Origin of the sequence: uncultured Shewanella sp., from assembly GCF_947497935.1 — a bacterium.
In the GTDB taxonomy this organism is placed as follows: domain Bacteria; phylum Pseudomonadota; class Gammaproteobacteria; order Enterobacterales; family Shewanellaceae; genus Shewanella.
In genome coordinates, this window is the sequence record NZ_CANMIO010000001.1 from 1 (window position 1) to 57,671 (window position 57,671).

47 protein-coding genes and 1 riboswitch (1 of these 48 running past the window's edge) are annotated in these 57,671 nt (G+C 45.4%); of the genes, 25 read left to right on the forward strand and 22 right to left on the reverse strand.

The window, feature by feature from the left end; genetic code table 11:
- Positions 1 to 395: 395 nt before the first annotated feature.
- Positions 396 to 1,985, forward strand: coding sequence for a GMC family oxidoreductase (locus Q1A86_RS00005; protein ID WP_299801536.1), 1,590 nt, complete (start codon positions 396 to 398; stop codon positions 1,983 to 1,985).
- Between the two features lie 164 nt (positions 1,986 to 2,149).
- Here Q1A86_RS00005 and Q1A86_RS00010 read toward each other — a convergent pair whose 3' ends face one another.
- Both Q1A86_RS00010 and Q1A86_RS00015 read right to left on the reverse strand, forming a co-directional pair.
- A complete protein-coding gene (locus Q1A86_RS00010) occupies positions 2,150 to 2,602 on the reverse strand; it encodes a TIGR02444 family protein (protein ID WP_299801537.1) in 453 nt (150 codons plus the stop codon).
- Between the two features lie 139 nt (positions 2,603 to 2,741).
- Positions 2,742 to 4,652, reverse strand: coding sequence for an ABC transporter ATP-binding protein (locus Q1A86_RS00015; protein WP_299801539.1), 1,911 nt, complete (start codon positions 4,650 to 4,652; stop codon positions 2,742 to 2,744).
- A gap of 149 nt (positions 4,653 to 4,801) precedes the next feature.
- On the opposite strand from Q1A86_RS00015, the gene Q1A86_RS00020 reads away from it, so the two are divergent.
- The 3 genes from Q1A86_RS00020 (at position 4,802) to dbpA (ending at position 7,562) form a co-directional block, all read left to right on the forward strand.
- Positions 4,802 to 5,011, forward strand: coding sequence for a YheV family putative zinc ribbon protein (locus tag Q1A86_RS00020; RefSeq protein ID WP_299801540.1), 210 nt, complete (start codon positions 4,802 to 4,804; stop codon positions 5,009 to 5,011).
- A gap of 149 nt (positions 5,012 to 5,160) precedes the next feature.
- Positions 5,161 to 5,841, forward strand: coding sequence for a DUF3313 domain-containing protein (locus Q1A86_RS00025; RefSeq protein ID WP_299801541.1), 681 nt, complete (start codon positions 5,161 to 5,163; stop codon positions 5,839 to 5,841).
- 311 nt (positions 5,842 to 6,152) lie between these two features.
- Complete coding sequence (gene dbpA, locus Q1A86_RS00030; protein ID WP_299801542.1) at positions 6,153 to 7,562, forward strand: ATP-dependent RNA helicase DbpA; 1,410 nt, start codon at positions 6,153 to 6,155, stop codon at positions 7,560 to 7,562.
- Positions 7,563 to 8,056: 494 nt separating this feature from the next.
- Here dbpA and Q1A86_RS00035 read toward each other — a convergent pair whose 3' ends face one another.
- Entirely contained in the window at positions 8,057 to 9,568 is a 1,512-nt protein-coding gene (locus Q1A86_RS00035) for a DEAD/DEAH box helicase (RefSeq protein WP_299801544.1), read from the reverse strand.
- A 394-nt stretch (positions 9,569 to 9,962) separates the two neighbouring features.
- On the opposite strand from Q1A86_RS00035, the gene Q1A86_RS00040 reads away from it, so the two are divergent.
- The 4 genes from Q1A86_RS00040 to cydC all read left to right on the forward strand — a co-directional run bounded on the left by Q1A86_RS00040 (position 9,963) and on the right by cydC (position 14,668).
- On the forward strand, positions 9,963 to 10,163 hold the full coding sequence (locus Q1A86_RS00040; RefSeq protein WP_299801546.1) for a DUF3565 domain-containing protein: 201 nt from the start codon (positions 9,963 to 9,965) through the stop codon (positions 10,161 to 10,163).
- Between the two features lie 205 nt (positions 10,164 to 10,368).
- Positions 10,369 to 10,710, forward strand: coding sequence for a DUF3622 domain-containing protein (locus Q1A86_RS00045; protein WP_299801547.1), 342 nt, complete (start codon positions 10,369 to 10,371; stop codon positions 10,708 to 10,710).
- A 353-nt stretch (positions 10,711 to 11,063) separates the two neighbouring features.
- Positions 11,064 to 12,929 carry a cysteine/glutathione ABC transporter permease/ATP-binding protein CydD gene (gene cydD / locus Q1A86_RS00050; RefSeq protein WP_299801548.1) on the forward strand — a complete coding sequence of 622 codons (1,866 nt, stop codon included), beginning with the start codon at positions 11,064 to 11,066 and terminating at the stop codon, positions 12,927 to 12,929.
- Positions 12,929 to 14,668, forward strand: coding sequence for a cysteine/glutathione ABC transporter ATP-binding protein/permease CydC (gene cydC / locus Q1A86_RS00055; protein ID WP_299801549.1), 1,740 nt, complete (start codon positions 12,929 to 12,931; stop codon positions 14,666 to 14,668). The genes cydD and cydC overlap by 1 nt, the downstream gene beginning before the upstream one ends.
- A gap of 96 nt (positions 14,669 to 14,764) precedes the next feature.
- Here the strand turns inward: cydC and Q1A86_RS00060 are convergent, their stop codons facing one another.
- The 6 genes from Q1A86_RS00060 to Q1A86_RS00085 all read right to left on the reverse strand — a co-directional run bounded on the left by Q1A86_RS00060 (position 14,765) and on the right by Q1A86_RS00085 (position 25,822).
- On the reverse strand, positions 14,765 to 16,645 hold the full coding sequence (locus Q1A86_RS00060) for a methyl-accepting chemotaxis protein (protein ID WP_299801550.1): 1,881 nt from the start codon (positions 16,643 to 16,645) through the stop codon (positions 14,765 to 14,767).
- Positions 16,646 to 16,917: 272 nt separating this feature from the next.
- Complete coding sequence (locus Q1A86_RS00065; protein WP_299801551.1) at positions 16,918 to 18,798, reverse strand: methyl-accepting chemotaxis protein; 1,881 nt, start codon at positions 18,796 to 18,798, stop codon at positions 16,918 to 16,920.
- A 355-nt stretch (positions 18,799 to 19,153) separates the two neighbouring features.
- The gene (putA, locus tag Q1A86_RS00070; RefSeq protein WP_299801554.1) at positions 19,154 to 22,348 is read right to left on the reverse strand and encodes a bifunctional proline dehydrogenase/L-glutamate gamma-semialdehyde dehydrogenase PutA; all 3,195 of its coding nucleotides are present in this window, start codon (positions 22,346 to 22,348) and stop codon (positions 19,154 to 19,156) included.
- 761 nt (positions 22,349 to 23,109) lie between these two features.
- Positions 23,110 to 23,685: a TIGR04211 family SH3 domain-containing protein gene (locus tag Q1A86_RS00075; RefSeq protein ID WP_299801555.1), complete on the reverse strand. Its 576-nt coding sequence runs from the start codon at positions 23,683 to 23,685 to the stop codon at positions 23,110 to 23,112.
- Positions 23,686 to 23,847: 162 nt separating this feature from the next.
- A complete protein-coding gene (locus Q1A86_RS00080; protein WP_299801557.1) occupies positions 23,848 to 25,116 on the reverse strand; it encodes an inorganic phosphate transporter in 1,269 nt (422 codons plus the stop codon).
- A 25-nt stretch (positions 25,117 to 25,141) separates the two neighbouring features.
- Positions 25,142 to 25,822: a TIGR00153 family protein gene (locus Q1A86_RS00085; protein WP_299801559.1), complete on the reverse strand. Its 681-nt coding sequence runs from the start codon at positions 25,820 to 25,822 to the stop codon at positions 25,142 to 25,144.
- Positions 25,823 to 26,054: 232 nt separating this feature from the next.
- On the opposite strand from Q1A86_RS00085, the gene Q1A86_RS00090 reads away from it, so the two are divergent.
- Complete coding sequence (locus tag Q1A86_RS00090; protein WP_299801560.1) at positions 26,055 to 27,542, forward strand: inorganic triphosphatase; 1,488 nt, start codon at positions 26,055 to 26,057, stop codon at positions 27,540 to 27,542.
- 95 nt (positions 27,543 to 27,637) lie between these two features.
- Here the strand turns inward: Q1A86_RS00090 and Q1A86_RS00095 are convergent, their stop codons facing one another.
- The 8 genes from Q1A86_RS00095 to Q1A86_RS00130 form a co-directional block, all read right to left on the reverse strand.
- On the reverse strand, positions 27,638 to 28,435 hold the full coding sequence (locus Q1A86_RS00095; protein ID WP_299801561.1) for an ion transporter: 798 nt from the start codon (positions 28,433 to 28,435) through the stop codon (positions 27,638 to 27,640).
- A gap of 58 nt (positions 28,436 to 28,493) precedes the next feature.
- On the reverse strand, positions 28,494 to 28,823 hold the full coding sequence (locus tag Q1A86_RS00100; protein ID WP_299801563.1) for a hypothetical protein: 330 nt from the start codon (positions 28,821 to 28,823) through the stop codon (positions 28,494 to 28,496).
- A gap of 117 nt (positions 28,824 to 28,940) precedes the next feature.
- A complete protein-coding gene (locus Q1A86_RS00105; RefSeq protein ID WP_299801564.1) occupies positions 28,941 to 29,591 on the reverse strand; it encodes a hypothetical protein in 651 nt (216 codons plus the stop codon).
- 11 nt (positions 29,592 to 29,602) lie between these two features.
- On the reverse strand, positions 29,603 to 30,292 hold the full coding sequence (locus Q1A86_RS00110; protein WP_299801565.1) for a PspA/IM30 family protein: 690 nt from the start codon (positions 30,290 to 30,292) through the stop codon (positions 29,603 to 29,605).
- Positions 30,293 to 30,304: 12 nt separating this feature from the next.
- Positions 30,305 to 30,718 (reverse strand): DUF2170 family protein, encoded by a 414-nt coding sequence (locus Q1A86_RS00115; protein WP_299801566.1) that lies wholly within the window; start codon positions 30,716 to 30,718, stop codon positions 30,305 to 30,307.
- A 91-nt stretch (positions 30,719 to 30,809) separates the two neighbouring features.
- Positions 30,810 to 32,537 (reverse strand): polyamine aminopropyltransferase, encoded by a 1,728-nt coding sequence (locus tag Q1A86_RS00120; protein ID WP_299801568.1) that lies wholly within the window; start codon positions 32,535 to 32,537, stop codon positions 30,810 to 30,812.
- A gap of 83 nt (positions 32,538 to 32,620) precedes the next feature.
- Positions 32,621 to 33,520 (reverse strand): DUF350 domain-containing protein, encoded by a 900-nt coding sequence (locus tag Q1A86_RS00125; RefSeq protein WP_299801570.1) that lies wholly within the window; start codon positions 33,518 to 33,520, stop codon positions 32,621 to 32,623.
- Positions 33,521 to 33,533: 13 nt separating this feature from the next.
- Positions 33,534 to 34,493, reverse strand: a complete 960-nt coding sequence (locus tag Q1A86_RS00130) for a hypothetical protein (RefSeq protein WP_299801572.1) — start codon at positions 34,491 to 34,493, stop codon at positions 33,534 to 33,536.
- Positions 34,494 to 34,833: 340 nt separating this feature from the next.
- Between Q1A86_RS00130 and glnE the strand changes: the two genes are divergently transcribed.
- The 3 genes from glnE to Q1A86_RS00145 all read left to right on the forward strand — a co-directional run bounded on the left by glnE (position 34,834) and on the right by Q1A86_RS00145 (position 39,503).
- A complete protein-coding gene (gene glnE, locus Q1A86_RS00135) occupies positions 34,834 to 37,692 on the forward strand; it encodes a bifunctional [glutamate--ammonia ligase]-adenylyl-L-tyrosine phosphorylase/[glutamate--ammonia-ligase] adenylyltransferase (RefSeq protein WP_299801573.1) in 2,859 nt (952 codons plus the stop codon).
- Between the two features lie 319 nt (positions 37,693 to 38,011).
- Positions 38,012 to 38,791 (forward strand): DUF4347 domain-containing protein, encoded by a 780-nt coding sequence (locus tag Q1A86_RS00140; RefSeq protein WP_299801574.1) that lies wholly within the window; start codon positions 38,012 to 38,014, stop codon positions 38,789 to 38,791.
- A 262-nt stretch (positions 38,792 to 39,053) separates the two neighbouring features.
- The gene (locus tag Q1A86_RS00145) at positions 39,054 to 39,503 is read left to right on the forward strand and encodes a hypothetical protein (RefSeq protein ID WP_299801575.1); all 450 of its coding nucleotides are present in this window, start codon (positions 39,054 to 39,056) and stop codon (positions 39,501 to 39,503) included.
- A gap of 453 nt (positions 39,504 to 39,956) precedes the next feature.
- On the opposite strand, the gene Q1A86_RS00150 is transcribed toward Q1A86_RS00145, so the two are convergent.
- Entirely contained in the window at positions 39,957 to 40,706 is a 750-nt protein-coding gene (locus Q1A86_RS00150; protein WP_299801576.1) for a DUF726 domain-containing protein, read from the reverse strand.
- A gap of 20 nt (positions 40,707 to 40,726) precedes the next feature.
- Positions 40,727 to 41,071, reverse strand: a complete 345-nt coding sequence (locus tag Q1A86_RS00155) for a hypothetical protein (RefSeq protein WP_299801578.1) — start codon at positions 41,069 to 41,071, stop codon at positions 40,727 to 40,729.
- 414 nt (positions 41,072 to 41,485) lie between these two features.
- Here Q1A86_RS00155 and Q1A86_RS00160 point away from each other — a divergent pair, with 414 nt between their 5' ends.
- From Q1A86_RS00160 to Q1A86_RS00190, 7 genes are all read left to right on the forward strand, one after another.
- Positions 41,486 to 42,184 carry a hypothetical protein gene (locus tag Q1A86_RS00160; protein ID WP_299801580.1) on the forward strand — a complete coding sequence of 233 codons (699 nt, stop codon included), beginning with the start codon at positions 41,486 to 41,488 and terminating at the stop codon, positions 42,182 to 42,184.
- 170 nt (positions 42,185 to 42,354) lie between these two features.
- On the forward strand, positions 42,355 to 42,846 hold the full coding sequence (locus Q1A86_RS00165; protein ID WP_299801582.1) for a hypothetical protein: 492 nt from the start codon (positions 42,355 to 42,357) through the stop codon (positions 42,844 to 42,846).
- Entirely contained in the window at positions 42,833 to 43,345 is a 513-nt protein-coding gene (locus Q1A86_RS00170; protein ID WP_299801584.1) for a DUF3592 domain-containing protein, read from the forward strand. The genes Q1A86_RS00165 and Q1A86_RS00170 overlap by 14 nt, the downstream gene beginning before the upstream one ends.
- Before the next feature lie 834 nt (positions 43,346 to 44,179).
- On the forward strand, positions 44,180 to 45,184 hold the full coding sequence (locus Q1A86_RS00175) for a BMP family ABC transporter substrate-binding protein (protein WP_299801587.1): 1,005 nt from the start codon (positions 44,180 to 44,182) through the stop codon (positions 45,182 to 45,184).
- 157 nt (positions 45,185 to 45,341) lie between these two features.
- Entirely contained in the window at positions 45,342 to 46,931 is a 1,590-nt protein-coding gene (locus Q1A86_RS00180; RefSeq protein ID WP_299801588.1) for an ABC transporter ATP-binding protein, read from the forward strand.
- Entirely contained in the window at positions 46,928 to 48,058 is a 1,131-nt protein-coding gene (locus Q1A86_RS00185; RefSeq protein ID WP_299801590.1) for an ABC transporter permease, read from the forward strand. The genes Q1A86_RS00180 and Q1A86_RS00185 overlap by 4 nt, the downstream gene beginning before the upstream one ends.
- Before the next feature lie 3 nt (positions 48,059 to 48,061).
- A complete protein-coding gene (locus Q1A86_RS00190; RefSeq protein WP_299801592.1) occupies positions 48,062 to 49,027 on the forward strand; it encodes an ABC transporter permease in 966 nt (321 codons plus the stop codon).
- Between the two features lie 301 nt (positions 49,028 to 49,328).
- On the opposite strand, the gene Q1A86_RS00195 is transcribed toward Q1A86_RS00190, so the two are convergent.
- The gene (locus tag Q1A86_RS00195) at positions 49,329 to 49,469 is read right to left on the reverse strand and encodes a hypothetical protein (RefSeq protein ID WP_299801594.1); all 141 of its coding nucleotides are present in this window, start codon (positions 49,467 to 49,469) and stop codon (positions 49,329 to 49,331) included.
- Positions 49,470 to 49,828: 359 nt separating this feature from the next.
- Between Q1A86_RS00195 and Q1A86_RS00200 the strand changes: the two genes are divergently transcribed.
- The 3 genes from Q1A86_RS00200 to Q1A86_RS00210 all read left to right on the forward strand — a co-directional run bounded on the left by Q1A86_RS00200 (position 49,829) and on the right by Q1A86_RS00210 (position 50,957).
- The gene (locus Q1A86_RS00200) at positions 49,829 to 50,605 is read left to right on the forward strand and encodes a hypothetical protein (protein ID WP_299801595.1); all 777 of its coding nucleotides are present in this window, start codon (positions 49,829 to 49,831) and stop codon (positions 50,603 to 50,605) included.
- A 96-nt stretch (positions 50,606 to 50,701) separates the two neighbouring features.
- Positions 50,702 to 50,824: a hypothetical protein gene (locus Q1A86_RS00205; protein ID WP_299801596.1), complete on the forward strand. Its 123-nt coding sequence runs from the start codon at positions 50,702 to 50,704 to the stop codon at positions 50,822 to 50,824.
- On the forward strand, positions 50,817 to 50,957 hold the full coding sequence (locus Q1A86_RS00210) for a hypothetical protein (protein ID WP_299801598.1): 141 nt from the start codon (positions 50,817 to 50,819) through the stop codon (positions 50,955 to 50,957). The genes Q1A86_RS00205 and Q1A86_RS00210 overlap by 8 nt, the downstream gene beginning before the upstream one ends.
- A gap of 351 nt (positions 50,958 to 51,308) precedes the next feature.
- On the opposite strand, the gene Q1A86_RS00215 is transcribed toward Q1A86_RS00210, so the two are convergent.
- Positions 51,309 to 52,298, reverse strand: coding sequence for a class 1 fructose-bisphosphatase (locus Q1A86_RS00215; RefSeq protein WP_299801600.1), 990 nt, complete (start codon positions 52,296 to 52,298; stop codon positions 51,309 to 51,311).
- Between the two features lie 319 nt (positions 52,299 to 52,617).
- Here Q1A86_RS00215 and Q1A86_RS00220 point away from each other — a divergent pair, with 319 nt between their 5' ends.
- Positions 52,618 to 54,858: a S9 family peptidase gene (locus Q1A86_RS00220; RefSeq protein WP_299801602.1), complete on the forward strand. Its 2,241-nt coding sequence runs from the start codon at positions 52,618 to 52,620 to the stop codon at positions 54,856 to 54,858.
- A gap of 644 nt (positions 54,859 to 55,502) precedes the next feature.
- On the opposite strand, the gene arcA is transcribed toward Q1A86_RS00220, so the two are convergent.
- On the reverse strand, positions 55,503 to 56,219 hold the full coding sequence (gene arcA / locus Q1A86_RS00225; RefSeq protein WP_012153996.1) for a two-component system response regulator ArcA: 717 nt from the start codon (positions 56,217 to 56,219) through the stop codon (positions 55,503 to 55,505).
- Between the two features lie 561 nt (positions 56,220 to 56,780).
- Between arcA and Q1A86_RS00230 the strand changes: the two genes are divergently transcribed.
- Both Q1A86_RS00230 and lysC read left to right on the forward strand, forming a co-directional pair.
- Complete coding sequence (locus tag Q1A86_RS00230; RefSeq protein WP_299801607.1) at positions 56,781 to 57,209, forward strand: DUF3293 domain-containing protein; 429 nt, start codon at positions 56,781 to 56,783, stop codon at positions 57,207 to 57,209.
- Between the two features lie 120 nt (positions 57,210 to 57,329).
- Positions 57,330 to 57,513: riboswitch (Lysine riboswitch) on the forward strand.
- A gap of 145 nt (positions 57,514 to 57,658) precedes the next feature.
- Positions 57,659 to 57,671: the 5' portion of a lysine-sensitive aspartokinase 3 gene (lysC, locus tag Q1A86_RS00235; protein WP_299801609.1), read on the forward strand. It continues 1,358 nt past the right edge of the window; only the first 13 of its 1,371 coding nucleotides appear in the window; the start codon lies at positions 57,659 to 57,661; its stop codon lies beyond the right edge, outside the window.

Consider the following 57,671-nt stretch of genomic DNA (forward strand, 5'->3'; position numbering starts at 1 on the left):
GGATATGAAGTGATGCGATGAGTTAATAGCTATTGTAGCCCTGAGCATTGGAGTCAATTGGGACTAACAGCATTACGTGCATTACGCTAAGCCCACGTTCCTTGAAAATATGAAGTCTTGAGGATATGAAGTGATGCGATGAGTTAATAGCTATTGTAGCCCTGAGCATTGGAGTCAATTGGGACTAACAGCATTACGCTAAGCCCACGTTCCTTGAAAATATGAAGTCTTGAGGATATGAAGTGATGAGTTAATGACTATTGTAGCCGCGAGCATTGGAGTCAATTGGGACCAACAGCATTATGCTAAGCCCACGTTTCTTGAAAATATGAAGTCTTGAGGATATGAAGTGATGTTGCTAATTAACACTCATCTAGAGAGTAAGGAAATCGTTTATGGCCATTGAAGATCCTATTGTAACCGGGCTCGATTCCGGTTGGGCTCATATTAATGCATCCAAGCTCAGTGAAAATCAAACCTTAGAGGCCGATGTGGTGATTATTGGCAGCGGCGCAGGTGGCGGCGTTGCGGCAGAAATTCTTACCGAGGCGGGTCTGTCGGTGATCATCATTGAGGGGGGGCAACTCAAGTCATCGAAAGACTTTGTGATGGAGGAGCGAGTCGCCTATCCAGACCTCTACCAGCAAGCCGCAGGAATGAAGACCAGCGATAAGGCGATCGGTATTTTTCAGGGGCGCGCCGTAGGAGGCTCCACTACAGTCAACTGGACCACTTCGATTCGTACTCCAGAACCGGCATTGGATTATTGGGCCGCAACCAAATCGGTAACGGGTCTGTCTCGCACCGAACTCGACCCTTGGTTCGAAAAGATGGAGCAACGACTTAATATCAGTGAGTGGGCCTACGATCCTAACCGTAATAATCAAGCCTTAAAGCAAGGCTGTGAGAAATTAGGCTGGGATTACACTGTGATTAAGCGTAACGTCAAAGGTTGTTGGAATACGGGGTATTGCGGTATGGGCTGCCCGGTGAATGCCAAACAATCTATGTTAGTTACCACCATTCCCGCAGCGCTAGAGCGTGGTGCCACACTGGTAAGTCAAGCCCAAGTCATTAAGCTTGAGCATCATAATGACAAGATTTTTGCGGCTAAGGCTCAAGCCGTTGATAAAAACATGAAACCATTACCGATTGAGGTGATGTTTAAAGCAAAGCATTACATATTGGCCGCTGGCGCGATTCATACACCGACGATTATGTTGCGTTCTAAGCTACCCGACCCTCATGAAATTATTGGTAAGCGTACTTTCTTACATCCCACACTTTTGAGCGGCGCGGTGTTTAGCGATCCGATCAATGGTCACAGCGGGGCGCCTCAGTCTATCTATTCTGATGAGTTTGTCTGGCAAGATGGCGCCGACGGAGAGCTAGGCTACAAGCTTGAAGTCCCACCTATTCATCCAATTTTGATCGCCTCTAAAACCCTTGGCTATGGCAAGAGCCATGCACAGTTGATGGAGAAGTTTAACCAATTGCAGGTCACCATAGCGTTAGTCAGAGACGGTTATCATGAGAATAGCCAGGGGGGGCAGGTCAAGCTGACAGACCATGGCTTCACCCTAGATTATCCGCTTACCGATGCGTTTTGGCGTGCGGCGCGGCGAGCCTATGCCAGCATGGCAGAGTTGCAGTTTGCGGCAGGGGCGCAGCAAGTGTTGCCAATCAGTGAGGGAATGCCGTACCTGTCGAGCTGGAGCGAGGCCAAAAAGGTGATTAGTGAAATGGATCTGGCACCGCTTAAAACCGTAGTGGCATCGGCCCATGTGATGGGCGGTTGCCCATTTGGTGAAGACCCTAAGCTATCTATGGTGAACAGCTTTGGTGAATCGCACTATTTCGATAATTTATCTGTAATGGATGGCTCGATATTCCCAACCAGCTTAGGCGCAAATCCGCAGTTGTCTATCTATGGGATCACCGCGAGAAATGCGACTCGGTTAGCCGAGAGGCTTAAGCCCAGCTAAGTACTTTTGTTAAGGGCTTAAACTCAGTTAATGACTTAAGCTCAGTTAAAGACTGTAATGAAAGACTTCAGTTAAGGACTTTAGCTCAGTATAAACGCTGTCTTTTATAGAGAACGTCATAACGAGAAAAGCGAGCCATAGGCTCGCTTTTTTATTGGGGGAGATCAGTTCATTAACGATGAGAACCTATGGCTCTGCAAGTTAAATAGGCCTAGATAATAGCCTAGATTATCGTAATGACGAGTACTTGCTTGCTCTTCTAGCGACATCAGTTCTAACGCATTTAAAATCATCGCTTGAGATTTACGCTCCAGCATTAGCTCTAAATCTAACATCTGTCGATATTCATCAATTTCAAGGCAGGCTTTACTTTGGCGTCTTAGCTGCCTGTAGGGCAGTAACAGTTTTTCTTCCCAATGGCGTGTGTCTTGCTGTAGCTGGCGCCATTGTGGCTTGGGGAGTAAATAGTGATGCTTATCGAGCCAAAGGGCTAATAGCAGCAAATTAACATTGAGCTGGTGGTCATCTTGTAACTGTAAGCACAGACTCTGATGTTGCATGTAGAGAGTGTCGCAATCACTCCATAAACTGAGAGATAAACGGCTAGACAATGTCATTGGACGAACCTTATGGTTATCGTTTCATTCTTAATTGGTATAAAACATGGTAACAAAAAGGGGAGCCACGCTCCCCTTTTGTCTGATTCAGCCAAAACTTAGGCTTAAGCTCAAACTCAAACTCAAACTGAAATCTAATCTAGGCTTCGGCGCGAACGCTTTGCTCAATGGTCTCTATCTCTTCTTGGATTTCCAGCCATTCCATTTCACTCTCCTCTAACCCTTGGGTTAGCGTGGTACGCTCGGCGAGCACCTGAGTGAGTTTTGCCTTGTTATCGGCATCATAAAGGCTAGTATCGGCTAGCATATCTTCCAGCTCTTTTAAGCGCTCGTTAGCTTTATGCTGCTCTTTTTCAAGTTTAGTCTGCACCTTCTTAAGCGGTGACAACTTCTGTCTCAGCTCTGCTTCTAAGCGTTTCTGTAGCTTCTTGTCTTGAACTGGCTTGCTTGTCTCGCTCTCTTCCTCTTTGCCAGCGGTTTTTGCCGCGTCGAGTAACCACTGATGGTAATCATCTAAGTCACCATCGAAGCTTTTGACTTCACCTTGGTCGACAAGGTAATAGTCACTACAGCTTAATCGTAATAAATGCCTATCGTGCGAGACGATAATCATTGCACCTTCAAAGGTTTGCAATGCCATAGTCAAGGCGTGACGCATTTCTAAGTCTAAGTGGTTGGTTGGCTCATCGAGTAGCAATAGGTTAGGGCGTTGCCACACGAGTAGCGCCAGTACCAAGCGGGCCTTTTCACCACCAGAGAAGGGACGAACAGGCGCCAATGCCATATCGCCGTTAAAACCATAACCACCTAAGAAGTTACGCAGCTCCTGCTCTTTAGCATTAGGAGCAAGGCGAACTAGGTGTTGCATCGGCGAGTCATCTAAACTTAAAAACTCCAGCTGATGCTGAGCAAAATAACCGATATTTAAGCCAGGGTTAGTTTCATACTGACCTTTCATCGGTGAGAGCTCACCTGAAAGCAATTTAACTAAGGTCGACTTACCCGCACCGTTGCGGCCTAGTAAACCAATACGAGCCCCGGGTACAAGGTTAAGATGAACCTTCTTAAGGATCTCAGTTTCACCGTAACCGATAGAGACTTGCTCCATAGTCACTAGCGGATTTGGTAGGGCTTCAGGCTCTCTAAATGCCATATGGAAAGGACTGTCGGCTTGTGACGGCAGCAACTCGGTCATGCGTTCTAGCGCTTTCAATCGGCTCTGAGCCTGCTTCGCCTTACTGGCTTTATAACGGAAACGGTCGACAAAGGATTGCATATGGGCACGCTCTTTCTGCTGTCGCTCAAATGCCACCTGCTGCTGGGCCATGCGTTCGGCACGAACACGCTCAAAAGAGGTGTAGTTACCCTTGTAGTAGTTTAGTTTATGGTTCTCGACATGAACGATCTCGTCGACGATACCATCGATAAAGTCACGGTCGTGACTGATCAGAATAAGCGTGCCTTGATAGGCTTTAATCCAACCCTCTAGCCAATACATGGTATCTAAGTCTAAGTGGTTGGTGGGCTCATCGAGTAGCAGTAGATCTGAGCGGCATAATAGTGCTTGGGCCAAGTTGAGGCGCATACGCCAACCACCCGAGAAGCTCTTAACTGGATTGCTTTGCTCTTGTTCGCTAAAACCTAGGCCAGCTAATAGGCTTGCCGCCCTAGAGTGAATCGCGTAGCCGCCGATGGCATCGATTTGCCCGTGTAAAAGGGCAATTTTATGGCCGTCATCGGCCTCTTGGGCTCCATGCAGTTGCGCTTCTAGATCCCGATATTCGGCGTCCCCATCAATCACATATTCAACGGCAGAAACCTCAAGAGCCGGAGTCTCCTGCGCCACTGTCGCAATCTGCCAGCCACTAGGCATGCTGAACTCGCCTTTATCTAGGCTGATCTTGCCCATAATCAGTGCAAGGAGTGACGATTTACCGCTACCGTTGGCGCCGACTAGCCCGACTTTGTGGCCCGGATAGACGGTTAGCGAAGTGTCATCGAGCAAGGTTTTCGAGCCACGAATGAGTTGAGCTTGAGTGATGGTGATCATTGAAGTCGGCTTAAAGTCAGAGAGCAAATATTGGGGACAGATAATAGCTTAGAACCCATGGTTACTTCTATGGTGGATCCTAGAAAAGTACGGTCATGGCGCAGCTTTTATGGCAAAATGTTAGCGATATATGGACTGGAAGTAAAATCATGACTATAACGACTAAAAAAGTGAAGAAACGTTTCGTGGCTGGCGCCAAGTGCCCTAAGTGTCAGGCTAAAGAGTCTATTGTGCTATTTAAAGAAAACGGCATCGAGACGGTTGAGTGTGTCGACTGTGATTATCGTGAGCAACAAACCGAAGAGAAAGTGACTAAGAAGGCTACAGGCGCTGTGATAGGTGTATTTAATCCGGATTAACCTTTAGGAGGCATTAGAGGGGATTTTCCCACACAGATTGCTCGTGTGTACAGTTGTGTATTCTTGTGTTTATTTTGTCTAAGCTAGTGTAAACTCGCTGCCCTGTGTGCCAACAAAATGTTGGCGTGAGCTAACTTAGGTAAATGGCAATGACAATAATACGCATGTGTGCGCTAGGGATGAGTCTTCTTTTAACGGGCTGTGGCGTTATTCACGATTATAAACAATCGCAGATGTTCAGCTCCTTCGATGACTTTCGTCCTGGGCCCGATGGGGGCAGTGATCTCATTTGGGCTCAGCCTAGAATAAAAAGCCTGCAGGACCTCAAACAAATCCTCAATGAATATGACAAGATCATTGTCGATCAAGCTTGGTTAGTGCTTGACGATAAGACTCGCTACGACAATCTCGATGAGCAAGAGATTATTCAAGTGTCGCAATATCTGGTGAGTAAGATTAAAGACAAAGCAAGGCAGCGTTTTGAATTAGTCACTGAACCCGATGACAACACCCTCAGAGTCAGTGTCGCCCTCACTAATATCGAAACTCCTAATCCAATCTTAGCGGTTACCAGCAGTATACTACCGGTAGGGCTCGGTATTTCCAGTATCTCAAAGATAGTGACGGGTGAGCATACCAATGTGGGCAGCGCGACCATAGAGTTGATGATTAGCGATGCCAGCACAGGTCAGCCTATCGTGGCCGTAATAGACAGAAAAGCGGGCAGTAAAGACTTAAGCACCATGATTGATTCAACCGATGATGCAAAGGATGCCATCGATTGGTGGGTAGAACGCCTAGGCAAGACCTTACGCGATGAGAGTTTGTAAGGGGTTGCTTGTAACCGAAGTTTTTGGGATGCAGGCATAGGTACACCTAAGCGTCGAGGCGAGTTAATTTGTCATAGCAAGTGATATTTAGCGGTTATTACCCATTCGATATGCTGCAACTAAAAGAATAACTGCTACAATAGCGCGCTATAATTTATAGCGATAGAAAACGACAACCTTGCTCCTGCCATTTTGGAGCCTTGTCACCATGATTTTATCACTGCCAAGCGCGATTTGATGAGCCTTAGTAAGGTATCGAGTCTTAGAGGGTAAACCGCCCTAATGAGCAGTGAATACTTAGGAAAGATACTTTGACTCAAACAGTCCCCAATACCGATGGCCAAGCGCCGTTTTCAAGTCTTAACCTTAAGACTGAATTACTCGATAACCTAAAAACCATGGGTTATGAGTCGATGACCCCTATTCAAGCGCAAAGTTTGCCAGCGATCCTTAATGGCGAAGATGTGATTGGCCAAGGTAAAACCGGTTCGGGTAAGACTGCTGCGTTCGGTTTGGGCTTATTGCACAAGTTGGACGTTAAGCGTTTTCGCATTCAATCTCTTGTTTTATGCCCAACACGAGAGCTTGCCGATCAGGTAGCGAAAGAGATCCGCACTTTAGCGCGTGGCATTCATAACATTAAGGTTCTGACCCTCTGTGGCGGTGTGCCTATGGGGCCACAGATTGGTTCACTAGAACACGGCGCGCATATCATTGTCGGTACGCCGGGCCGTATTATCGATCACTTAGATCGCGGTCGCTTAGATCTTGAAAACGTCCATACCTTAGTGCTTGATGAAGCCGACCGTATGTTAGAGATGGGTTTCCAAGTCGAGCTTGAAGGGATCATGGAGCGCATGCCAATAGAGCGTCAGACATTACTATTCAGTGCCACGTTCCCTGAGCAGATCCAGTCGATTGCCGATAAGATCATGTTCAAGCCTGTTTTAGTCAAAGTGGCTTCGACTCATGCAACCAGTACTATTGAGCAACACTTCTATGAAGTGGGCAATAACAACGATCGCATGCGTGCGCTTAAGTTATTGCTGCTGCAATACCGCCCTGAGAGCGCAGTGGTGTTTTGTAACACTAAGCGTGAAACCAAAGATGTTGCAGCGCAGCTGAAGAACGACGGTTTTAGCGTTGTAGCCTTACATGGCGATCTTGAGCAACGCGACCGTGATCAAACCTTATTGCAGTTTGCCAATAAGAGTGTGTCTATCATGGTGGCGACAGATGTTGCAGCTCGTGGTCTTGATATCGATGCATTAGACGCGGTTATTAACTATCACGTTGCTTACGACACTGAAGTACACATTCACCGTATTGGCCGTACAGGCCGTGCGGGCAGTAAAGGCTCTGCGCATACCTTCTATAATGACGAAGATGGCTACAAGATTGCGCTACTCGAAGATTATCTAGAGCGTGATATCGTTAATGAAGCGCTACCATCAGAGAACCTGTTAGATACCTTCCCAGTACAACCTGTGATGATCACCTTGCAAATTGATGGTGGTAAAAAGCAGAAGTTACGTCCTGGCGATATTCTTGGTGCGCTAACGGGCGAGAACGGTATTGAAGGTAGCGAAGTGGGTAAGATTAAGATTACGGATATGCGCTCTTATGTTGCGGTTAACCGTAAAGTGGCTAAAAAGGCACTACATAAAATTACTAACGGCAAGCTAAAAGGCCGTTCATATCGTGCCTGGGAAATGCGTTAAGCGCATTTTCTTCATTATTAGAGTGAGTCTGTATCTGATTAACTCCAATAATGACAACGATAAGCCACAAAAAAAGCAGCGTATCAACGCTGCTTTTTTTGTGCCTGGAGCACTTATGCCAATAACTCTATTTATAAGAGATATGGATGGTTAGCTTTGGTAGTTGTGCCGAGAGCACTTATGCCAAGAGCTCTATTTATAAGAGATATGGATGGATAGTTTTGGTAGTTGTGCCTAGAGCACTTATGCCAAGAGCTCTATTTATAAGAGACATGGATGGTTAGTTTTGGTAGTTGTGCCGGGAGCACTTATGCCAAGAGCTCTATTTATAAGAGATATGGATGGTTAGTTTTGGTAGTTGTGCCGGGAGCACTTATGCCAAGAGCTCTATTTATAAGAGATAGGATGGATAGTTTTGATAGCAGTGCCTAGATCGCTGATATCAAGGTCAGTTGAGACCTTGATATCTAATCGATATTCAATGAGTAGCTATTTTAGCTTGGCTTATTTGCACTGCGGTTAGCATTCGGGCGACGTTGGCCTGATGGCTTACCTTGAGTTGAAGCTGAGTTGCCATTAGCAGCATTAGGTCTGCGTGGACGTCTAGGCTTACTTGGTTGTGCATTGGCATTTGGCTGGTGGCCACGAGCCATTTCGCCGCTACGTTGACCATCTTTGTGCTCGACTTTAGCCCCGGTGTTTTCAGCATTACCTTGGCGACGTGGGTTAGGTGACTTATTGCTAGCACCGCCCGAGTTAGCGCCTTTATTTGGGCTACGTGAGCGACCATTGCCACGACCTTGGTTACCAGCATTACGCGGACCTCTGTTTTGGCCGTGAGACTTACCCGTTAGGTCTGTTTCAGGTAGGTGATAAGTTGGTTCAAACCCTTCAATCACGCGGCGTTCTAAGTTTTGCTTAATCAATAACTCAATGTCGCGCAACAGTTTAATTTCTTCATCACCAACGAGTGATACCGCATGACCCGATGCGCCAGCACGACCAGTACGGCCGATACGATGCACGTAATCCTCAGGCACGTTTGGCAAGTCGAAGTTAACCACTTGTGGTAGCTGGTCGATATCTAGGCCGCGCGCGGCAATATCGGTTGCCACAAGTACGCGTACAGCACCGCTCTTAAAGTCTGCTAAGGCTTTGGTTCTTGCGCCTTGGCTCTTGTTACCGTGAATCGCGGCGGCGGTAATATCTTTTGCTTCAAGGTTTTTAGCCAAGCGGTTTGCGCCGTGCTTAGTACGGCTAAATACCAATACCTGCTTCCAGTTATTCTGCTTGATAAGCTTAACTAAGACGGCCGCTTTTTGACCCTTATCCACAGGACAGATCCATTGCTGAACCGTATTGGCTGTTGCGTTACGTGGCGTCACAGAAATTTCGACTGGGTTATTGACCAAGCCCTTAGCGAGCTTACGAATGTCATCAGAGAAGGTGGCTGAGAACATTAGGTTCTGACGCTTCGCAGGTAAAATCGCTAAGATTTTTTTGATGTCATGAATGAAGCCCATGTCTAACATGCGATCGGCTTCATCAAGCACAAGTACTTCAAGCTGGCTAAAGCTCAATGCACGTTGATTATAAAGATCGAGAAGGCGGCCTGGGGTCGCGACAAGAATATCGACGCCGCGGTTAAGTTTAGTGATCTGTGGACCAATACCGACACCACCAAATACAACTGCCGATTTTAGCGGTAAATTCTTACCGTAAGTTTCAACGCTTTCACCTACCTGAGCCGCTAACTCACGAGTTGGTGTTAACACTAATGCGCGCACCTGTTTAGCCGGGGCTTTGGTCCCTTTTGAAAGCAGCTCTAGCAATGGCAGGGTAAAGCCTGCTGTTTTACCTGTACCTGTTTGCGCAGCGGCCATCACGTCTTTCCCTTCCAATACGGCAGGAATTGCTTGTGCCTGGATCGGTGAAGGAGTGTCATAACCTTTATTGGCAACGGCTTTCAAAATTTGGGCTGATAGGCCCAGTGAGGCAAAACTCATAGATAGGTCTCATTTCGGCTGCGAAATAGGCGTTAAAGTGCGACTGGCAGCGGTTTCAGGGGGCCTGCAGATGCTGGCGGCCGTGCAGCTTACAGGATCTGCCTAAAAAGCGCTAATTATTAAACAATCAGCAGCTAAATAATCAGCTTAGCCTGTAAATTGTTTTTGCTGTTAATGAGTATGGCACTATATAGGGTTGAGGTTGGCCGTATTGATAACTGTTACGCGTTGAAATCGACTAATTTTGAAAAAAAATATCGATTGTGTGATTTTTGGGCAATTAAAAGATGTTGTATCAGCGCCGCATGTGTTAATCTCGCGCCCCTGAAAGTTCATCTACCGATTTTTACCAGCAAAATCTAGGTAAGGATTATACCTAATTCGGCGGTTTGTCATGCTGCAGCCTATCGTGAGTTATCATCAAGATGATGAAGATCATTGGGTTGCCACTTTGTCTTGCGGTCATACTCAGCACGTACGCCATCGTCCTCCTTGGGAGCGACGAGATTGGGTGATTCACCGAGAAGGCAGAGATGCCATGCTTGGTTATAAACTGAATTGTAAGCTGTGTGAATTAGTGTCGGCAATGAAGTAAAACGCATGGCAATGTAAGGTGAGCATTAGCTCTGCGGTTTAGCAACAGAATTATGAACGTGAGAGTGATGCTTAGGGTGTTGGTCTTGCGTATTGATTGAGCTTAGCTATAACTATATCGGATTGGCTTTCCTCTTATGGAGTCGTCTCAGGTGCGTAGTCTACTTGGCTCAAGTATTAGAATTATTGTTAGGAAAAAAAGTAACATGACACAAACTAAGAAGTATGATTTTCGCGTAGTAGCAGATGGCGCAACTTGGACCGGTCAGATCACTCGTCGTCAAACGGCACGAAAGATCGTGGTATCTAAAGCTAAGAAAGGTTTTGCCACAGAAGCAGAAGCGCAAGCTTGGGGTGAGACTGAGCTTAAATCATTCTTAGAGAACTTAATTAAGCGTAACGAGCGTAAGGCTAAGGCACGTGAAGAGCGTAACGAAGCGGCTGATGCTAAAGAATTAGCAGCTGATGCATGGCGCAGTGCGCGTCCAAGCAAAGAGTCTAGCTTTGATGAAGATAACCTAGATTATGAGTCTGACTCAGAAGGTTAATCTTGATCAGCAAGTCTAATTTGTTTTAGCGATAGCTAAATAAATTGAGAAACCGCAGTAAGCCTAGCTTAGTGCGGTTTTTTTATGTCTACGATTTGTTGAGCTGTTTGTTTAATAAACCGTGATTTATTGATCTAGCTCAATTTTTGTGAGTCCGATAACATTTACTGCACTGATGTTTTATTCTGCGATAAATGCCTGCGATACTGCGGCAATATTGAGATGTATTCTCGTTTTTGCGTTTTCAAATTTTGAACTTAAGCCCAGTATAAAAGTCTTTAAAAGGGCGATATTTCAATTCGCAAAGATGCCTAGCATCGACTTACCTCCCACAGCCATTAGTCTGGAAGAACATGGATAAAACAGTAGAGAAAAAGCTTACTAAGTGGCTTAAACAGCAGAAAAAGGCCTGTGGCTTCTATCTGAATTTGTCGGTTTTTTTCGGTGTGTTAACCGGACTAAGTTTGATGTGCCAAGCCTGGCTTATCGCGACGGTTCTGCAAGGTATTATTATTGATGAGTTACCTAAGAGTGATTTCATTAATCACTTCTGGGCGCTGCTAGCGCTCACGGTTGTTCGTGGCGTGCTGGCTTTTGCTCGTGAACGCGCCAGTTTTCAGGCTGGAGCAAGACTTCGTGTGCAGATGCGCGGTGCGGTGCTCGATAAGTTAGCCTTGCTTGGTCCCGCTTTTATCAAAGGAAAACCCGCCGGTAGCTGGGCCAGTATCGTGCTGGAGCAAGTGGAAGATCTGCAAGATTTCTACGCTCGTTACCTGCCACAAGTGGTACTTGCGGGCTTCATTCCTTTAATTATTTTGGTCGCGGTATTTCCAATAAACTGGGCTGCGGGCCTTATTCTGTTGGCTACCGCTCCACTTATTCCTATGTTTATGATCTTGGTTGGTATGGGGGCTGCTGATGCCAATCGTAAGAATTTCAGCGCGTTATCACGTTTAAGTGGCCATTTCATGGACCGGCTCAAAGGTCTGTCTACTCTGAAGTTATTCTATCAGGGCGAGAAAGAAGCCAGAGTTATCCGCAAGGCGTCGGAAGAGTTTCGTGAGCGCACCATGGCGGTGTTGCGGATGGCGTTTCTAAGCTCTGCGGTACTCGAGTTTTTCGCGGCGGTATCGATAGCGGTACTCGCTGTCTACTTCGGCTTTAGCTACTTACACCACCTCGACTTTGGTCATTATGGCGTTTCAATCAGTTTGTTTACTGGTTTGTTTGTGTTGATCTTAGCGCCCGAGTTTTATCAGCCTCTTAGAGATATGGGCACTCATTATCATGCCAAAGCGCAGGCGATTGGCGCAGCACAAGAGTTAATGGCGCTGCTTGATCACCCAACAGAGCAATACGGCGGTGATAAACAAGTTAACGGTGCAGTGGATATCGAGGCTAGAGACGTATCTGTGTATAGCCTCGATGGCAGTCTGTTATTGGGGCCTGTCAGTTTCCAAGTAAAGGCTAATGAGCATGTCGCGATAGTTGGTCCTAGTGGCGCAGGCAAAACCAGTTTACTTAACGCCTTGCTGGGCTTCTTGCCTTACAAGGGACAACTTAAGATTGCGGGTACTGAGCTAAGCGAGTTATCGCTCGCGGATTGGCGTCAGCATTTGGCTTGGCTTGGCCAAGAACCACAGCTTTTCCATGGCACCTTGCGCGATAATATCGCCATGGGGCGAACCCTATCGGATGACGCAATTTTTAAATTGTTAGAGAAGGCACAGATCTTAGACTTTGTTGAGCAGCAACCTCAAGGACTCGATTACCCGATTGGTGAGCAAACGGCTGGATTGTCAGTGGGGCAGGCGCAGCGGATCGCTTTGGCTCGGGCACTGGCTCTACAGACGCAGCTATTCATTCTCGATGAACCGACAGCGAGTTTAGATAGTTTGAGCGAGCAGGCGGTACAAACCACCTTAATGGCTGCGATGCAGGGCAAGGCCTGTGTGATGGTTACCCATAGATTAGAGAATCTGAGCGCCATGGATAAAGTCTTAGTGATGGATAAGGGCGTGATAGTGCAGCAGGGGAAATATGATGAGCTTGCCTCAAAGCCCGGCACCTTTAAACAGATGCTTGAGGAGGCCTCTAGTGTGAGTGAGTTTGATATTGACCTTGAACTCAGTCTTGAACTAGACACTCAAGCAACTGAAGCAACTGAAGCAACTGAAGCTGCGCCTAGACAGCAAACTCAAGGCGAGGGAGATAAGTAATGAGAGCACTATTTCCTTATATTAAACGCTTTAAAAGCCAATGGTTTATGATGTTTATCGGCCTGTTTTTAAGCGTAACAACTTTGATGGCCGGGATCGGACTATTATCGCTATCGGGTTGGTTTTTGTCGGCGGCAGCTGTTGCCGGTTTGACGGTGGCTACAGCGCAAACATTTAACTATTTCTCTCCAGCAGGGGGCGTTCGCTTCTTATCGATAGTGCGAACTGCCAGTCGTTACGGCGAGCGTTTGGCGACCCACGAGGCAACCTTTAGCCTGCTGACGGACCTGCGTTGCTGGGTCTGGAATAAGTTACTGCCGCTGAGCGCCAAAAATTTACAAGGGGTGCGCCAAGGCGATCTACTTAACCGCTTAGTCGCCGATATTGATACCTTAGATCATCTGTATCTGCGTTTAATCACGCCGTTAGCGGCCTCATTATTGATGATGCTGGCGCTGTACTTTTTTGTGGGGCATTTCGATCCAGAACTGGCCCGCACCTTATGCAGTCTGCTGTTAGCGGTTTGGCTATTACTGCCTACGACCTTTTACTTTCTTGGCCGTAAACCGGGTATTGCTCAGCTAGAGAGCAAACGACAGTTAAGAGTTCAGCTATTGGAGTACCTGCAAGGTCAGGCCGAGCTGACTCTGTTTGGCGCACAAAAGGCCTATAGAGACAGGCTTAATCAGGCGCAGAGCGTGATGATTAATAGCCAAAATGCCATGAATCGTGTAACGGCACTGAGCCAAGCTTGCTTGATTTTGTGTCATGGCTTTGCCGTGCTGCTGATGCTGTATTTGGCGGCAACCGGTGTAGGCAGTGCGGTGCCTCCGGGGCCAAGACTGGCCATGATAGTCTTCTTAACTATGGCGACAATCGAGATGATGATGCCACTCGCTGGTGCCTTCCAACATCTGTCGGCCTGTAGTTCTGCAGCGACACGACTCAATGAGGTCGTGGAGCAGAGCCCAAGCGTTACTTTCGCTCAGCAAGCAAGTGTAGAGATAACTTGCGGTAATGTCGCATTTAACCAAGTCACCTTCGGTTATGTGCAAAATCAAACTGTGCTAAAGGAACTCAACCTTGAGATCCCTGCGGGGAAAAAGGTCGCCCTGCTAGGGCAAACAGGCTGTGGTAAGTCGAGCCTATTGTCACTTCTAACCCGAGAGTGGTTGCCAAAACAAGGGCTTATTACTATCGACGGTCATGATGTGGCGGACTATACCGAGCAGCAACTGCGCCAAGCTATGTCTGTAGTGAGTCAGCGGATCTACCTTTTCAGCGGTAGCTTGCGCGATAACTTAGCTTTAGCCATCGAGGGAGCGACTCGTAAGGATGATGAAAAGCTGATAGCTGTGCTACAAAAGGTGGGTTTAGACAGCTTATTGCAGGGGGACAAGCCCCTAGATACTTGGATAGGTGAGGGCGGTCGACAACTCTCAGGTGGTGAGCAGCGCCGGATCGGTGTGGCAAGGGTATTGCTCAGAGATGCGCCTATTTTGCTTCTTGATGAGCCAACCGAGGGCCTAGATAAGCGCACAGAGCGTGAAATCCTGCGTCTGCTGTTCGAGTTCGCCGAGGGCAAGACTATGCTGATGATCAGCCACCGTTTAACAGCCATGAATAAGATGGATACTATTCACGTGATGGAGCAAGGCGTGATTCGTGCAAGTGGTTGTCATGGTGAGCTACTCGAGCAAGATGCTTACTATAGCAGTCTGCACCAGAGATTAAGTTAGTACTGGTAAAACGATTAGCAGTAATCGAGTTGTCGGCATGAATCAAAAAGCCCTGTCAGTGACAGGGCTTTTTTATGTTCCACTTGGTTACGGAAACTAAATCTTAAAACGAGACACTCGTTCACTTAAGCCACTCGAAGTCTGTAGCATCTGCACCGCATTGTCACTCACCTCTTGAGTTTGCGATGACAATTGATGCGATGTATCGCTAATCGCTTGAGTGTTACGGCTGATGTCCTCTGAAACGGCGCGTTGTTCTTCTGCGGCGCTGGCGATTTGGATTGCCATATCGGAGATCTCGGTGATTGAATTGGTAATGCTCTCTAGGCTCAGCTTGGCTTGGTTAGCAAACTCGACACTGTTGTGGGCAATATCAGTGCTCGAAGCCATAGACGCTACCGCTTTCTGACTGTTCTGCTGCAAGGTGGCGATCATGGCGCGGATCTCTTCGGTAGAGTCTTGAGTGCGGTGACTCAGTACACGTACCTCATCGGCAACCACGGCAAAGCCTCGACCTTGTTCTCCTGCGCGCGCAGCTTCAATGGCGGCGTTAAGAGCAAGCAAGTTGGTTTGCTCGGCAATTGCTTGAATGGTTGAGAGGATCTGGTTGATCTCGGTAGCGTTCTCTTCGAGTGCAGAAACTACCTTAGATGCATCACCAAGTTGCTCCGATAAAAGCTCGATAGAATCGCTACTCTTAACGATAACTTGGTTACCCTCAACGCAAGCTTGGGTCGATACATGAGCTGCATTGGCTGTCATCTCGGCATGATTGGCGACTTCGCTGGCGGTTGCTGACATTTCATGGATGGCGGTGGCGATTTGATCCACATCTTGATGTTGGCCATTGACCCCATCACTGGCTTTAGTGGCAATGTCTGCAGACTCATGGATCTGCTTGATCAACTGCTCGGTATCATCGGAAATCGCCTTAATCATCAGCTGTAGGCTGGCTAGGAAACGGTTCATATGGCGTTCGAGCTGACCAATTTCATCTTCTCTATTGGCCGCAAAGCGTTGGGTTAGGTCTCCATCGCCTTTCGATAGGGTCTCAATCGCAAGACTAAGTTGCTGCAGTGGCTTAAACAGGTAGCTTACGGCGACTGAAGCTATCAACAAAATGATGATGGCTAATATTGTGACTGCAAACAGTGATTGTTGGATTTGCTGTTCTATCGCCTGATAGGCGAGGCTCTTGTCTTCGACTAAGCCTAAGGTCCAATTTGTGCCCTTAAGCGGCGTTAAACGGATCAGCTTTTGTTCGCCATCTTGCCACTCTATCGTATCAATTTCACCGCTATTACGCAGGGACTGAATCATCGACTGAGTCAATTGTTGCGATAAACGTTTAGCGTCTTGCTGAGCATAGCTCCTATCTCTGAAGGCTAGGATCTTATTATTTTCATCGAGTAGGAAAGCAAAACCTGAGTTGGTGATATTGAGATTGTCGATCTGCTCCGTGATATAGGCAATGCTTAAGTCAGCAGCTAACACCCCAGATACTAGGCCGTTAAAGCGCTTAGCTAAGGTCACAACGGTATCGCCAGAGATATCGACGTATGGCCTTGTGGTGATGATCTCGTGGCTATTGTAGGCATCTCGGTACCAAGGTCGGCTTCGTCCATCGAAATCGACTGGGATCTCAACGGTTTTGTCGCCAGAGATCACCTGACCGCTTTCTAGTCCCATATAAAGATTAATGAAGCCGCCAGCATGAATGCTGAGTTCGAGCTCTTTAGCATTGTCTAGGCCATTCTTTAAAGGGGCTTCATTAGCACTTATAATACGCTTCTTATCTGCTAACCAACTGAAAATGTTATTACTCACCGCCTCGGCTTGGAGTGAAAAACGGGTCGCGATAGCATTCTCGGTTTGTAGGTTTAGTTGCTTAGTTGCGATAAGGGCTAGAGTTGCTGTTATCGTGACGATAACGAGCAACACGGCAAGTTGTATCTTGTGCTTAATTGTAAGAGTCATTTTTATATTATTGACTGACGAGTCAATAACCTAGAGCGGTTATAGCTGTCAGTTCTGCAAGGTCTTGTTGAGAGTGGGCGGATTATAATTGAAGATATTTAATTGAGCATTTGAATCATTTCGTCTGTGAGAGATCCATCTCAAATTATTAATAAGTTACATCAAAATTATTGATGATATTTTAACAAGCTGCGGGCTTGATGATGTAAAAGTATAGGTTAACAAAAAGCCCTGTTTAAACAGGGCTTCTTAGTCGATTACAGTCTGACAGTTTAGATCTTAAAGCGTGAGACCCGATCGCTTAATTCACTTGAGGTTTGTAACATCATCTGTGCGTTGTCACTGACCTCTTGCGTTTGGTGCGATAGCTGATTAGACGTATCACTGATCGCCTGTGTGTTACGGCTGATATCTTCAGATACAGCCCGTTGCTCTTCAGCTGCGCTAGCAATTTGGGTGGCCATATCAGAAATCTCAGTAATCGAGTCGGTGATCCGTTCTAGACTCTCCTTTGCCTGATTGGCAAACACAACACTAGATTTAGCAATATCCGTACTTGATGCCATTGAAGACACTGCTTGCTGACTGTTTTGCTGCAATGTTGCGATCATGGAGCGGATCTCTTCAGTAGAGTCTTGAGTGCGATGACTCAGTACACGTACCTCATCGGCAACCACGGCAAAGCCTCGACCTTGTTCTCCTGCGCGCGCAGCTTCAATGGCGGCGTTAAGAGCAAGCAAGTTGGTTTGCTCGGCAATTGCCTGAATGGTTGAGAGGATCTGGTTGATCTCTGTGGCATTTTCTTCGAGTGCAGAAACCACTTTTGAGGCATCACCAAGTTGCTGTGATAGTTGCTCAATCGAATCGCTGCTCTTCACTATCACCTCATTACCTTCTACGCAGGCTTGGGTTGATACTTGAGCCGCGCTGGCTGTCATCTCGGCATGATTAGCGACTTCGCTTGCGGTGGCTGACATTTCGTGGATTGCCGTTGCAATTTGATCTACGTCTTGATGTTGACCGTTAACTCCGTCACTGGCTTTAGCAGCAATATCTGAAGATTCGTTGATCTGCTTGATTAACTGTTCGGTATCACTAGAGATCGCTCTAACCATCAGCTGTAGACTTTCTAGGAAGCGGTTCATATGGCTCTCTAGTTGGCCAATTTCGTCTTGCGTTCTTGCTGCAAAACGTTGAGTTAGATCCCCATCGCCTTTAGATAAGGTTTCAATCGCATCAGATAGTTGCTGCAACGGTTTAAACATGTGGTTAACGATAAAAGAAGCGATAATCAAGATGATAAACGCAAGTATGACGACAACAATAAGCTTGTTGATGACTTGTTCTTCGATCGCTTGATAAGCTAAATTTTTATCCTCAACTAAACCTAAGGTCCAGTTTGTTCCTTTCAGTTTGGTCAATCGCAGAATCTTTTCACTGCCATCTTGCCATTCAATCGTGGTGATTTCGCCTAGATTACGTATTGATTCAATATTGGAGGGGGTCAATGTCTGAGCAAGACGATTCGCATCTTTTTGAGCATAGCCAGTGTCTCGGTAAGCAAGGACCTTGTTATTTTCATCTAGTAAGAAAGCAAAACCGGCGTTATCGATCTGCAGGTTATTAATTTGCTCGGTAATATAGCCGATGCTTAGATCGGCAGCCAGAACACCATTCATCGCGCCATTAAAACGTTGGGCAAGTGTCACCACGGCAGCGCCAGTAATATCAATATAGGGCGGCGTGATAATCATAGACGAGCTGCTATAGGCTTGCTGATACCACGGACGAGTAAGTGGGTCATAATCTTCAGGCCAAGGCTGGCTCTTATCACCAGAGATTATATCGCCAGTATCAAAACCTGCGTATACATCGATAAAGCCACCGCTATGGATCGATAGCCATAATTCTCTATCACTGTCTAGACCGCGTTTAATGCGTGACTCGTTAGCCTTAACGATGCGCTTCTTATCTTCTAACCAGCTGAAAATGTTGTTACTTACTGACTCGGCTTGTAGGTTGAACCGAGTTGAAATCGCCATTTCAGTATCATGAGTAAGTTGAAGAGTCGACAGCGTGGCCAGCGTGGTGCTAATGGCAAGAATTGTCATTAACACGGCTAGTTGAATTTTGTGTTTTATGGTTAGATTCATTTTATATACCACTAATAAAATCAGTTTTAATTAGTTGCTTAGGCTGAAAAATAATAAAAGAGTAGAGCAAAAGAGAGATTTAAAATCAGCAGGATTATAGAGCAATTATTTTAACCAAGTATATCAATAATGTAATAATTGAGAGAGTTATCTCAAATAATATACAATTACCTAACCTGTTGTTAATTAAAAGTCTAATACACTTGTTTAGTCATGTGAATAACGCGCTTAGCATGACTTTAATACTGAGGCATTTTCCTATGACGACAGAATAAAAAGGCCGACTACATAAGTAATCGGCCTGTTTTGCTAGAGCTTTAGCTGCTCAAGCAATTTATCTCAAGCTTTAGCGTCTTTAGTCTTCGCTATCACCTAAAGACAGTAGAGTCGCATTCCCACCAATAGCTGTAATATTGTTGGTGTGTGTTTTTTCAGTAATAAAGCGCGTTAGGTAGTGTGGACCGCCAGCTTTAGGACCTGTGCCTGATAGGCCTTGGCCACCGAAAGGTTGTACACCAACGACTGCACCAATCTGATTACGATTGATATAGACGTTACCTGCTCTCACTCTATCGGCGAGTTTGAGAGCGTGGCCTTCATTACGGCTGTGGATCCCTAAGGTCAGACCAAAGTTCGTTGAGTTAATCTCGGCGATCACCTTATCAAGCTCTGAAGACTTGTAACGGATGACATGCAAAATTGGGCCGAAATGCTCTTTTTCCAACATTTTAATCGAGTCGATTTCTACCGCCGTTGGCGCAACATAGTAACCATTTTTAGTGCTTTCAGGCAGTTCTACTTGTTTGAGTAGCTTGCCCACTTGCTTAATATGATCAATATGCGCATTCAAGTTAGCAGCCGCCGCAGCATCGATTACAGGACCAACATCGGTTTTCACTGAGTTTGGATTACCAATGGTCAGCTCTTCCATTGCGCCTTTCATTACGTCGAGTACGCGATCGGCTATGTCATCTTGTAAGAACAGGACTCGTAACGCAGAGCAACGCTGGCCAGCACTCGTGAAAGAAGAGGAGACTACATCATTAACGACCTGCTCTGGTTGTGATGTTGAATCGACCACCATGGCATTCTGCCCGCCAGTTTCGGCGATGAGTGGAATAATCGCACCTTCACGCATGGCTAGTGTGCGGTTAATCAGCTTCGCTGTACCAGTTGAACCAGTAAAGCAAACGCCACCAATGCGCTCATCTGAAGTAATCGCCGCGCCGACTGTAGCACCAGTACCTGGCAGAAATTGCAGTACGTCTTTCGGAATTCCAGCTTCATGTGCAAGCTGAGTCGCTCTGTATCCAACAATCGATGTTTGTTCTGCCGGTTTTGCGATGACGGTATTACCTACCGCTAGAGCGGCGGTCACTTGGCCTAAGAAGATGGCTAATGGGAAGTTCCATGGGCTAATACAGACAAAAATGCCTCGGCCGTGTAGGTATAATTCATTCAGCTCACCTGTTGGGCCAGGGAGCAGTTCAGGTTTCGCCATCATCTTTTTCGCCTGAACGGCGTAATAACGACAAAAATCTACGGCTTCACGCACTTCATCGATGCCGTCTTGTATGCTCTTACCAGCTTCTCGTGTACATAGCACGATGAGTTCTTCGCGGTTTTCTTCCAGTAAGTCTGCCAGTTTTTGTAGTGCATTGGCGCGCACTTCAACTGGGGTGGCATTCCAGCGCGGGAATGCTGCATCGGCACTCGATAGGGCTTGTTCAATGGCTTGATTGTTGGCAAAAGCAATTTTACCGACCACTAAATTGGTATCGAATGGACTCACCACCTCTTTGGTTTCACCAGTTAAGGTTTCACCGTTAATTAACGGGCCAGCAGACCAAGTGGTGTCTTTAAATTTGTCGAGTGCAGCAAAAAAAGGCGCAGATTCAGAGATAATGTTCATGTTCATTCCCTTGGAGTTTTTACGTTCAGCTCCGAATATATCTTCAGGCATGACGATCTTATTATTAGCCAGGGTTTTATAACCCTTAAGTGTTGTCAAAGGGTGTACCACTAACGACTCAATAGGGGTCTTAGGATCAACAAGTTTGTGTACAAATGAGGTGTTAGCGCCATTTTCAAGTAGACGGCGAACTAGGTAAGGTAAGAGATCTTTATGTGCACCAACGGGAGCGTAGATCCGCACATTTTTAACGCCGCCTTCAGCTAAAAGTGTGTCATAGAGTTCTTCTCCCATGCCGTGTAGACGTTGGAATTCATACTCTCGATCGCCAGCCATGTCCGTTATGCTGGCAACGGTTTGTGCGTTATGGCTAGCAAACTGCGGGTAAATCGCACCGCGAGTTGCGTCGGAAAGCAAGTATCGTGCACAGGCAAGATATGAAACATCGGTACCAGCTTTGCGTGTATAAAGTGGGTAACCAGCTTCACCGTTTTCTTGAGACCATTTTAGTTCACTGTCCCAATATGCCCCTTTTACTAGGCGCAGTGGGATTTCATCACCTTGATCTTTCGACAGGCGAGTTAACCAGCATAGTACCGGTAGAGCGCGCTTTGAATAGGCCTGAACAACAATACCTAACAGGCCCCAGCCTTTTGCGGCATCCGAGTTATATAGCTGCTGGAATAGCTTGAGAGAAAGCTCAAGTCTGTCCATCTCTTCTGCATCAATTGAAATGCCCACATTAAGGCTGCGAGCTTGCTTGATAAGCAGAATTAGGGTGTCATATAGCTCGGTGAGCGTTCTGTCTTCATTGGCGACTTCATAACGAGGGTGCAATGCAGAGAGTTTGATTGAGATAGTTGGGCGAGGCGCTTCGCTGGTGTCATATTCTTGATCACCTAGAGCTGCAATTGCGCTTGAGTAATCCTCGAAGTATTTTTGTGCATCTTTTTTCGTGAGTGCAGCTTCACCTAACATGTCGTAGCTATGAGTGTAGCCAAGTTTACGTTTGTCGATACTGTTCTTAAGCGCTTCTTTTACGGTACGACCCAGTACAAACTGTTTACCCATGATCTTCATAGCAGCAAGCATGGATTGTCTTATGACAGGTTCGCCGACCTTATTGACTAAGCGGTTTAACAGGCTGCTTGGCTTGCCATCAATACTGTGGTCAAGCTTAACGATTTTACCCGTTAGCATTAAGCCCCAAGTTGAGGCATTCACTAAAATTGAATCACTCTTACTTAAGTGTTCATCCCATTTGGCACCAGACAGCTTATCTTCGATTAATGCATCGGCGGTGGCGGCATCAGGAATACGCAATAGCGCCTCAGCAAGACACATCAAAATAATGCCTTCTTGAGTCTCTAAACTATATTGCTGAAGGAAAGCGTCAACACCGACCATAAGGCCTTTTTTGTCGTATTGACGGACTTTATTAACTAGCTCGTGTGCTCGAGTTGTCACACGGTTGATCTCTTCATCACTTGAAGGAACTAGCTTTATCAAATCAGATAAATATTGTTCTTCATCGACAATGTAATTATCGCTGATCGCTTGGAACAGTTCGTTGAGATTAGCTGTATCATAATGACCAGCTAGAACTTCACTCGCTTTGAACATAGTAATCGCTTCCATCTGGGCCACAGGGGCCGATTGCTTGGGTAAGGTGTTACGATGAAACCTCTGTTGTTATTCTTTTGTATACAATCTAAGGCTTTCGCGGGGCCGATTATAACCATAAAATGTGATGGGTGACAATATTGACATATTTAGTGTGAACCGCGTTTGATTTTTTCAATGCTAAAGGTGCGCTAGCCCTTATGCTATAGGGGCTAGAGAAAGATTAAAAATAATACAGTGTTTTAATCGCTGCGGCTTTATATGCGGTTTCACTGAATTATTACCATTGAATTTTAGGCCTTTTAGATTTTGTGATGAAAACCAAGATGATACCTAATAGCCGCAGCTCTTTTGATTTACTTTGGGGGGATTTCGCCATCAGATCCCTGCAGAAACTTAGCTGTCATTTCTGCAGAATTGAGGCAATAAACAGGCCTGTGTACGGTTACCGCGGGCTCAATATCTGACTTGTTTTGAAGTTTTGATAGATTAACTAAGATGATGCCTAAAGCAGAATGCTATTGGCCAGTTAAAGCTTCTGTATGGCTAACACAGGCTTAAAATGATGGGGGGGAGTCTCTGGCCAACTTCTTCGTAAAGATGGTTAGGCTTACGTTGCGGCGCTCTAGATGAGCGTTGCGGTTTAGGTTGGTGAAGTTAGGCTGGGAAGCTTAGATGATGAGCTCGGATGCGGCAATAAAAAAGCCTGTGTATGATTAACACAGGCTTTATTAGCCATGCAGCTTAGATAAACAGCCTTCTGCTTATCAGAGAGCTTACCAGCGATTCTTAGGCTTACGTTGCGGTCTTGGTAGGTAAACGATGATGATACCAAGTAGTAGACCGCCAGCGGCAATAAAACCACCTTGCTTCCACATCTCGAAACGTTCGTTTCTTTGCATGCTCGCAAGTTTTGCCTTGGCACTATCACGTTCGTTACTCGCGCTATTCAAAGCTTTTTGAGCAGCAGCAAGTTCAGACTTAACTTGTCTAAGCTCCTGAGCATTATTATCGCCGCTGCTTAATGCTGACTCTAACTCCGATTTGGTTTGCTCAAGCTCAGCTTGAATCGCTGGCAGTTGAACTCGAAGGCTCGCTTTAGCGCTTAGCATCTTGCTTTGAACCCAACCTTCACGACCTTTGTGGTCGACTATTTTACTGTAGTCGCCTTGGGTTTCCTTGAGTGAAGTTACCTCTTGGCCAGCTTCAATGCTGCCCAAGATGCGGAACTGAGTTCCTGGGCCACCATGGAGGTAGATGTAAACATCATCTGAGATGTAGCGCGTTTGGTTTGCAGCAAGCAAAGAAGGGGAAAGAAGCATCATTCCCGCAATAATTAGAAGTCTTAACACTAATCTATTCTCATCTACGAAATTTAGCCCACATGCTAGGGATTTAAAGGGGTTAATGCAAGTGGCAAAAGAGGGATAAAACGCAAAAGGGAAGTTTGATACTAAATTTATCAAACTTCCCTCGTTATTGCTCAGTATTTGTAATACTGATGTTACTCGGATTTAGTTAAAAATACCTTTAATCATGAAGAAGAACATGATTGAAAGACCAGCACCCGCTGGAAGGGTAACAACCCAAGAAACCACGATGTTACGAACAACACCCATGTTAATTGCCGCAATACCACGAGCCATACCCACACCTAGTACTGCACCCACTAATGTTTGTGTAGTAGAGATAGGTAGACCTGTACCCGATGCGATAACAACGGTCGATGCCGCAGCAAGTTCAGCTGCGAAACCACGGCTTGGTGTTAGATGAGTAATGTTCTTACCAATGGTTTGCATTACGCGCTTACCAAAGATGGCAAGACCTAGAACGATACCGACAGCACCTAGAGGAAGAATCCACCATACAAGCGGTGCAGTGCTATTGATCTGACCGCCGCTTTCAACAACAGATACAACTGCTGCTAGAGGGCCAATCGCGTTAGCAACGTCGTTAGAACCGTGAGCAAATGCCATACAACAAGCTGTTACAACCATTAAGATAGCGAATACTTTCTCAACGTTACCAAACTGTGTTTGGCGATCAGCTTTAGTGTCCATCTTAAGACGTTTGATGGCAATCATACCGCCAATACCAACAAGAATAGCAAGTACTACAGCAAGGGCATACGCTTCAACGTTAGTGAAGTGAAGACCTACGTGCTTAAGTCCTTTCTTGATAGTCACTAGTGACATAACAAAGCCAGCTAGAGCCATATAGAAAGGAACGTAACGCTTAGCATTCTCTAAAGGATTGTCGGTATTGAAAATAAGCTTTTGCACACTCTGGAATATCAAGAAGGCGATAAAGCCTGATATTGCAGGAGTCACAACCCAAGAGCCAACGATACCGCCAACTTTGCCCCAAGCTACCGCATCAGAGCCAACACCCACTGCGGCGAAACCAACGATAGCGCCAACAATTGAGTGAGTCGTCGATACAGGCCAGCCTAAAGCTGATGCTACGATTAACCAGATACCAGCGGCAAGTAGTGCTGAAATCATACCGTAAACCAGTAGTTCAGGTGAGTCGATGAAATAAGCTGAGTCAATGATGCCTTTACGGATCGTACTCGTTACTTCACCACCCGCTAGATATGCACCGGCAAACTCGAAGATCATAGCGATAATAATCGCTTGTTTAATTGTAATAGCATTAGAACCTACAGAGGTTCCCATTGCATTGGCTACGTCGTTCGCGCCAATACCCCACGCCATTAAAAAACCAAATACAGCCGCGATGGCGATAAGCCATGGGCCATTGGTGACTAGTACATCAACCATGTTATTACCTTGATAACCTTTCCGATTAGACGCGAGCTAACATTAGCTCTAGGCGGGAACCGACTCGTTCAGCAAGATCTGCCAAGTCACCAACCCACTCAATTATCTTGTAGAGGAACATTACATCTACAGGGTTTAATTCAGATTCGATAGCGTAAAGCTGTCTACGGATCTTAATCTGTAAGTCATCGGTATCCTCTTCAATAGAGTCGAGTTCACCAATCATTTTAGCCACAAGGTCCACTTCACGACCTCTAAAACCTGTTTCTAACAGATCATCGAGTTCGTTAATTGCTTCTTTAGACAGAGACACTGCGTCGATGCAGCGTTGCAAATAGGCAATAAATGGTTCTTGAATTGCTTGAGGTAATTCTAATTGTCGGCCAATGACACGGCCGGAGATGTCTTTTGCTTTGTTAGCAATCTTATCTTGCTGGGTTAATAGCTCCAGTAAGTCAGTACGTTCAACAGGCATAAACAGACCGCCAGGCAGAGTTAGGCGGATCTCACGTTTTAGTGAGTCAGCTTCTTGCTCTGCAGAGCTAATTTGCTTACGCAATTGAACGGCTTTGTCCCAGTCTCCTGCGACAGTAGCTTCAAAAAATGGGACAAGTAATGACGCACAGTCGTATACTTTGTCGATATGCTCTTGAAGAGGCTTAATTGGCGATTTTGCAAACACGCCTAAAATAGAGTTTACTGGCATTGCCGTGTACCTATTTTGGTTATTCCACTATTGGAAAAAGCGGGCGCATGTTAACTCAAGCGGCCGCGTAAGAAAACTGTGTTTTACGATTTAAATTGACAGTTTTTTATTCTAGCTAGTTATATCCTAACTGCAAAGCGGATCCTACGGCGGTATTATTGCAGAAATATTACAGTGTGTAACTTTAGTGACAGATTGATTAATTTTTGATGACAAGGTGGCAGATAGATCGATGGAAGCTGAGATTGAGCTCAAACTTTTTTTTAATGAGAATAAAAAGAAAAGCCTTATAAACCTGTTAGATAGCTTACCTAATTGCGATGCTAAAGGCAGAGAAGAACTGACAAACGGTTACTTTGATACCCCTGACTTAACCTTAAGAAAATGGGATATGGGTCTGCGAATTAGAGGCATTAATCAACATTTAGAGCAGACAATTAAGACAAAAGGTCAGGTTGTAGGGGGGATCCATTCTCGTCCCGAGTACAATATTGATATAGATCAAAACTTTCCTCAATTAAATTTATTTCCGGATAAAATTTGGCCTGAAGGGGCGAATGTTGAACAGACACAGTCAGAACTATACTGTTTGTTTAATACAGATTTTGCCCGTCAGCGTTGGCATATCTTTGTCGATGACAGTCTAGTTGAAGTCGCATTAGACATAGGTGAAATTCGAGTTGGTGAAGCAGTAGACCCTATTTGTGAATTAGAATTTGAGCTAATTGCGGGGGATACCAGCGCGTTATTGACTCTTGCGGGTATCGTCAGTCGTGCAATTCCTGTGCGTTTGGGAAAGGCGAGCAAGGCGCAGCGAGGCTATCAACTCGCAGGGCAATCCAGCATTGAGTCTATTGAGGCGCTCCAGTTTATTGAAATCGATCCTCAGCAAAGTCTAAAGCATGTTGCGATTAATTTATTAGCCGTAGGCCTAGATCGTTGGCAGACCATAGAAGAACTGATTTTAGCGCCAAGCCAAAGCGTCATGGCCTTACCTATGCTGAGTTATCGTCTACGAGCCTGTATTCGTTTGTTGAAAAACACCCTAAAGCAGTTCGGACTGCTTGAAGATTCATTCCAAACCGACTTTGACTGTATTGAACAGCGCCTTAACTTTATTGAAGAGGGCTTGAGTCTTTTTAGCATCATCGAAAATGATGCGGCATTAGTGGCTAAGTTACCTATGCATCAGGCTTTGGTCGATGTGGCGTTAGTTAAATTGCAGCAGTTGAATATTATTGAGCAAGTAGAGGAGCTGCTAGGGGATATCTGCTACGGCCGCTTACAGGTACATTTGGTTGACCTATTGATGCAGCTCAATGATGGTCAGGTCATCATAGATAAAGCACTCGACTTGAGAAGCTTTGCCGATAAGATGCAGGAAAACTCTTGGCAGAAAATTTTAGATGTGATGCCGCTGGACAACGAGTTCAGTAGCTCTGACTACTTATCCGTTGCTAAGGCACTCGATGACAGTATTTTTGTCGGTGTGGCCTATGGTGGGCTTTATAGTGAAAAATCCCGGGATCAATTTAGAGCGCCTTGGCAGGACTTAGCCTTAGGGATCCGTACACTAGCCGCCTATCGTCAGCTCAAGACCGTTAGCGAGACCGCTTATTTAGATATCAGTGGTTGGTTAGAGAACAAAGAGCAAAGTTTAGTGCAGGCGATGGAGTTCTCTCGTCGTAGCGCCATGCTCAGTGAGCCATACTGGCGTTAATGCGCGAGTAACCCTATCTGTAAAAAGCCCACATTGATGTGGGCTTTTTGTTTGCGGAACAGATCCAGAAAATGTCACAGACTCTGATTTTCGAATTACTCTGGCTGCTTGTCTTCGATGGCTTGTTTGAGTTCATTGAGCTCGGCAATCAACTTTTCTTGATTCGCTTCCATGCGCGCTAGACTCATATTGAGCTCTGAGCGGATCTCCTCTGTATGGCTATCGAGCTTCTCCGCTTCGTCGGGGGCAACAAAAACTGACGCCATATAACCTGAAATCACACCAAAAAAACTGACGCCACAGACGATGACAACGCCGCCAATGATATGGCCTGCTGTCGTCACCGGATAATAATCGCCATAACCTACGGTCGAGATGGTTACTAAGGCCCACCAGATGGCACTCTCTGCTGTGTCGATATTGGCACCTTCTACGCCACTTTCTACGATTAACACTAAAACTGACGAGAGGGTTAAGATGGTGACCAGTGCCACCAACAGGCTGGCAATGGTTGCCTGTCTACGCTGCTTGAGCATAGGGACAATCAGTGAGCGGGTCATGCGAATGAGGCGGATCACTCGGAGGATCTGGAACAAACGCGCCATTCTAAGAGCTTCAATTGCGGGGATACTGGCGACGAAATCGATCCAGTGATGTTTTAAGTAGCTGGCTTTATCACTAGCTTTGAAGAGTTCGAAAAAGAAGTTAGACATGAAGATAAGACAGATACTGAAATCTATCATAAATAAAAGACGCTTGGTTTCGCCATCGACGCGGCCGAATGTCAGTACTAGCACCACTATCACAGATAGTAATGACAGTAACATCATGGCGAGTTGAATCGGGGTTGGGGGCGTTTCGGGCTGAAGCAGCCAGCGCTTTTTATTTGCCATCGCTTAGGTCCATCTTTAGAGACGCCAGCAAATTTCCATCTGGCACCATGTGTTGTGCCTATTTATCAGCACTAAATTGTATTAAATCATCTAACACATACTTTTTAATTTCAAGTTGCTGATCTGCGGATAGGTGATATTTCTCGGCCAAAATTTCATAATCACTCGGGCTTAGTGACACGGTAAGGCGTGGACGCTTTGGGCGTTTAGTCACGGTTAAGCCGAGAATTTCTCTGATCTGATCCGATGGACTGACTCCTGCATCGAGTGCGGCCTTACGAATGGCATACTGGAACTTCTCATCCAAATCGAAGGCTATTTGTGTCGCCTTGGCAGCTTTTTGGTTTTGTTGCCATTGTGCGGGTAAAGTTTTTTTTTGTTTGGTCATACGTGCGATACCTAAATTTACCAATCCGTATTAACAAGGTACGGGATCTCTCCCATGCTACCACTCATCGGAGTTGAAACAAAAATGGTTCTAGATTTACACCTAGAACCATTATTTTTATGCGCCTGGCCAATACTCTCTGATATCAGACAAGGGACGATAGAGAGTCAGCATCACATCTGTGTCACCGCTTTCATAGACCTCAACATCGACAGCCTTGTCTTCGTTATCGTCAAGCAGCTGATAGGATTCAAACGGCTCACCCGTTGCACCATCGGCATCCTGAGGAGGCCTTAATCCACGGTAATCTTGACGATGGAAATAACCAAAGCTTCCAGCAGTCACTTGATGATAATGAGGCGATAACCACTGCTCATAATCATTTAAGTCAGATGACAGCGTTTGCGTATCTAACTCGGCTTTACCCGCTTCTTCAAAGATCTCGCTAAACTGATCGAGATCGAAAAATTGCTCAACCTGACCGCGGCTGATCTTAATCGACAGAGCCAAATAGGTTTCGTCATCTTCATCAAGGCTGAGGAAAATAGCATCGCCACTGTGGCCCTTTAGCACCCACTCAGTCTGTTGCTTACGCTGGTACTCATAGGTGTTCACCGCTTCAACTCGCAGCTGCTGACCACGAAGTTGTGGCGGCAGCGCAAAACTGTCATCAAGGGAGATCATATCTCCCTTGTTCAGTTTTGTTGGGTGGTCGAGTTGACGTTTAGGTTCCTCTTTCTTGCCAAATAGGCTGCTTAGAAATCCCACGCCAGTCTCCTTTAGCCCTTACGCGCTTTAATGCGGTCAAGTACGGCGTTAGCGTTAGACTTTTGCTCACCAATACCCGCTTCCGCTAGCTTGTCATGCAATGCTTTGTCACTGTTCTCTTCCGCTAACGCTTCAGATGCCTTTAGGCGATCATCAAATGATTGCTGGCGCGCCTTGATGCGCTCTAGTGAGTCTTTAGCGTTAAGTAGCTTTGAGTTACTGCCCGCAAAAGAATCAGTAATGGTTGCAGTTGCTTTTTGCACGCTTTCAGTGGTCTTAACCATAGTCAGCTGACGCTGGTAATCGGCTACTTGGCGCTCTGTCTTGCGTACTAGCTCTTTTAGGCGAGCCGCGTGAGCGCTGAAACTGTCGTTCGCAGCTTGTTGATCGGCTAACTCTTGATCGAGCTGAGAGATTTTCTCTGCAACTTCCAGTGCTAGTGGCTCGTTACCTTTCTCAAGCGCTTGGGTCACGTAACCTTCATGCTCGGCAACAGAGCGCTTTAGGCGATCCACTTCGCGGCTCGCTTGCATCTCTTTGGCCATCACTTCGGTTAAGTCACGCTTAGCCTTGGTTAGGTGTTTCTCTGCATCACGGATCTCTTGCTCGAAGATTCGTGTTGAGTTTGCATCTACGATGCCTTGGCCAACTTCAGTAGCACCGCCACGGAAGGCCGTAAGAATTTTGTTTAGAATGCCCATGATGTGGCTCCTTTAGTTCAGGTAGTCGACGAGCTCGTCGATAACTTCGAGACAATTATCAGAAAGAACAGATAGCTCCTGCTCAATTTCTTGCATGCTTGATTGCACCGATAGTGCACCGTAAACCACGTACTTATCGTCAATTTTGGCAAATGACGACAGTGGCATTGGAATGTTGAGCTCTAACATGGTCTCAAACATTTCGCTGCGACGTTCTTGATTTACTTCGTCCTCGCCCCATAGATAACTGATGCAAAGGATCTGGTTGTCCGTGACCGATACAAATACCGGGATCTCTTCACGGCCAACTACGTTAACTTGTAAGACTTCCACGTCACCATTAATTGGATAACAATCAAATTGAAAGCCAGTATGGCTGTTGTCGCCAAGTTCATTTAGGTGGTTGGCAATTGTGTGGATATTCATATTTGTCCTTATTGACATATTATGTCTGTGATTAAAGATAACACCGGGACATAATATGTCAAGGGCTATCTTTACGATTCAAAAATAAACTCTACTGATTTTCTAACCAAGCCTGCTGATGGTATTGATACAGCTGGCTTGAACCTAAAACATTGGGCTTAATCTCGGGTTTGTTCTGATAAAAGTTCCCCGGAAACTCAAAGGCTGCGTGGATTAAACCTGGGGTTAACCAAGGGTCATCGACGGGCAGATGCTGCACACTTTGTAGCCTAGCGCGGGCATTTTTTCCACCTAAGGTGGCAATGCTCCAGCCCCATTCACCAAAGCTGGGTACGTTATGGTGATACTGATCAACATTAAAGCCTGCAAGCTCTAAGGTCTTTGCTACCGAAATAAAGGCGTTAGGAGCGTGATAAGGTGATGTCGACTGCACTGTTAAGGCAGCGTCATTACTCATTAGTTCCTTGAGCTTTAAATAGAAAGCATCGGAATAGAGCTTGTTAAGATCAGGATGACTCGGATCCGGCAGATCGACAATAATCGCATCAAACTTCTCTTCCTTCGCTAGTAATTTATCAACGCCATTAAAGGCATCTTCATACATAATTCTTACACGAGGATCGTTGAGCGCATCTTGATTGAGCGCGAGTAATGCTCGGCTTAAATGCTCAGGCATATCACTTGCGGGTTGCTTAAACAGCTTGACCAGCTCACTGTCCAGATCCATGAGTGTCACCTGCTCAGGTTGCCATTGCAGTACCTGAGTTAACCCTAAGCCGTCGCCGCCACCAATGATCAACACCTTATCGTGACGAGCGCTAGCCGCCATTGTCGGGTGTACCAAGAAGGAGTGATAGATATGCTCGTCGCTGCTAGAAAACTGCAGTCGGCCGTTGATATAGAGCGAATGTACCGGACCGAGGCCGTTGCCTCTCAAGCGCTCAGTAAAGGTCAATTGCTGAAAGCGAGTCGCCTTGGCATAAATCACCTTGTCTTTATAAAGCAGGTTATTAAAGCTCTGCTCCCATTGAGGGCCATGCAGGGCCAGCATGACTAAAATACCTGTGGCGATAAAGTGGCCGACTAATAGCAGTTTTACATGGCGGATTTGATGCCAGAAACGCCAGATAAAGATAAAACCAGCCAATAGATTAAAACTGGCGGTGAGTGCTGCAGCCAGCTGAATATCAATGGCTAACATGAAGCCAACCCAGATAGCCGCGCCAATACCAGCGCCTACATAGTCTGCGCCATAGATGGTTCCTGCGTTATGCATCAAATGAGCCTCTGACAGGGCTTGGCGGACTCTTGCGATCAGCGGGATCTCCATGCCAATCATCAGGCCGAGTAACACGCCCCACACGTAGGGTAGGTATTCGCTAAGTTTTTGCAAGGTACCAATAAAGCCACCGTTGGGCAGCTGATCCGCTGGCAGACCTAAGGTATTGGCGATAACAAGCGGCAGTTGTTGGCCAAAGCCAATTACCGCAGCAGTAATTAAAATAGCTAATGATCCACAAAGTGCGACACAAAGTTCCAACACGGCAAAGCCAGTGAAGGCGCAGCGAATTTTACGGGCGGCAAAGGCGCCGAGTCCCATGGAGACGATCATCAGACCGATCATGGTGTAAATCGCAGCTTCGAGAGCACCTAGAATGCGTCCGGCATAATGAGAAAGCAGGTACTCATAGATAAGGCCACAGCCCGCGAGTACGGCCATGATGCCCAGCAGTAACGCGTCGTCGAACCAGCCGAGTTTGCCTGATTCTATGGTTTGTTTGGTTGAATCGGTAGTGGAGCTATTTGAGTCGGTTTGCATTGAGTGTCTATTGATTAGGTTGGGTCAGATAAAGAGTGAATCGCAAATAAAAAGGGAGCGAGTTACGCTCCCTTTCATTTATCTTAAGCCATTAAGGCTGCTAAGATAATTGCGATGGAGACGCTAATAGCCATCTCAACGGCGGCAAGGCCAATATTGTGTTGTTTCTCGACTTCTTCACATAGGTTGATCTTAGCCAGTACCAGCTTCTTGACCAAGGTGATCAGTAGTGACAGAGAAAGTAGCATCACTACAGAGAAGATCAGCCAACCGATCAAGTTAGCCACATAGGCTTGCGGGTCAAAGATAATGAAGTGACTCGCGGCATTGAAGCTAAAGGCCATGGCAAGCATATAGCCGCTATGGCGAATGGCTAGAGCCACATGGCCCTCGGCGAAGGCTTCTTGCATCGACGCGCCTTGGTTACGCTTGGCATAACGATTTTCACGGGCGCGGGTGAGTAGCACTAACATCAGCTGGGAGATGGCAAAGGCACTGAAGATAGCAATAAAGGTATAAACCGTTAGATCTTCAGCCCACATAAGTACAGAGCGGATAATGATGGCGGTGGCGATAGCAGCGGTGGCATCGACGATGGCGACCGAGAGATTGCCCTTGATAATTAGCGCATTCTTATCGATATTGTTGAGCGCAATTTTGTCATGGAGGAAGCGGCCGAGTTTAATCAGTACTAGACCAAATAGGCCATAGGCTGACATGCCAATTGCCTCGACTAGATAAGACTCAGCGGCTTCACCGGTAATCGCGCCAGTTAACACGATACCTAACGCCATCACCGCACCCGCGGTACTAATACCGAAGGCAAAATTATCCTTTTCAGACAGTTCGTGACGGCTGTTGACCTTTACCGTCCATCCTTGCAGGTAGCGCATTAATGTTAGTAGCAGTACGGCGATAGTGATATCGATGAACAGAATAATCATCAGATCAGGAGTGAGGCCGTAGTTTTCTAAAAATGTCATAAGGGTTCCTTAATTATTTGCCTCGGCGAACACCGCGAGTGGTACGACTGCTGGAATTACGGAAGCTGCTGTCCTTGGAGTAGTTAGAGCGGAACTTGCTCTTGCTGCTCGTGGTGCGTCCTGTTGAACTGGCTTTTGGGGTACTGCTACTTTGTCTCGAAAGGCTGGTTGAGCCGGTACGCGACTTAGCATAGGGGCTATCAAACTTACGGCCTTGAGAACTAAATTGCTTCTTAGTGCGCTCATAGGTTTGGGTCTGTGCGCGAGCTTGCTTAGGCGAGGTATAGCGGTAGCGACCTACATCGTTGTAGTAACTGTAGTTACGACGGCTTGACCAGCGGTCATAGCCAATGGGGCCACGGGTCAGGTTGGAGAACATGGAATACATGCCATACCAGGCCCAAAACGACATGCCATTAGAGCCTGTTTGCCAGCTACCATAAGATGGGTTGCCGACCAACTGACTGCCAGCACCAAAGTCTTCTGCGCCATTGGCAAGGGCTGCCGCTTCACGGCTAATCGAGTTAACTCGAGCCAGAGCACCATCAGACATATCGGCGACCACGTTCAGTGGATCAGACAACATATCGTTAAACAGACTCGGGTCAGCGGCTTGATAGAGGTTTTCTACCTCAGCCAACTGCTGATCGATATCGACAAAATTAGCGGGATTTTGAGACTCAGTTAAGCGCCGCGTGAGCGAGGTAAACATCGGGCCACGATTAGTCGCATCGGTGGCAAGTTCGTTTAGCAGGGGGCTCAAATCGGGCTTTTGCTTTTCTAATACTTGAACGTATTGTCTTAGCAAATTCGCATTGCGTACCTGACCGTCGCTCAGCATGGTGCTGAGGGTATCCAAGCGTTGCTGCGTCAGTTGCTGATACTTAGCAACTTGAGCTGGCCTGTCATCGCCGCATCCTGCGAGGGCGAATACCATTAAGACGGTGAGAACGCGGATTAGCATTCCTGCCATAGTTTCTCCAAATTCGGTTATTTTACTCAAAGTGGCCAAATCCATATACTCAATATCAGAATATCTCGGCCCAAAACGCTGCTGCTATCTTAGCTCATTAAACCAGTTTTCACTTGTTGGAACATTGAATTCGCAAGAGAAATTATTTGGTCTTAGCGCATTTAGTATAGTATTGCCTATTAGAGCATAAAAATAGCAAGGATCCTGTTTTCATGGCTAAGTTAGAGACAAATGCCTCAACTAGCCAACATCCTCGACCAAAACTGCTCACAATTGGTTACGCTCTATCTATATCATTAACGACATAATATGTCGACGTCGAAAATTGTTAGGGATTATTATGCGCACGGCTTCACTGGGTAATCAGCTTGTCAGCACGCAAATGGCTGCGGGTGCAGAATTATATTGGCAGCGGCTCAATGATACTGCGGCCGACTTGGTATCCTCGCTCAGCACAGAGCAGCAACAGGAGCTTAAACAGGCATTTGCATTAAGTGACTTTATTGCCACTCAGCTGTGTCGGCATGCTCACTGGATCCCTGCACTGTTCGCTACAGAGCTTGAGAATATTGAACGTCTAGAGTTTGAGCATGAGCTTGCTGAGCAACTTGAATCGATCACTGATGAAGAACAGGCAAAACGAGTGTTACGCCAATACCGTAACCGACAGATGGTGCGTATCGCTTGGCGTGACTTCTTTAATTACAGTGTATTAGAAGAGTCCTTATTAGATCTTTCGGCATTAGCCGAGGCGTTAGTCATTGCCGGGCGCGACTGGTTATATCGTGAGATGTGCGCGCAACAGGGCACGCCAACCGATAGCCAAGGTAAGCCACAAAAATTGCTGATCTTAGGCATGGGTAAGCTTGGCGGCCGTGAGCTAAATTTCTCCTCCGATATCGATCTTATCTTTACCTTCCCTGAGCACGGTGAAACAGTTGGCGGACGCCGTTCGATAGAGAACCAGCAATTTTTTATTCGTATGGGGCAGCGCTTAGTGAATCTGCTGAATCAGGTCACGGTTGATGGCTTCGTGTATCGAGTCGATATGCGCCTTCGCCCATACGGTGAAAGTGGGCCCTTGGTGGTGAGTTTTAGTGGCCTTGAGGATTATTACCAAGAGCAGGGGCGTGACTGGGAGCGTTACGCCATGGTCAAGGCGCGGGCACTCGGGCCTTGGACATCGGATTCTGATGAATTACATGATCTACTCAGACCCTTTGTTTACCGCCGCTACTTAGACTTTTCGGCCATCGAGTCACTACGAAAAATGAAGGGGCTGATCACCCAGGAGGTGCGCCGTAGAAAGCTGACCGACAATATTAAACTTGGCGCAGGCGGTATTCGTGAAGTCGAGTTCGTGGTGCAGAGTTTTCAGCTTATTCGCGGCGGACGTGAGCCCGCATTGCGTCAGCAGAGTCTTTTTGCCGCCATTGATACCTTGTACCAGATGGGGCAACTGGAATATTTGGCAGTGGATGAGCTTAAGAAAAGTTACGTCTTGCTGCGCCGAGTGGAGAACTTACTCCAGGCCATCAACGATGAGCAGACGCAAACCTTGCCAAATGATGAACTCAACTGGCAACGTCTCTGTCACGCCCTCGATGCCGATACGGAGATGGATCTACGTGAGCAGATAGAGACGGCGATGAGACAGATCCATCGTCACTTTAATGATACCGTCGGTGGCAACAATGTTGAAGATCATAACGAAACCTGGACTCAGCAGTTATGGAACGCCTATGAAGATGATCACGCCATCGCCATATTAGAAGAGCAGGGCATAGATGATGAGAGGCTCTGGCCTTTGCTTAATAGTTGGCACGAGACCGTAGTGCGCCGCACCATAGGCCCGAGAGGGCGCGAAACCTTAGATAAATTGATGCCTAAGCTTTTGTGTGAGTTTACTTCAGTACCTACGCCGTCAAAGGCATTTGAGCAAGTCTCTAAAGTGCTAGATCAAATTCTGACTCGCACCACTTATCTAGAGCTTTTGTGTGAAAACCCGGGCGCAAGACAACAACTGGTCAGCCTGTGTCTTGCCAGTCCCTGGATTGCTCAGCAGCTCGCCAAGTTCCCCATGTTGCTCGATGAGCTAATCGATCCGGCCCAGCTTTATGACACCACATCCTTAGATGACTATGGCAGCGAGCTGCGTCAGTACCTGCTAAGGGTGCCAGAGGATGATATGGAGCAGCAGATGGAAGCGCTGCGTCAGTTTAAGTTATCCCAACAGCTAAAGATTGCCGCGGCAGATGTCACCGGAGTGCTGCCTGTGATGGAGGTGAGCGATCACTTAACCTTCTTAGCCGAAGCGATTATTGAGCAGGTAGTGCATCAGGCGTGGGCACAGGTCAGTGCTCGTCATGGGGTACCGGAAAACCTAAAGGGGAACGAGATGGGCTTTGCCGTTGTCGGTTACGGCAAGGCAGGTGGTATCGAACTCGGTTACGGCTCAGATTTAGACCTAGTCTTTTTGCACAATGGTAGTCAAGCAGGGCAGACCAATGGCGATAGGGCCATAGATATCGGCCACTTCTACCTTAAGCTTGCCCAGCGAGTGCTGCACCTATTCTCGACCCGCACCAATTCTGGTGAGCTGTATGAAGTGGATATGCGCCTAAGGCCATCAGGTGCCTCAGGGCTATTGGTGAGCGAGATTGAACATTTCGGCGAGTATCAGCGAGATGAGGCCTGGACCTGGGAGCATCAAGCCTTAGTTAGGGCGCGTTTTATGTTTGGCGATATGTCGCTTTCTAGTCGATTCAATGAGCTTAGGGCCGAAGTGCTTGAGAGCAAGCGGGACACTGAAGTACTGGCCAAAGATGTCAGAGAGATGCGGCTTAAGATGCGCGATCATCTATTAAAAGTCGAAGAGGATATGTTCGATCTTAAGCAGAGTAGTGGTGGCATTGCCGATATAGAGTTTATTGCCCAGTACCTAGTCTTAGCCAACGCCAGCGAGCACAAGGCACTGTCGTTTTGGTCTGATAATGTCAGGATTTTCGCAGAGCTTGCTGAGCTTGAACTGCTCCCGCTAGATAGTGCTCAGGTACTGACGCAAGCCTATTGCCACCTGCGTGATGAAAGCCATCGATTAGTACTGCAAGAGAAGAAAACCGTGTTGCCGGTAGAAGCGGTTAAGCTCCATACTCAACGAGTCATAGAGATCTATCAAGCGATCTTAGGCGGGTCATAAGCTTCTCACCCAGCTATGACTCTACAGCATGGACTCTACAGCATGGGTACGACTCTGAAGGAGCATTTATACAGCCTCTTAGGCTTCAATCTAAGAGGCTTTTTGTTTAATTGAGCGGGTATTTTACTGCAAACGGGCAAGCAAAATGCGTTGCAAATTCAATTGCAGGGCTGCAGGGAATATAAAAAGCCAACAACAAGGGAAATGTGGCGTTATTAACTAATTGAATTCAAGTGCTAAAGATAATTTCGTTTGTGCCATACCTATGTGGTTTGTTCTATGCATCAGTCAGTTTATTGTTTATCGGCTCGAGCTCATTATGAATTATCTCAAACAGACAAGCCGCTATACCAACTTCAACGACAGCTTAACCGGCATGGAGATTTTTAAAGATCTCTCGTTAAGGGGGCTTATCGCCAACAAGAAAACTAAGCGCTGTTTCAGCCATGATTTTCCTGTTTATTGGATAGTATTACTCTGCCTACTGCTGTTTATCAATGATGCCATAGCAGAGCCAAAGTTAGAGTCAAGTCTGGAGCGAAAGCCAGAGCTATCATTAAGATTAGAACTGGAGTCAGAGCTAAAGTTAGCACCCGAATTTGAGCAAGAGCCAATGGAGCTAACTAAGTTAAAGACTCGTTTGATACAAGCTGAGGAAAGCGTTAGCCTGATCATTGTCGATAGTTCACTAGAGCCGCTAGAGGCTTTATTGTCAGGCTTTAGCGGGGAGGTGCATCTGTTGAGCTTAGAAGACAATATCGAGCCTTTTGAGCAGATAAATCAAGTGTTAGCCGATGAGCCGCCTTACTCGAATGTGAGTATTGTCGCTAAGGCTTCAAGCTCTGCAATATACCTGGGCGGCCGCTGGATTGATAAGCATTACTTACTTGAGCATCAACATAGTCTAGCGATATTCTCCCGCCAGTTTGCTAACAATAGCCCGCTTTCGCTCTATACCACTAATTTGACCGCAACTCATGGTGGTGGCCGATTTATAGGGTTATTTGAAGAGCTGACACAGATGAATGTGGATGTGATTTATATGCAGGGGCAGCACTATGAACCGCTTTGGGTTCAGCGAGATCAATATGATTTTTAAGTTTTAACTCAACCCTCACTCATAATACTTCAATGTTCCATTGAAGATTGCTTCTTTTAATTAAGAGTTTAATAAAGAGTTTGATACCTAGTCTAATTAAGCGACTCATTAAGGACAACAACAAGCCTGATATCTGAGGGGGCTCTGATACGTTTTGTATCAAACTTTCGACAAAATCTGCTTTGAGGTTAATCGTTTCCTGCTTACTATCTGCACTAGTCTATCCCGCTGTTGTAAAAGGGATTAATTCGAGGAATGTTTGATGACTTCTATTAGTGCAGGTGTCAGTACTAGTGTCAATGCGGGGATGAATGCTGCGGCAGTAAATGTTGTCGGTAATTCGCAGGTTAATACAGCTGCAAATGCAGCAGCGAATACATCCGCCTCTCTTACTGCGAGCTCAACAGCGACTCAAGCAGCGCCTTTACCCAATGTGGGTGCCAGCACCAATGTGGCTATCTCGGCTGATGCTCAGCAAAAGTTTGCCGATGAGCAGCTGGCTGCTAAAGCCGATGGCTCTTTACCTAAAGCTGAAGGCTCTGTGCCGAAGGCTGATGCTGAGGAAGATGGCGATTTTGAATCCTTTGTGTTTGGTGCACTGGGTTTAGACCATCCTGAAGAAATTGATGAGAATGGTGACCCTTCATATTCTGCAGGCCAATATGTTAAGGCCGCAGCCACGGTGGGTGGCATGATTGCGATGTTTATTTAACTATCTGCTTGGGATAGTTTTATCGCTTGTGTAAGCAATCAAACTTCGTTTGATAAAAGTCGTGGCGCTTCGCCCACACCCGAGTCAAGGGGGAAAGCGCTTGTCCCCGCTCTTGATTTCATAAGAGTAAACCCTCAGCGCCCCAGACGAAGTTGTTGATCCTCACTCATTTTCGAAAATCGCTATCGCTTCAGAATCGCCTCTGATAGGAAGGAAGCCTGAATGTCTTGAAGTGCATGGATGCACGAGAAAGACCATGGCTCTACTAAAGCTACCTCGTCATCCATGACTCGCTCACGCGACTAATGTTTACAAGAGTTCTTCAATGACCTCGGCAACTCCGATGGGGAACTGGTGTTTCCTGTGAGTTTTGTTGAAAGTTCACTCTGACCCGATTTATTTTCATAGATGATTCTACATCGTGGGTAGTGAAGTTTAGCTTACTAAAAATTATTATCTCGGCGTGTTTATATAGGTGTGAACTAAGTTACCAACGGCAGCCTTTTTATAGTCGGTATGGCCATTCACTGCGACGGACATATCTATATTGTGTACTCGGTTTTTATTGCTAAGAACTATGGGAGAAAGCCCCACTGGAGTATTTGAAAATAGAGTGCCAACCCGATACAAACTCTTAAGTACAAGGTCATTTTGTGAGTAGCAATTGAATATCCGTAACTTTGGATTGTTGTTGGCGATATTGCCCCAAGTTTCATTTACACCTACAGCACCACCGAATAAGAATGCTCCTAATACATAATCTTTATATTTCAGACTATTGAGACAATTAAAAATAACACGTGCACCAAGGGAGTGACCCATTAAGATATATTTGCCTGTGTTTGTTTCAATATAATTGGTTAAGTCGTTTCCAGCGATTGCAGCATTATTCATTGCTGACCGCCATTGCTTGGCAGATTCAGCTAAAACACTCTTTGGCAAATATGTTTTTTGTGACACAACGTTTGTAGTGACTTTTGCCAAACTCCTTAACCAACCGTCGTGCTTTGGGTTTGGTTGCGCTAAGCCTCTGAATTTTGCAATATTACTGGCATCCCAATCACAATGTAAAACAGTTGCTTCAGGAAAGGAACGGTTCACAATCTCTAGCCAGTCACTTACATCAGCCACTGTTTCAGACAAAAAACCGTTAATAATGACAACTCTTAGAGCGTTGCCAGAGCGAATTTGCTTAATTCTCATATTACCACCGTTAGACTTAGCTAGCGGGTCATCCTTTCTATCGTCATTGTTAGTATTGGCTTTATGAAACCCCAAGTTATGTAGGTCGTGTGAACGATGAGTTCCACTAAAACCTTATAAAATGGAGTTATGATGACAAAAGCGACAGGCAAAAGAGGCAGTATTATTAGTCCGGCAAAAAAGTTACTTATCATTAATGACAGGAATTTAACTGTTAATGCTAGCCCGATGAATAGTACATTTAGCTTGAAAAAAAGCCGCATTAGTCCATCGATACCTGTTTGGGCTTCATAGTAACGTAACAAGCCTTTTGTTGGGTGAACCCCAAAACCGCATATTTTTTGTATTTTATTTTTGTTCAACATATAAACACCTTAAAATCATGTGTTTATTGTATTATGCACTTACATATTTAAATTTGATCAGCAGCAGATTATTGAGACTTTAGATGTTTGGCTGCATAGATATATAGAGTTGAAATGTAGGGTCAGAGTAAACTATTCTGATCTCATTTTTTTTTGGACCTTAAATCAATCGCTAATTGGCGCGAATGAACTTACCTAAAATCCAGTAATGCCCCCCATTTAATAGCATGTTTTTGGTCCAGCCACTTATGGTTGATTTAGCATGGGTGGCTTATGTTTAACCATGCCCAGGGGGAGTCCAAATAAGTAAAAGTGTATCCTGATCAAACATTTGGCTTGCTCAAGCTTCAATATGCCTTTACGCTGTGCGCCATTCGGCTGAATAAGCCAAAACGCCTAATGTCGGTATCCTGAATGTTGCGAAAACCCACCCCTTTCTCTAAGCGTAAAACCCACAACCTGTTTAGAAGCAAACTCAAACGCGCTCTGGGCAGGATAAACTGGAAACGGTTCTGCTCAATCACGCTTCTGGCTGCACTGGCTTATGCTGCCCTCTATTACATTAACTCACCGGCCAGATTCGTAATGAACATGAGTATGGCGGACATGATCTACAACAGTCATCAACTCTCAAGCCAACAAATAGAAGACGGCGGTGGGCAGGCACACTATCAAATGATTATAGAGGAACTGACTGCATTCGGTATTGACCCACACACCAGTCTTAATGATGTATTGCAGGACCATCCACAAATCGCGTCAGTGGAGATAACACAAGACCGGGATTGGGAATACCGTATTCAGGGAACCTGGGATACCGCGCCGGCCTTTTACGTGAGCGTCTGGATAACAGAAAAACACCGCGATGCCGGCTACAGCGCCAAGTTTTCATTGCGTAGTCCGCTGCACCTGCCTTTCAATTATCAATTCAATAACATCACCGGGTCAAAATGGATAGACACACCACCGGCCCCCAAGGCGCTGGCTGAAAGTCATATGTACTATGCCGAAACATTCAGGCAAACCGATAAAACTCCGTGGGAAGTCGTCTATCTATTACAACACAGTGAGTTTCCCCCCTTAACCTACGAATCAAAAGCCTCTGACATTTAGCAATGGATGCTAATATTGCCCCCCATTGTTAATGGCATGTTTTTGGCTCCCCCTTGGATATCAAGGCCTAATACTCGAGATTAAAACCAAGATGTATTACAGCACAGCGGTCTAGAGTCGCTTTAGTCTAATACCGTGTTATCTAAAGTCGCTGTAAATAAGGATTTAAAATGGACTTATCAAGACGTTCTCAACTCACACAATTGCGTTGCAGTTACTTTGCTGTGCCTGTGATTTATATTCTTTGCGTTCTTTGGTTGCCTGCGGCGGCGCTATGGCTAGTCTTGCTTGCTTGGGTTGGTGTTAACTGGTATCGCATTTCATCGCCGGTTTTAAAACAAGGTTATTGGGTTATCTTGCAATCATTCGGCTTACACCTAGCGCTGAATTTGACTGCCTTTGCCTCAGCTTTGGGCGCCAGCATATTTAATCGTGGTGGGCTGTTTTCCGGAGGCGGAGGTGATGATTTTATCAATCTGCTTATCTTGGGTTTTCTTACAATAGTTTTACTGATTACAGCCATGATATTGCCATTGATAAAGCTTGTGAAAGGCTATCAAGTCTTGATGAATAGCTATAAGGATTGCACTGAGGACGGCAGCGTCGATAGCAGTGCAAAAAGTAGCGCGGATATAAAGGATAACAATAGTGAAGCGGTTTAAGCTGTCGCAGGTTTCAATGTTGATGTGGTTTATGTTTATCATGTTCTCTTGTGCTGTTGGGGTGGCAACCTATGCTGTGCATCAGTCTCATGCTGCTTTTAATTGGCCAACGGCTAAAGGCATGGTGGTGAATTGCTGGCTCATTGAACGCTACCATGAAAGAAGCAGCGCTGAATCTCATTACGAAGTCGCTATTGAGTATTTCTATGCTGTTGACGGCAAAATTTACCACAAGAGCAATAAGACCGATATTACAGGTGCTATTCCGGGTTACTCTTTGGAAGAGGCTGAAGCCTTGGTGGCTGAGTTTCCTCGGGATAAGAAGATCTTAGTACATTATAAACCCAGTAATCCTGACACAGCTGTCATCAAGCCAACAATGCACCTGTTTTTGATTGTGGCTTTGGTGGTGTTCTCTTTGATATTAATCCCCGTCCTTTATCTGATGTATCTGCAGATAACCTCAGACCGTGACAGCTTTATCGTCCGCAATGTGTGATAAGTGGGAGCAGAGGAAACTTTCTGAATTGATGTTTGCTCTATAAAAAAGGATATTTAGCTCCCATAGAACATCTATCCCCTATCAACGTTGCCGAAGTACGTTGAGACTCCTTATCTAAAAAAGTGTCGTGATGCCCACATGGATGAGGGATGAAATCCCCCGAAGTTGGTCAGGCGCAACCTGACTACTGAAAGCGTTAGCAGTTAGACGCAGCCTAACCGACCACAAAAGTCGGTGACTTAGACATCACCTCGGCGGCGAAAATCCTGATGTATCTCAAACAAACGGAAAATTAGTAAAAATAATTTCATTTTTAATATTGGCTTAATTGTTGTTTTTTTGAGTAAAAAAATTACCTGTTAACAATGTAAATGCTTAAAAATAGTTGTTTTAACTTTAAGTTTAGTAATTTAAATTCAACTCCTTAATTGTTTGAAATGTAGAACAGTGTTGTCGCCACTTTTCCTTTCTGTAACTCCGCCTGTTTTTATCTGTTTGTATTTTATTGGTAATATCTTGTTTTTCACCTTGTTGTTTGTTCTTTAGGTTGAATAATTATTAGTGGGTTGGTGCAGTATTATTTAATCGCAGTTTTCGGTGATTTAAAGCGTGATTTTGCGCAACTTAAGGCAATTTTTTGTATTAAAAGTACAACTGACCGCTAGGCCGTTTTGGCCGATTTGTGGGCTTTAGGGGTACTAGTAATCCTATTCAGAGCTGCTGTAAGCTCTGGTTTCTTGATCTTAAACGACGGCTTCAAGCTCGGGGTTTTTTACTGCTTAAAGCTGTTAATAATACCAAAAATAATACCTATACCTTATAAGGACGAGAATGATGAAAATCCTGAGCGCTACTGCTGCCGCAGTCACTCTAGCAATGTGTTCGTTTGCAGCTTCTGCTGCAGACTTTAAGCCTGCTGTTGCTTTTGATACAACGGGTAAGTTCGATAAATCTTTCAACCAAGCTGTTTACCAAAATGGTGTATTGAAGTTTAACGAAAGCTCAGATGTTGAAGTACGTGAATTCGTACCTTCAAATGATGCGCAGCGTGAGCAGGGTCTTGAGCGTTTAGCACGTCGTGGCTTTAGCCCAATCGTTGTTGTTGGCTTTATGTATGGCTCAGCACTTGAAAAAGTCGCTAAGAAATACCCAGAAACTGAATTCGTAATTATCGACTCAGTTGTTGACCTTCCAAACGTTAAATCACTCGTGTTCAAAGAGCACGAAGGTTCATTCCTTGTGGGTGCTCTTGCTGCGATGAAATCTGAAACCAACAAGATTGGTTTTGTTGGCGGCATGGATATTCCGCTAATTCGTAAGTTTGCTTGTGGTTACGAGCAAGGTGCTAAGTTCATCAGTCAAGATGCTGAAATCTTCCAAAACATGACGGGTTCTACTATTGCTGCATGGAACGACCCTGCACGTGGTGCTGAGCTGTCTAAGAGTCAGTTTACTAAAGGCGCTGACGTAGTGTTCGCAGCTGCAGGTGGTACGGGTGTCGGTGTTTACCAAGCGGCTAAAGATGAAGGCAAGTACGCGATTGGTGTTGACTCAAACCAAAACTATATCCACCCAGGCGTGATGCTAACCTCTATGGTTAAGCTGGTTGGTGTTGCCACATTTGAAGTATTTAAAGATGCACAAAATGGCGAGTTTGTTGCCGGTATCGATAGCCGTGGTCTAGAAGAAAATGGTGTTAACTGGGCATTAGATGAGCATAACCGCGCACTAGTTACTCCAGAGATGGAAGCAAAGCTTGCTGATATCACTAAGAAAATTATTGCAGGTGAGATTGTTGTTCATGACTACATGAAAGACAACACTTGTAAGTACTAAGCCGTATTAAGATTGATTTAGCTCCCTAGTTGCTGACTGGGGAGCTTTATTATAAGTGGCAATTTTTAAGAATTAATTTTCTATTAATTCAATATTTGATCAATGTTTATTTATCAATGTCTATTCATCAATGTCGAACAAGGCATTTGAGATAATTATGACCATGTCTACATACGCAAAAGAAAAATCAAATGAGCGTCCTGTTGCCCTTGAGCTTCGTGGTATCGACAAACGATTCGGCGCTGTTCACGCCAACAAAGATATCTGCTTAAAAATTCCTGCTGGCACCATTCACGGTATTATCGGTGAGAACGGTGCAGGTAAATCCACCTTGATGAATATCATTTATGGTTTCTACACCGCTGATAAAGGTGAGATCCTAATTGATGGTATCGAACGCAAGCTAGCGAACTCTAAAGAAGCCATTAGTTATGGCATCGGTATGGTGCACCAACACTTTATGCTGGTGGATAACTTTACCGTGCTTGAGAACGTTATTTTAGGTGCTGAAGAGGGCGGTTTACTTAAACCTAGCCTGAGAAAAGCGCGTAAAGAACTTGAGCGTTTAGCCAAAGAGTATCAACTCGATGTACCACTCGATAGCCTCATTGAAGAGTTGTCAGTTGGACTTCAGCAGCGGGTTGAGATCTTAAAAGCGCTATATCGCGGCGCAAAAATTCTTATTCTAGACGAGCCTACAGGCGTTCTGACGCCGCAAGAAACTGAGCACCTATTCCATATTTTTGATGCCTTGCGAGCGCAGGGGGTCACTATCTTACTGATCACCCATAAGCTTAAAGAGATCCTTTCTGCCACTGACAATGTGTCGGTCATGCGCCAAGGTGAAATGGTCGCTCATAGAGAAACGGCTCACACTGATAAAGAAGAACTCGCCGAATTGATGGTTGGTCGTAAGGTTCGCCTTAAAGCTGAAAAAAGCGGTGCCAATCCAACGGATGTATTGCTTTCAACTCATAACCTTACTTATACCGATTCGATGGGCGTAGATCGCCTTAAAGATGTGTCGATTGAGATTAAGGCGGGTGAAGTGGTTGGTGTTGCAGGTGTCTCTGGTAATGGTCAATCAGAGCTATTAAGCGCACTTGCTGGGCTTATCACGCCAACCCGCGGTTCAATTAAAGTTGGCGATAAGGTGATTGACGCCAATAACCCAACTTGCGCCGATGGTATGCGTAAATTAAAGCTAGGCCATATACCAGAAGACAGATTGGTGATGGGCTTAATCAAGACTTTCAGCGCAGAAGAGTCTGCCATTCTTGGTCATCATAATCAGTCTCAGTACAACGGCGCTTTATTGAATAAGCCTAAGTATATTAACTCAGAGTGTAAGCGCTTGATGGATGAGTGGGATGTTAGACCGCGAGATCCTAAGCTAAAAAGCTCACTGTTTTCTGGTGGTAACCAGCAGAAGTTAATTATTGCCCGTGAAGTGGATCAAGACCCAGATATCTTACTGATTGGTCAGCCGACCCGCGGTGTCGATATTGGTGCGATTGAGTTTATTCACAAACGCATTATCGAGTTACGCGAGCAAGGTAAGGGGATCTTACTGGTGTCTGTTGAGCTAGATGAAGTGATGTCACTTGCTGACAGAATAATAGTGATGTTTGACGGCCATGTGGTTGGTGAGATTGATGCCAGCAAGGCAGATGAGAAAACCTTAGGAATGATGATGGCAAACATACTGCCTGATGAGCTGGCTGCGGATAATGGAGCTCAAATATGAACGACTCTAAAATCCCATCTTGGGTAAATATTTTTGTTTTACCTTTGATTAATATCATGTTTGCTTTTGCGTTTGCCGCTGGTATTTTTCTTGCGGTAGATGTGAACCCAATAGAAGCCGCTGGTGTGATGGTCCGCGGCGCGCTCGGTTACCAAGAAGGTATTGGTTACACGCTTTATTATGCAACTAACTTTATCTTTACTGGTTTAGCCGTAGCAATGGCATTCTCTGCCGGACTATTCAACATTGGTGGTGAAGGTCAGGCTTATATGGGCGGCTTAGGTGTTGGCCTTGCCTGTTTGGCATTCGATAGCACTTTACCTTTCTGGGCGCTGCTGCCAATTACCATGCTTGCCAGTATGTTGTTCGGTGCGCTGTTTGCGCTAATTCCGGCTTACTTACAGGCGTATCGTGGTAGCCATATCGTTATTACCACCATCATGTTTAACTTTATCGCTTCGGCGTTAATGGTTTATTTACTGGTAAACGTACTTAAGCTTGAGGGGCAAATGGCGCCGGTATCGCGTGTATTTGAAGATAGCGCGGGTTTACCTATGTTCCATGAGATCGCTGCATGGTTTGGTTTCTCGTTCTCACAATCACCGATGAACCTAAGTTTCTTTATTGCGCTTATCTGCTGTGTACTCGTTTGGGCATTACTGTGGCGCACTCGTTGGGGTTATGCGATTCGTGCTATGGGCGCTAGCCCAAGCGCTGCTGAATATGGCGGCATTAACTATAAGAAGCTGATCATTGTGGTGATGCTTATCTCTGGTGCGCTATCGGGCATGATGGGCTTGAATGAAGTTCAAGGTTACAGCCAGCAGCTAAAACTCGACTTTGTTGCCGGTTATGGCTTTACCGGTATTGCCGTGTGTTTGATTGGCCGTAGTCATCCGATAGGGATCATCTTAGCTAGTATTTTATTTGGCGTGCTGTATCAAGGTGGCGCTGAACTGTCATTTGATTACCCAAATATCGACCGTGAAATGATCCAAGTGGTACAGGCCTTAGTGGTACTGTTTAGCGGTGCATTAGCATTGATGCTAGTTAAACCGACTGAGAAGCTATTTGTGTTTCTTAATCAAAAGAAAGCAGCCGTAGGCAGCGTTAAGGCGGAGGCATAAATTATGTTTGAGAATATCATTCTAATCTTAGATGCAACGCTAAGGGTATCGGCGCCACTCATTCTTGCTGCACTCGCCGGACTTTTCTCCGAACGCTCTGGTATCGTTAACATTGCCCTAGAAGGCAAGATGTTATCTGCAGCTTTTGCAGCAGCGGCAACGGCTTCGATAACTGGCTCTGTGTGGTTAGGTCTGCTAGCGGGCATAGGTGTTTCAGTGATGCTGTCACTGGTACATGGTTTTGCGACCATTACTCACCGCGGTGACCAAATCGTATCAGGCGTAGCCATTAACATGCTAGCTGTGGGTTTAACTGTTACTCTGGGGCGTTTCTGGTTCGGTTTAGGTGGGCAAACGCCTGCACTAACAGATGATTCACGCTTTACTGCTATCACGCTGCCAGGCGCTGATGCATTAGCTGATGTGCCGGTTATTGGCATGGTTTATAGTCAGCTAATATCAGGGCACAACTTCTTAGTGTATCTGTCGCTGTTTGCCGTGCCAGCCGTTTACTGGGTCGTTTATAAAACCCGTTTTGGTCTGAGACTGCGCGCTGCGGGTGAAAACCCACACGCGGTTGATACCGCGGGTATTTCAGTTGCTTGGATCCGTTATCGTGCACTGATTGTTGCCGGTGTACTTGCGGGTATGGCGGGGGCTTATTTATCGACGGCGCACAGTGCCGGCTTTGTGCCGAATATGAGTGCAGGTAAAGGCTTTATCGCATTAGCGGCGTTGATTTTTGGTAAGTGGAAACCTGTACCAGTATTGTTTGGTTGTTTGCTATTTGGTTTCTTAGACGCGATTGCGATTCGTCTACAAGGCGTTGAGTTACCGCTAGTTGGCGAAATTCCAGTACAAGCGATTGAGGTATTACCTTATATCCTGACGGTATTACTACTAGCAGGCTTTATTGGCCGCGCAGTAGGACCAAAGGCGATTGGTAAACCTTACGTGAAATCACGTTAATTTTCGCTAGCGATAGCGTGGTTTATCGTTGTTGAAGTCTCGTTAAGTTTCGCTAATAACGAACTTTTCGATTGAGATTAAAGAGTTTACTTGAGCCGATATTTGTAATGTTTGGCTCAGTAAGCTCTTTTTGTTTTTAAGCCGAAAACTGCGGCTTATCAGGCTGCGCCTGAGCTTAATACAATCAAACTTCGTTTGATAAAGGTCGTGAGCTTCCAGCTCACACTCGGGCAAGAGGGGGACAACAGCTTCCCCCTCTTGCATCTCCCGAGCCGCCCCTACGAAGTTGTCTCCCTCGTACTTATGGATAAATCGCTAACGCTTCCGATGGGGCATCCTGCCCCGCGAAAGCTACGCCGACATCCATGTCGGCATCACACGATTTATTCCAACGTACTTCGGCAACTCCGATGGGGAACTGGTGTTTTCTGTGAGTGTGCATAAATTCCAACAAGACTTTGATGAGAAGTATCAAAAATATAGATGTAGGATGTGAAGCGTCAGGTTAGCAGAGGTCAGCTTAGAGTCAGAAAAATAGACTTCAAATTACTTTTAAACTTAGACGGCTCATAACTATACGTAATTCGATAGTTCATGGTGCCCAGCTAACGTTAAGTGAGAGTATGGTGAACAAATCTCATGAAATCTTAGTTACTTTGTCTAGTCGTTTGAATGTGCGCGTCACTGAGAGCTTATAAAAAGTGTAAAATGATTTGTAGCGTGTGTGCTGCTAGGCTTTGTTGTGCGTTATCAGCTGTTATTCTGGCATATGTACTTAGGTAATGATTGTGAGAGAATTTAGTGAAATACGTTATTTATTACGAAGATGATCGTATTGAAAAATACTTAATTTCATTGTCAAAACGTGTTGTTCCTTTGGTAAAAGGTGCAGATGAAAAACAGATTTTTAATGTTATTGAATGTGTGAATCAAGTAAGGGGGTACCATACTATGGTGCCTACTGGAGGTGATACATTCAGTCGAGAAACGTTAGAGCATGAAAGTGATGAGCATATAATTCTACGGCAGATAAATCAGTTGAGTAACGACCTTCTTACTTTGCTAGAAGGTCGTGTGGAAAAAGGTTGGCAGAAAGCTGCTAATAATAAGGCCATTGAATACTTTAAATCTGGATTAAGCTCCTTTGAAGCTGCTAAGAAGTATCCATTAAGTACTTTACCTAATCCCGAGCAATACCAGGTTGAGAACGTATCAAGCAGAATTGAAAGGAAGCATCTATTGCTGGAAATTGACCTTGATAACGCAGCTAAAACCGTAGAACGTGTACCTTCTTTTTCCGAAATAGTTGATAGTTTAAGTGCTATCAATGTGTCAACAAGTTATATGGTTTCGAAATGCTTGAAAGTACGTGGTCGACCGAAGTTATCTCCAAATCAATATCTTATCGCTGCTGTTTCTCAACTCGATGAATCATTTAAAGAGCACTTTCCTAAGTTGAAAGGGCGGACTAATGGAACTCCATTCCAGCAAGTTGCTTTCGAGATATTGTGTGATGAGTTTTTTGGTTCAAATACGAAAGAACAAATTAAAATTGCAATCAGTACATTGAAAAAGTAAATCGGTGGAAAAAGTCGATTGTCGGCATGATTTTGCCAACGATATACACACAAATGAATTCGTTATAGTTATCTCATAATCATTTGGGAGGTAGTTATGGATTTAACTGATGTGTGTTTTTTAATAATTGCAATTGTTCCAGCTTGTATTGCTATTGGAGCCTGGGCTCAAAAAGTAATCTCTTACTTGGAAGAGATTAGGAATGATCGCCGTGCATAATAAAGCAATCGGGCTGATGTGGGTCAGAGTAAACATTCAAATTCCTGAACCTAAACTCCCCAACTTAGTCTACAGAAAACACCTATTCCCCATCGGAGTTGCCGAGGTCATTGAAGATAAATATCGTGATTGAGGCATGGATGCCGAGATAGCCTTAGGTGAGCCATGGACGGCGAATATGAGGCGATAGATATTTTCGAAAATGAGTGAGGATCAACAACTTCGTCGGGGCGTCATGGTGGATGCAAGGAGGATAAGGACGAGCAGTCCTCCTTGCCCGGGTGTGGGATGGAATCCCACGACGTTTATCAAGCGGAGCTTGATTGCTTAGGTTGTTAGACGCAGTCTAACTTAAAAGTCAGGCGTAGCCTGATAACAACAAACTTCCAGCGCCAAAAAAGCAAGGCGCAAAAAAAAGCACAACCCTAATAACATAGGATTGCGCTTTTTCTATAAAAGAGATCAGCAGCTTAGCGACTGAAGCTTACAAAGCTGGTTCTTCAGAATAATCAACCTGATGGTATTCAAGACACGCATCCACTTCATTGGCAGAGCCAAGAATAACCGCTACACGTTGGTGAATCTCAGTTGGCTGAATATCCATAATGGTTTCATAACCGGTAGACGCTTTACCGCCTGCTTGCTCAACCAAGAACGCCATTGGGTTAGCTTCGTACATTAAACGTAGCTTGTATGGCTTTTCTGGGTTCTTGTTATCTGTTGGATAAGTGAAAATACCGCCGCGACAAAGTACGCGGTGTACGTCGCCAACCATGGCTGCAATCCAGCGCATGTTGAATGACTTTTCACGTGGGCCAATCTTACCTAGCAATAAATCGCTGATGTAAGTCTGCATTGGTGCTTCCCAGAAGCGTTGGTTTGACATGTTAATCGCAAACTCGCCGGTGTCTTTGCTGATAGCCATCGCGCCATCGGTTAGCAAGAACTCGTTAGTTTCTGGGTTTAGGGTAAATAGCTGTACGCCTTGGCCAGTGGTTAATGCAAGCATGGTTGATGGGCCGTATAGCACATAACCTGCAGCAACCTGGTTGCGACCTGCTTGTAGGAAACTCTTTTCAGTTAGCTCGCCTGCTGGGGCTGGCAATACTGAGAAGATAGTACCCACTAGTGAGTTGATATCGATGTTTGATGAACCATCTAGTGGGTCAAAACACACTAGGAATTCACCGTTGGCATCGGCTTCAACCACATAGTCTTCCTCTTCTGAGGCAATACCACGCACTGTACCGTCAGCCTTAAGGGCATCTTTGAGCATATCATTGGTGATGATATCGAGTTTCTTCTGAGTTTCGCCTTGAACGTTTTCTTGTTCAGTCGCCCCTAACACACCAGCTAGTGCGCCGTGGCGTACTGCATGGCTAATCTCTTTAGAGGTGTTAGCAAGGGTAAGGATAAGTTTTTCAAGAGTAGGAGAAATTGCTTGTGATGTCAGGTTTTCAGCCAGAGTTTGCATCTTGTTTCCTATACAATTTTACGTGAGTAAATTGAGTTTGAGGTCAGGACAAAAGTGTATTCTTTATTATTGTGGCGATGATACCTCAGTGCGCTAGTTTTTTCAGCCGTAAAGATTGGCTTTCTGCTTGATTGCTCTTAAGTAGGACTTAAACACGGTTTGAGTGGATAGTTTTTGTTTTGCTAATGATTAAGGCACAATGTAGGCGAATTTTCAGTCTAACTGTCAATTAGGTACTACTGAATAGTGTTCTATTAATTAGCGCCTTATTGATTAGCGTTTGCTGAATACGATTTCGCGATTAATCCAGGGAATAATAATGAAAAAGAATTGGATGAGTTTACTGCTAGCCTCTTTACCTTTGGTGCTGAGCTCTACAGCAACTGCTCAAGCATCATCACTCCCCGGTGGCACCGAGCCACTCACTATCGAGCGTATGTACGCATCTCCAGCACTTGCTGGTAGCAGCCCGCGCGGGTTAAAGCTGTCACCAGATGGTAAGCGTGTTACCTATCTTGCGGGCCGTAAAGACAACCAACATTTGTATGACTTATGGCAGATGGATGTGGCCAGTGGCAAGCAAAGCCTGCTGATCGATGCCGATAAGCTGGAAGCGGGTGAGCTGTCTGATGAGGAAAAGGCGCGCCGTGAGCGTCAGCGTATTTATGGCCAAGGGATCATGGAGTACTTTTGGTCTGACGATGGTGAAGCGATTTTAATCCCAGCTGCGGGTCAGCTGTATTACTACTCAGTTAATGATAATAAGGTCAAACTGCTGGCAACCGGTGAAGGCTTTGCCACAGACGCGAGATTATCGCCAAAAGGCCACTTTGTATCGTTTGTGCGTGAGCAAAACTTGTATGTGTTGGACCTAAAAACGCAAAAGGTCACCGCGCTGACTACCGATGGCGGCGGCGCGATTAAAAACGCCATGGCCGAATTTGTTGCTCAAGAAGAGATGGGCAGAATGACAGGTTACTGGTGGGCGCCAGATGAGTCTGCTATCGCCTATACCCGCATCGATGAATCTGGGGTTGAACTGGTCACCCGTAACGAAATTTATGCCGACGGAATTAAGCTGACCGAGCAGCGTTATCCCTACGCTGGTGAGAATAACGTCAAAATTGAGCTTGGTGTGGTCACGCTTAAAGATAAACAAGTCGCTTGGGTCGATTTAGGTAAAGACACCGATATCTATCTGCCACGAGTTAAGTGGCTGCCTGACAGCAAACATCTGTCTTATCAGTGGCAGAGCCGCGATCAGCAGGCGCTGGATCTTAGAGTCGTTGCGATTGATGACATCAAAAATGATAAAGACCTAGTCAAAGAGCGCAGTCAGGCTTGGGTCAATCTTAATGATGATTTGCATTTTTTAAAGCAACAAAAGGCATTTATCTGGGCGTCAGAGCGCGATGGTTTTAATCACCTGTATTTAATTGGCTTAGATGGCAAGGTTATTCGCCAGTTAACTTCAGGCGATTGGGCGGTTGATGCGGTTGAGTATATCGATGAAAAGGCGGGTGAGATTTACTTCACAGGCCGCAAAACTAAGGTGACGGAGAAGCAGCTTTATAAAGTCCCATTGGCTGGTGGCAAGGTTGAAAGCATTAGTCAGCGTAGCGGCATGCACTCAACGGTATTTGCCGATAACAAACCGGTATATCTAGATTACTTCAGTAGTCTTTCACAGCCACCACAGGTCAGTTTGCACGACCAAAACGGCGATCGTCTCGCTTGGGTTGAGCAAAATGAAGTTAAAAAAGGTCATCCACTTTATGACTACTTTGGCTTATGGCAAGTCCCTGAGTTTGGTGAGCTAAAGGCTGAAGATGGCCAAATGCTGCAGTATCGTATGTTTAAACCTACCAACTTTGATGCTAACAAGCAGTATCCAGTTGTGGTACGCGTCTATGGCGGTCCTCATGCACAGCTGGTGGTTAACAGCTGGAGTCATCAAGACTACTTTACTCAGCACCTTTTGCAGCAAGGCTACATCGTTTATCAGCTCGATAATCGCGGCTCAGCTCATCGCGGCACCAAGTTTGAGTATGTGATTTATAAGCAACTAGGTGAGGTTGAGGTGAATGACCAAAAGGTTGGAGTGGATTACCTGCGCACCTTACCTTATGTCGATAGCGACAACATCGCTATTTATGGTCACAGCTATGGCGGTTATATGGCCTTGATGAGTATCTTTAAAGCGCCAGACTATTTTAAAGCGGCGATTTCTGGGGCGCCAGTATCAGATTGGTCGCTGTACGACACCCACTATACCGAGCGTTATATGGGGCATCCTGCAACCAATGCTGAGGGATATGAGGCCAGCAGTGTGTTGCCATATGTCGGCGGTTATCAGTCTGGATTGCTGATGTATCACGGTATGGCAGACGATAACGTGCTGTTTGAAAACAGCACCCGTGTCTATAAGGCGCTGCAGGATGAGGGGAAGTTGTTCCAGATGATAGATTACCCGGGATCTAAGCACTCTATGCGCGGTGAGAAGGTGCGAGTACATTTGTATCGCTCATTAGCAGACTTCTTAGATCGCCAGCTAAAGTAATAGCCATCACTAGAACAAAGTGATCGACTCTGAGTGTTTTTTTGGCTAACTGATCCAATGCCGATAGGTAAGCCAAAATCACTCCTCAGAGGCGAGCTTTAGTGCTTCTGATGTATGTCACGGGTTAAGGGAATGGAGAACCGCTGTTGTGAGGGCAGTGAATGTCGTCTCTTCACTGTGCGATTCCCTCTTTAATGTGAGTGGCATAATAACTCGCTTGTTCTTGTATTCTAATAATAAAGCGTAGCGATGATTAATATCCAAATATCATAGCTGCGTTTTTTATAATGATTAATTTAAAGTTAACTATTATTCATTTTAAATTTTTAGAGTGAAAGTATAGAAACGAGCCACAGATAAACTCGTAAATAGTATTCGTTTTTTACAGAACGCTCTGAGTTAATATAAAATTAATACTACTTTGTAGGTAGTTGATTGGTAGGGGATAAATTCCTTTTAAACCAATATTAAATTTCCATCTTAAGTTAAGCCCTGTTTTATTTAAGTAGATACTCTAATTTAAGGGGGCTGCTATTGATCTTGATTGTGCTCGTTCATAAAAGTATAGGTATAAAAAAAGCCAGTCATTTGACTGGCTTTTTATTTATATCTACTGCTGACAGTACATATAACAGGGCTTAGAATTAATCTTCTAAGCTACCGCAGAAACGGTAACCTTCACCGTGGATTGTTGCGATGATTTCTGGCGTATCAGGTAAGCTTTCGAAGTGCTTACGGATACGACGAATAGTTACGTCAACAGTACGGTCATGTGGCTTAAGCTCACGGCCAGTCATCTTCATTAGAAGGTCTGCGCGGCTTAGGATCTTACCTGGGTTTTCAACAAAGTGAAGCATAGCGCGGAATTCGCTGCGTGGTAGCTTGTACGACTCACCTTGTGGGCTAACTAGAGAGCGACTGTTGATTTCAAGGCTCCAACCGTTGAAACGGTAGAACTCAACTGCGCTTTTCTCTTCTGAATCTGTACCTGTGCTATTAACGCGAGTTAATAGGTTACGAGCACGGATTGTCAATTCACGTGGGTTGAATGGCTTAGTGATATAATCATCAGCACCAATTTCAAGACCCAAGATCTTATCAACTTCGTTATCACGGCCTGTTAGGAAGATTAGACCGATATTATTAATTTCACGAAGCTCACGAGCGAGTAAAAGACCGTTCTTACCTGGTAAGTTAATATCCATAACCACCAAGTTAACTTTGTTGTCTTGCATAGCCTTATGCATTTCAGCGCCGTCATTGGCTTCAGTTACCACATATCCTTCTGCTTCAAAAATACTTCTAAGTGTGTTTCTCGTTACTGCTTCATCTTCAACAATCAGAATGTGCGGGTTTTGCATATTAATTACCTAATTTCTGTCAATTCTAACCATGAGTATAAAAAGTTTATACTCCATCTAGTTATGCTGATAATTCACTGATACACGTAGGTGCTTTCAAATTTGGTTCGAAACAGCAACACACCGCATGATAAGCAAAGTATGGGTATCTCACATATGGAAAAACGTGAACTGTATAAACTTTGATTAACGATAGTAGGAAAAAGTTCCTTACTTACCGTTTTGTATGAAGTTTAAATGTTAAATCAAACATAGATCACATTTGATACAGCTGTGTGGATTACTCTTCTATCTGTTTCAGATATGTGTAACAAAATGTGTTCGTTACATGTGTCAGTATGAGTTAATCAACAAACCCTATTGTACTCGTTTTAGGCATTTGTTAACAAATGAAATGTTAACAAAATTCCTCGATGATATGATCTGGATCACCTTTGGTAGGCTATCCTTTTGATTTTATTAGGCTTGGTAAAGTTGTGAATAGTGATGTAGCTCACAAGGTTAGGAAGCGCTTACGAGTTTGCTATAATAATTACAAATAAATTGGATAAATTGTTAGCAATGAGCAACTCAGTCGATAGCCTTTGGCACTATTATCATCAAACCGAATTCCTTTTTTCTCAGACACTGTCCGCTCAATTATCCTTCGCAATTATCACCGCATACAACCCCAAAGGTGAGGTTCTCTCCCCTTGTCAAAATGGCCTTTTAGACCGAAAATTACAACATGAAATACAGCGACTCGGCCTACCTTATCGGTCTATGGTCGGCGCTTCCCAAGATAGAAGCCACATGGAGAAAAGCTGGGCGATCTCTACCGATAAGGCCTCGGCGATACGGCTCGGCCGTCTGTTCAATCAAAATGCTATCTATTATGTTGAAAGTGACCGTTTACAATTAGTTCCCTGTTTAATGCCCAGGGAAGAAGCCTTCCTAGGCGCGTTTTCGCCACGAGTGCGCAGGGTGATAGAGTTGCCTGATATTGAGTAAAATTAAATCATCTTAGATTTCCGTTGACTTAATTGGTTATTTTTTGATATTTTTTCAATCTCTTATTTTGTATACAAAGCATTTGATTTTCCTCGATAGAAAATTGTGTCTATACAAACTAAGTGCAGAAGAGGAGCGCTAACTAGGTAGTAAGTTGGAGGGGGCCAAACCCCAATGATTGCTTATGAGGGAGATTAGCGCCGAGATATTCATAGCCGTTTGGTCGGGCTTGAATGTTGGTTGTTCAGGCTGAATCCTGTCGATTGTCACCTATGTTTTTTTATGGTGGAGAGCTTCTGGTGACGATCGCTGTTTCCCCATTCTATGGGGTGCATATCATAGCACCAGGCTCTTCGAACGAAGTTAGTTCGGAGCTTATTCATGTTAGTTAATCCAAATACCCATTCTCGTCAATGTCTGCCGTCTCAATTGTCTGTGGAGGCTGCACTATGTCTTTAGATT

Excerpts from the sequence above, each read along its gene's own strand:
- Q1A86_RS00065 (WP_299801551.1), bottom strand. The coding sequence starts at position 18,798 with ATGAATCTAACCATAAAACACAAAATTCAACTAGCCGTGTTAATGACA.
- Q1A86_RS00080 (WP_299801557.1), bottom strand. The coding sequence starts at position 25,116 with ATGGTTGATGTACTAGTCACCAATGGCCCATGGCTTATCGCCATCGCG.
- Q1A86_RS00100 (WP_299801563.1), bottom strand. The coding sequence starts at position 28,823 with ATGACCAAACAAAAAAAAACTTTACCCGCACAATGGCAACAAAACCAA.
- putA (WP_299801554.1), bottom strand. The coding sequence starts at position 22,348 with ATGGAAGCGATTACTATGTTCAAAGCGAGTGAAGTTCTAGCTGGTCAT.
- Q1A86_RS00045 (WP_299801547.1), top strand. The coding sequence starts at position 10,369 with ATGACACAAACTAAGAAGTATGATTTTCGCGTAGTAGCAGATGGCGCA.
- Q1A86_RS00205 (WP_299801596.1), top strand. The coding sequence starts at position 50,702 with ATGGATTTAACTGATGTGTGTTTTTTAATAATTGCAATTGTTCCAGCT.
- Q1A86_RS00115 (WP_299801566.1), bottom strand. The coding sequence starts at position 30,718 with ATGAATATCCACACAATTGCCAACCACCTAAATGAACTTGGCGACAAC.
- Q1A86_RS00160 (WP_299801580.1), top strand. The coding sequence starts at position 41,486 with ATGTTGCGAAAACCCACCCCTTTCTCTAAGCGTAAAACCCACAACCTG.
- Q1A86_RS00190 (WP_299801592.1), top strand. The coding sequence starts at position 48,062 with ATGTTTGAGAATATCATTCTAATCTTAGATGCAACGCTAAGGGTATCG.
- Q1A86_RS00005 (WP_299801536.1), top strand. The coding sequence starts at position 396 with ATGGCCATTGAAGATCCTATTGTAACCGGGCTCGATTCCGGTTGGGCT.
- Q1A86_RS00155 (WP_299801578.1), bottom strand. The coding sequence starts at position 41,071 with ATGTTGAACAAAAATAAAATACAAAAAATATGCGGTTTTGGGGTTCAC.
- Q1A86_RS00175 (WP_299801587.1), top strand. The coding sequence starts at position 44,180 with ATGATGAAAATCCTGAGCGCTACTGCTGCCGCAGTCACTCTAGCAATG.
- Q1A86_RS00110 (WP_299801565.1), bottom strand. The coding sequence starts at position 30,292 with ATGGGCATTCTAAACAAAATTCTTACGGCCTTCCGTGGCGGTGCTACT.
- Q1A86_RS00140 (WP_299801574.1), top strand. The coding sequence starts at position 38,012 with ATGAATTATCTCAAACAGACAAGCCGCTATACCAACTTCAACGACAGC.
- Q1A86_RS00125 (WP_299801570.1), bottom strand. The coding sequence starts at position 33,520 with ATGACATTTTTAGAAAACTACGGCCTCACTCCTGATCTGATGATTATT.
- Q1A86_RS00095 (WP_299801561.1), bottom strand. The coding sequence starts at position 28,435 with ATGGCAAATAAAAAGCGCTGGCTGCTTCAGCCCGAAACGCCCCCAACC.
- Q1A86_RS00180 (WP_299801588.1), top strand. The coding sequence starts at position 45,342 with ATGACCATGTCTACATACGCAAAAGAAAAATCAAATGAGCGTCCTGTT.
- Q1A86_RS00090 (WP_299801560.1), top strand. The coding sequence starts at position 26,055 with ATGGAAGCTGAGATTGAGCTCAAACTTTTTTTTAATGAGAATAAAAAG.
- Q1A86_RS00085 (WP_299801559.1), bottom strand. The coding sequence starts at position 25,822 with ATGCCAGTAAACTCTATTTTAGGCGTGTTTGCAAAATCGCCAATTAAG.
- Q1A86_RS00185 (WP_299801590.1), top strand. The coding sequence starts at position 46,928 with ATGAACGACTCTAAAATCCCATCTTGGGTAAATATTTTTGTTTTACCT.
- Q1A86_RS00215 (WP_299801600.1), bottom strand. The coding sequence starts at position 52,298 with ATGCAAACTCTGGCTGAAAACCTGACATCACAAGCAATTTCTCCTACT.
- Q1A86_RS00130 (WP_299801572.1), bottom strand. The coding sequence starts at position 34,493 with ATGGCAGGAATGCTAATCCGCGTTCTCACCGTCTTAATGGTATTCGCC.
- Q1A86_RS00035 (WP_299801544.1), bottom strand. The coding sequence starts at position 9,568 with ATGAGTTTTGCCTCACTGGGCCTATCAGCCCAAATTTTGAAAGCCGTT.
- Q1A86_RS00010 (WP_299801537.1), bottom strand. The coding sequence starts at position 2,602 with ATGACATTGTCTAGCCGTTTATCTCTCAGTTTATGGAGTGATTGCGAC.
- Q1A86_RS00145 (WP_299801575.1), top strand. The coding sequence starts at position 39,054 with ATGACTTCTATTAGTGCAGGTGTCAGTACTAGTGTCAATGCGGGGATG.
- arcA (WP_012153996.1), bottom strand. The coding sequence starts at position 56,219 with ATGCAAAACCCGCACATTCTGATTGTTGAAGATGAAGCAGTAACGAGA.
- Q1A86_RS00220 (WP_299801602.1), top strand. The coding sequence starts at position 52,618 with ATGAAAAAGAATTGGATGAGTTTACTGCTAGCCTCTTTACCTTTGGTG.
- Q1A86_RS00060 (WP_299801550.1), bottom strand. The coding sequence starts at position 16,645 with ATGACTCTTACAATTAAGCACAAGATACAACTTGCCGTGTTGCTCGTT.
- Q1A86_RS00230 (WP_299801607.1), top strand. The coding sequence starts at position 56,781 with ATGAGCAACTCAGTCGATAGCCTTTGGCACTATTATCATCAAACCGAA.
- cydD (WP_299801548.1), top strand. The coding sequence starts at position 11,064 with ATGGATAAAACAGTAGAGAAAAAGCTTACTAAGTGGCTTAAACAGCAG.
- Q1A86_RS00040 (WP_299801546.1), top strand. The coding sequence starts at position 9,963 with ATGCTGCAGCCTATCGTGAGTTATCATCAAGATGATGAAGATCATTGG.
- Q1A86_RS00020 (WP_299801540.1), top strand. The coding sequence starts at position 4,802 with ATGACTATAACGACTAAAAAAGTGAAGAAACGTTTCGTGGCTGGCGCC.
- cydC (WP_299801549.1), top strand. The coding sequence starts at position 12,929 with ATGAGAGCACTATTTCCTTATATTAAACGCTTTAAAAGCCAATGGTTT.
- glnE (WP_299801573.1), top strand. The coding sequence starts at position 34,834 with ATGCGCACGGCTTCACTGGGTAATCAGCTTGTCAGCACGCAAATGGCT.
- Q1A86_RS00195 (WP_299801594.1), bottom strand. The coding sequence starts at position 49,469 with ATGCACACTCACAGAAAACACCAGTTCCCCATCGGAGTTGCCGAAGTA.
- Q1A86_RS00165 (WP_299801582.1), top strand. The coding sequence starts at position 42,355 with ATGGACTTATCAAGACGTTCTCAACTCACACAATTGCGTTGCAGTTAC.
- Q1A86_RS00120 (WP_299801568.1), bottom strand. The coding sequence starts at position 32,537 with ATGCAAACCGACTCAAATAGCTCCACTACCGATTCAACCAAACAAACC.
- Q1A86_RS00025 (WP_299801541.1), top strand. The coding sequence starts at position 5,161 with ATGACAATAATACGCATGTGTGCGCTAGGGATGAGTCTTCTTTTAACG.
- Q1A86_RS00015 (WP_299801539.1), bottom strand. The coding sequence starts at position 4,652 with ATGATCACCATCACTCAAGCTCAACTCATTCGTGGCTCGAAAACCTTG.
- Q1A86_RS00150 (WP_299801576.1), bottom strand. The coding sequence starts at position 40,706 with ATGAGAATTAAGCAAATTCGCTCTGGCAACGCTCTAAGAGTTGTCATT.